At 72.6% G+C, this 57,671-nt stretch carries 47 protein-coding genes, 1 pseudogene and 1 riboswitch (1 of these 49 running past the window's edge); of the genes and pseudogenes, 35 read left to right on the top strand and 13 right to left on the bottom strand.

The genetic code is table 11. The features are described from left to right. The 15 genes from ABZ899_RS33510 to ABZ899_RS33440 form a co-directional block, all read left to right on the top strand. Window positions 1-429, top strand: the end of a protein-coding gene (locus ABZ899_RS33510; protein WP_361353769.1) for an ABC transporter substrate-binding protein. Its footprint begins 525 nt before the window's first position; only the last 429 of its 954 coding nucleotides appear in the window; the start codon falls outside the window, past its left edge; it ends in the stop codon at window positions 427-429. 18 nt (window positions 430-447) lie between these two features. After that, window positions 448-1,212 carry an amino acid ABC transporter ATP-binding protein gene (locus tag ABZ899_RS33505; RefSeq protein ID WP_361353766.1) on the top strand — a complete coding sequence of 255 codons (765 nt, stop codon included), beginning with the start codon at window positions 448-450 and terminating at the stop codon, window positions 1,210-1,212. A 35-nt stretch (window positions 1,213-1,247) separates the two neighbouring features. Next, entirely contained in the window at window positions 1,248-2,537 is a 1,290-nt protein-coding gene (locus tag ABZ899_RS33500) for a sulfite oxidase (RefSeq protein ID WP_361353763.1), read from the top strand. Window positions 2,538-2,579: 42 nt separating this feature from the next. Further along, the gene (gene ssuE / locus ABZ899_RS33495) at window positions 2,580-3,137 is read left to right on the top strand and encodes an NADPH-dependent FMN reductase (RefSeq protein ID WP_361353760.1); all 558 of its coding nucleotides are present in this window, start codon (window positions 2,580-2,582) and stop codon (window positions 3,135-3,137) included. 46 nt (window positions 3,138-3,183) lie between these two features. Then, window positions 3,184-4,338 (top strand): LLM class flavin-dependent oxidoreductase, encoded by a 1,155-nt coding sequence (locus ABZ899_RS33490; RefSeq protein ID WP_361353757.1) that lies wholly within the window; start codon window positions 3,184-3,186, stop codon window positions 4,336-4,338. A 90-nt stretch (window positions 4,339-4,428) separates the two neighbouring features. Continuing rightward, window positions 4,429-5,691 carry an acyl-CoA dehydrogenase family protein gene (locus tag ABZ899_RS33485; protein ID WP_361353754.1) on the top strand — a complete coding sequence of 421 codons (1,263 nt, stop codon included), beginning with the start codon at window positions 4,429-4,431 and terminating at the stop codon, window positions 5,689-5,691. A 69-nt stretch (window positions 5,692-5,760) separates the two neighbouring features. After that, on the top strand, window positions 5,761-6,219 hold the full coding sequence (locus ABZ899_RS33480) for an Rrf2 family transcriptional regulator (protein WP_361353751.1): 459 nt from the start codon (window positions 5,761-5,763) through the stop codon (window positions 6,217-6,219). A gap of 453 nt (window positions 6,220-6,672) precedes the next feature. After that, window positions 6,673-6,771, top strand: coding sequence for a putative leader peptide (locus ABZ899_RS33475; RefSeq protein ID WP_361353748.1), 99 nt, complete (start codon window positions 6,673-6,675; stop codon window positions 6,769-6,771). Window positions 6,772-6,909: 138 nt separating this feature from the next. Beyond that, a complete protein-coding gene (locus ABZ899_RS33470; RefSeq protein ID WP_361353745.1) occupies window positions 6,910-7,809 on the top strand; it encodes a glutathione S-transferase C-terminal domain-containing protein in 900 nt (299 codons plus the stop codon). A 38-nt stretch (window positions 7,810-7,847) separates the two neighbouring features. Beyond that, window positions 7,848-7,955, top strand: a riboswitch (SAM riboswitch). 29 nt (window positions 7,956-7,984) lie between these two features. Then, a complete protein-coding gene (locus tag ABZ899_RS33465; RefSeq protein ID WP_361353742.1) occupies window positions 7,985-8,134 on the top strand; it encodes a hypothetical protein in 150 nt (49 codons plus the stop codon). 175 nt (window positions 8,135-8,309) lie between these two features. Next, window positions 8,310-9,293 carry an amino acid ABC transporter permease gene (locus tag ABZ899_RS33460; protein WP_361353740.1) on the top strand — a complete coding sequence of 328 codons (984 nt, stop codon included), beginning with the start codon at window positions 8,310-8,312 and terminating at the stop codon, window positions 9,291-9,293. Further along, window positions 9,290-10,075 (top strand): amino acid ABC transporter ATP-binding protein, encoded by a 786-nt coding sequence (locus ABZ899_RS33455; protein WP_361353737.1) that lies wholly within the window; start codon window positions 9,290-9,292, stop codon window positions 10,073-10,075. The genes ABZ899_RS33460 and ABZ899_RS33455 overlap by 4 nt, the downstream gene beginning before the upstream one ends. Window positions 10,076-10,170: 95 nt before the next feature. Further along, complete coding sequence (locus ABZ899_RS33450; protein WP_361353734.1) at window positions 10,171-11,193, top strand: transporter substrate-binding domain-containing protein; 1,023 nt, start codon at window positions 10,171-10,173, stop codon at window positions 11,191-11,193. Window positions 11,194-11,268: 75 nt separating this feature from the next. Then, window positions 11,269-12,453, top strand: a complete 1,185-nt coding sequence (locus ABZ899_RS33445) for an LLM class flavin-dependent oxidoreductase (protein ID WP_361353731.1) — start codon at window positions 11,269-11,271, stop codon at window positions 12,451-12,453. Window positions 12,454-12,470: 17 nt separating this feature from the next. Then, window positions 12,471-13,871 (top strand): NtaA/DmoA family FMN-dependent monooxygenase, encoded by a 1,401-nt coding sequence (locus ABZ899_RS33440; RefSeq protein WP_361353729.1) that lies wholly within the window; start codon window positions 12,471-12,473, stop codon window positions 13,869-13,871. A 150-nt stretch (window positions 13,872-14,021) separates the two neighbouring features. Here the strand turns inward: ABZ899_RS33440 and ABZ899_RS33435 are convergent, their stop codons facing one another. After that, window positions 14,022-15,107 (bottom strand): M12 family metallopeptidase, encoded by a 1,086-nt coding sequence (locus tag ABZ899_RS33435; protein WP_361353726.1) that lies wholly within the window; start codon window positions 15,105-15,107, stop codon window positions 14,022-14,024. Between the two features lie 94 nt (window positions 15,108-15,201). Here ABZ899_RS33435 and ABZ899_RS33430 point away from each other — a divergent pair, with 94 nt between their 5' ends. Further along, window positions 15,202-17,010: a helix-turn-helix transcriptional regulator gene (locus ABZ899_RS33430; RefSeq protein WP_361353723.1), complete on the top strand. Its 1,809-nt coding sequence runs from the start codon at window positions 15,202-15,204 to the stop codon at window positions 17,008-17,010. A 25-nt stretch (window positions 17,011-17,035) separates the two neighbouring features. Here ABZ899_RS33430 and ABZ899_RS33425 read toward each other — a convergent pair whose 3' ends face one another. Continuing rightward, a complete protein-coding gene (locus ABZ899_RS33425; RefSeq protein ID WP_361353790.1) occupies window positions 17,036-19,603 on the bottom strand; it encodes a CHAT domain-containing tetratricopeptide repeat protein in 2,568 nt (855 codons plus the stop codon). Between the two features lie 146 nt (window positions 19,604-19,749). Between ABZ899_RS33425 and ABZ899_RS33420 the strand changes: the two genes are divergently transcribed. Genes ABZ899_RS33420 through ABZ899_RS33410 form a run of 3 tightly spaced genes read left to right on the top strand, consistent with a single transcriptional unit; the run spans window position 19,750 to window position 22,303 of the window. After that, window positions 19,750-21,180, top strand: coding sequence for a S8/S53 family peptidase (locus ABZ899_RS33420; RefSeq protein WP_361353720.1), 1,431 nt, complete (start codon window positions 19,750-19,752; stop codon window positions 21,178-21,180). Window positions 21,181-21,239: 59 nt separating this feature from the next. Further along, on the top strand, window positions 21,240-21,815 hold the full coding sequence (locus tag ABZ899_RS33415) for a sigma-70 family RNA polymerase sigma factor (protein WP_361353717.1): 576 nt from the start codon (window positions 21,240-21,242) through the stop codon (window positions 21,813-21,815). After that, the gene (locus ABZ899_RS33410; RefSeq protein WP_361353714.1) at window positions 21,812-22,303 is read left to right on the top strand and encodes a hypothetical protein; all 492 of its coding nucleotides are present in this window, start codon (window positions 21,812-21,814) and stop codon (window positions 22,301-22,303) included. The genes ABZ899_RS33415 and ABZ899_RS33410 overlap by 4 nt, the downstream gene beginning before the upstream one ends. A 9-nt stretch (window positions 22,304-22,312) precedes the next feature. Here the strand turns inward: ABZ899_RS33410 and ABZ899_RS33405 are convergent, their stop codons facing one another. Together ABZ899_RS33405 and ABZ899_RS33400 are read right to left on the bottom strand one after the other, a co-directional pair. Next, a complete protein-coding gene (locus tag ABZ899_RS33405) occupies window positions 22,313-23,110 on the bottom strand; it encodes an N-formylglutamate amidohydrolase (RefSeq protein ID WP_361353711.1) in 798 nt (265 codons plus the stop codon). Window positions 23,111-23,271: 161 nt separating this feature from the next. Beyond that, a complete protein-coding gene (locus ABZ899_RS33400) occupies window positions 23,272-25,491 on the bottom strand; it encodes an NADP-dependent isocitrate dehydrogenase (protein ID WP_361353708.1) in 2,220 nt (739 codons plus the stop codon). Window positions 25,492-25,736: 245 nt separating this feature from the next. On the opposite strand from ABZ899_RS33400, the gene ABZ899_RS33395 reads away from it, so the two are divergent. Beyond that, window positions 25,737-27,302, top strand: coding sequence for a M1 family metallopeptidase (locus tag ABZ899_RS33395; protein WP_361353705.1), 1,566 nt, complete (start codon window positions 25,737-25,739; stop codon window positions 27,300-27,302). Window positions 27,303-27,333: 31 nt separating this feature from the next. Here ABZ899_RS33395 and ABZ899_RS33390 read toward each other — a convergent pair whose 3' ends face one another. Further along, window positions 27,334-28,428, bottom strand: coding sequence for a mechanosensitive ion channel family protein (locus ABZ899_RS33390; RefSeq protein WP_361353702.1), 1,095 nt, complete (start codon window positions 28,426-28,428; stop codon window positions 27,334-27,336). A 319-nt stretch (window positions 28,429-28,747) separates the two neighbouring features. Then, window positions 28,748-29,020: pseudogene (locus ABZ899_RS33385) on the bottom strand (enoyl-CoA hydratase); the annotation flags it as partial. A 7-nt stretch (window positions 29,021-29,027) separates the two neighbouring features. Between ABZ899_RS33385 and ABZ899_RS33380 the strand changes: the two are divergent. The 3 genes from ABZ899_RS33380 to ABZ899_RS33370 all read left to right on the top strand — a co-directional run bounded on the left by ABZ899_RS33380 (window position 29,028) and on the right by ABZ899_RS33370 (window position 35,508). Next, window positions 29,028-30,965, top strand: a complete 1,938-nt coding sequence (locus ABZ899_RS33380) for an ABC transporter ATP-binding protein (protein ID WP_361353699.1) — start codon at window positions 29,028-29,030, stop codon at window positions 30,963-30,965. 94 nt (window positions 30,966-31,059) lie between these two features. Further along, the gene (locus ABZ899_RS33375) at window positions 31,060-34,989 is read left to right on the top strand and encodes a glycoside hydrolase family 2 TIM barrel-domain containing protein (protein WP_361353696.1); all 3,930 of its coding nucleotides are present in this window, start codon (window positions 31,060-31,062) and stop codon (window positions 34,987-34,989) included. 276 nt (window positions 34,990-35,265) lie between these two features. Next, window positions 35,266-35,508, top strand: coding sequence for a DUF5302 domain-containing protein (locus ABZ899_RS33370; RefSeq protein WP_361353694.1), 243 nt, complete (start codon window positions 35,266-35,268; stop codon window positions 35,506-35,508). A 57-nt stretch (window positions 35,509-35,565) separates the two neighbouring features. Here the strand turns inward: ABZ899_RS33370 and ABZ899_RS33365 are convergent, their stop codons facing one another. Next, complete coding sequence (locus ABZ899_RS33365; protein ID WP_361353691.1) at window positions 35,566-36,378, bottom strand: SAM-dependent methyltransferase; 813 nt, start codon at window positions 36,376-36,378, stop codon at window positions 35,566-35,568. 376 nt (window positions 36,379-36,754) lie between these two features. On the opposite strand from ABZ899_RS33365, the gene ABZ899_RS33360 reads away from it, so the two are divergent. After that, complete coding sequence (locus ABZ899_RS33360; protein WP_361353688.1) at window positions 36,755-38,185, top strand: endo-1,4-beta-xylanase; 1,431 nt, start codon at window positions 36,755-36,757, stop codon at window positions 38,183-38,185. Window positions 38,186-38,371: 186 nt separating this feature from the next. On the opposite strand, the gene ABZ899_RS33355 is transcribed toward ABZ899_RS33360, so the two are convergent. Together ABZ899_RS33355 and ABZ899_RS33350 are read right to left on the bottom strand one after the other, a co-directional pair. After that, on the bottom strand, window positions 38,372-40,549 hold the full coding sequence (locus ABZ899_RS33355) for an FUSC family protein (RefSeq protein WP_361353685.1): 2,178 nt from the start codon (window positions 40,547-40,549) through the stop codon (window positions 38,372-38,374). A gap of 312 nt (window positions 40,550-40,861) precedes the next feature. Continuing rightward, a complete protein-coding gene (locus ABZ899_RS33350) occupies window positions 40,862-42,037 on the bottom strand; it encodes a glutathione-independent formaldehyde dehydrogenase (RefSeq protein ID WP_361353681.1) in 1,176 nt (391 codons plus the stop codon). Window positions 42,038-42,343: 306 nt separating this feature from the next. On the opposite strand from ABZ899_RS33350, the gene uvrA reads away from it, so the two are divergent. From uvrA to ABZ899_RS33335, 3 genes are all read left to right on the top strand, one after another. Continuing rightward, complete coding sequence (gene uvrA / locus ABZ899_RS33345; protein WP_361353678.1) at window positions 42,344-44,812, top strand: excinuclease ABC subunit UvrA; 2,469 nt, start codon at window positions 42,344-42,346, stop codon at window positions 44,810-44,812. A 173-nt stretch (window positions 44,813-44,985) separates the two neighbouring features. After that, window positions 44,986-45,648, top strand: a complete 663-nt coding sequence (locus ABZ899_RS33340) for an SDR family oxidoreductase (protein WP_361353675.1) — start codon at window positions 44,986-44,988, stop codon at window positions 45,646-45,648. A gap of 221 nt (window positions 45,649-45,869) precedes the next feature. Beyond that, on the top strand, window positions 45,870-46,190 hold the full coding sequence (locus ABZ899_RS33335; RefSeq protein WP_361353673.1) for a DUF2795 domain-containing protein: 321 nt from the start codon (window positions 45,870-45,872) through the stop codon (window positions 46,188-46,190). A gap of 286 nt (window positions 46,191-46,476) precedes the next feature. Here the strand turns inward: ABZ899_RS33335 and ABZ899_RS33330 are convergent, their stop codons facing one another. Further along, a complete protein-coding gene (locus tag ABZ899_RS33330) occupies window positions 46,477-47,901 on the bottom strand; it encodes an NAD-dependent succinate-semialdehyde dehydrogenase (RefSeq protein WP_361353672.1) in 1,425 nt (474 codons plus the stop codon). Between the two features lie 270 nt (window positions 47,902-48,171). Between ABZ899_RS33330 and ABZ899_RS33325 the strand changes: the two genes are divergently transcribed. Both ABZ899_RS33325 and ABZ899_RS33320 read left to right on the top strand, forming a co-directional pair. After that, window positions 48,172-48,552: a DUF2267 domain-containing protein gene (locus tag ABZ899_RS33325; protein WP_361353670.1), complete on the top strand. Its 381-nt coding sequence runs from the start codon at window positions 48,172-48,174 to the stop codon at window positions 48,550-48,552. Window positions 48,553-48,703: 151 nt separating this feature from the next. Next, complete coding sequence (locus ABZ899_RS33320) at window positions 48,704-49,888, top strand: hypothetical protein (RefSeq protein WP_361353668.1); 1,185 nt, start codon at window positions 48,704-48,706, stop codon at window positions 49,886-49,888. On the opposite strand, the gene ABZ899_RS33315 is transcribed toward ABZ899_RS33320, so the two are convergent. Next, entirely contained in the window at window positions 49,875-50,765 is an 891-nt protein-coding gene (locus tag ABZ899_RS33315) for a LysR family transcriptional regulator (RefSeq protein WP_361353666.1), read from the bottom strand. The genes ABZ899_RS33320 and ABZ899_RS33315 overlap by 14 nt on opposite strands. 260 nt (window positions 50,766-51,025) lie before the next feature. Here ABZ899_RS33315 and ABZ899_RS33310 point away from each other — a divergent pair, with 260 nt between their 5' ends. The 3 genes from ABZ899_RS33310 to ABZ899_RS33300 all read left to right on the top strand — a co-directional run bounded on the left by ABZ899_RS33310 (window position 51,026) and on the right by ABZ899_RS33300 (window position 53,787). Beyond that, window positions 51,026-52,201: an MFS transporter gene (locus ABZ899_RS33310; RefSeq protein ID WP_361353664.1), complete on the top strand. Its 1,176-nt coding sequence runs from the start codon at window positions 51,026-51,028 to the stop codon at window positions 52,199-52,201. Window positions 52,202-52,319: 118 nt separating this feature from the next. Then, a complete protein-coding gene (locus tag ABZ899_RS33305) occupies window positions 52,320-53,165 on the top strand; it encodes an aldo/keto reductase (protein WP_361353662.1) in 846 nt (281 codons plus the stop codon). A gap of 13 nt (window positions 53,166-53,178) precedes the next feature. Further along, on the top strand, window positions 53,179-53,787 hold the full coding sequence (locus tag ABZ899_RS33300; protein WP_361353659.1) for an NAD(P)H-dependent oxidoreductase: 609 nt from the start codon (window positions 53,179-53,181) through the stop codon (window positions 53,785-53,787). A gap of 40 nt (window positions 53,788-53,827) precedes the next feature. Here the strand turns inward: ABZ899_RS33300 and ABZ899_RS33295 are convergent, their stop codons facing one another. Further along, on the bottom strand, window positions 53,828-54,844 hold the full coding sequence (locus tag ABZ899_RS33295; RefSeq protein ID WP_361353656.1) for an LLM class oxidoreductase: 1,017 nt from the start codon (window positions 54,842-54,844) through the stop codon (window positions 53,828-53,830). A gap of 162 nt (window positions 54,845-55,006) precedes the next feature. Next, complete coding sequence (locus tag ABZ899_RS33290) at window positions 55,007-55,384, bottom strand: DUF2267 domain-containing protein (protein WP_361353653.1); 378 nt, start codon at window positions 55,382-55,384, stop codon at window positions 55,007-55,009. Between the two features lie 559 nt (window positions 55,385-55,943). On the opposite strand from ABZ899_RS33290, the gene ABZ899_RS33285 reads away from it, so the two are divergent. The 3 genes from ABZ899_RS33285 to ABZ899_RS33275 form a co-directional block, all read left to right on the top strand. Next, window positions 55,944-56,393, top strand: a complete 450-nt coding sequence (locus ABZ899_RS33285; RefSeq protein ID WP_361353650.1) for a DUF1931 family protein — start codon at window positions 55,944-55,946, stop codon at window positions 56,391-56,393. A 196-nt stretch (window positions 56,394-56,589) separates the two neighbouring features. Beyond that, on the top strand, window positions 56,590-57,156 hold the full coding sequence (locus tag ABZ899_RS33280; protein WP_361353648.1) for a type 1 glutamine amidotransferase domain-containing protein: 567 nt from the start codon (window positions 56,590-56,592) through the stop codon (window positions 57,154-57,156). A gap of 431 nt (window positions 57,157-57,587) precedes the next feature. Next, on the top strand, window positions 57,588-57,671 hold an 84-nt coding region (locus ABZ899_RS33275), incomplete at its 3' end, for an Hsp70 family protein (protein ID WP_361353787.1).

Genomic DNA, 57,671 nt, shown 5'->3' with positions numbered 1-57,671 from the left:
ACCGACCTCACCCAGCTGTGCGGGCTGACCATCGGCACCGGCGCCGGCACCACCTTCGAGGCCACCCTGACCGCCCAGAAGGACGTGTGCGCCAAGGCCGGCAAGAAGCCGTACGACGTCAAGGTCTACTCGGAGAACGCCGCGACCCTCACCGCGCTCCAGCAGGGCCGGATCGACGTCATCATGTCGACCATCAACGGACTGCGGTACCAGGCGGCCCAGCCCGCCTCCCACACCCGCTTCCTCGGCGAGTACCACCGCCTCGACGTCGGCTTCGCCTTCAAGAAGGGCTCCCCGCTGACCAAGGCGTTCCGCGCCGCCGTCGACCGGCTCATCGAGGACGGCACCTACCGGCGCATCCTCGCCAAGTGGGGCACGACCGCCTCCGCGATCGACGCCTCGCACATCAACCCGCCCGAACACGCCTGACAGACCCGGGGAGGACACATGAGCGACGTCATGATCGACGTCCACCACGTCCACAAGAGCTTCGGGCCGCTGGACGTCCTGCGCGGGATCGACCTGCGGGTCCGGGCGGGCGAGGTCACCGTGATCCTCGGCCCGTCCGGCTCCGGCAAGTCGACACTGCTGCGCACCATCAACCACCTGGAGAAGGTCGACCGGGGCTGGATCAGCGTCGACGGTGAACTCGTCGGGTACCGCCGCGCGGGTGACAAACTGCACGAACTGAAGGAGAAGGACGTCCGGCGGCAGCGCACCCGCATCGGGTTCGTCTTCCAGAACTTCAACCTGTTCCCGCATCTGACCGTCCTGGACAACCTCGTCGAGGCCCCCGTCTCCGCGCGGCGCGTACCGCGGGCCACGGCGGTGGAGACGGCCCGCCGGCTCCTCGACCGGGTGGGCCTGGCCGACAAGGCCGACGCCTATCCCCGTCAGCTCTCCGGCGGCCAGCAGCAGCGCGTGGCCATCGCCCGCGCGCTCGCCCTGGAACCCAAGGTGCTGCTCTTCGACGAGCCGACGTCCGCGCTCGACCCGGAACTCGTCGGCGAGGTCCTCGACGTCATCAAGGACCTGGCCGGCACGGGCACCACGATGGTCGTCGTCACCCACGAGATCGGCTTCGCCCGCGAGGTCGCCGACACCGTGGTGTTCATGGACGACGGACTCGTCGTCGAACAGGGACCTCCCGGCGCCGTCCTCGACGCCCCCCGGCAGGAACGCACCCGCGCCTTCCTGTCCAAGGTCCTCTGACCCGTCCGCCCCCGCCCCTTCGAGGAGGACCCGCCATGATCCCGCCCGGCACCGCCCCGGCCGCACCTGCCGGCCGGCTCGACGAGACCGCCTACGACCGCCGCAGACTGCGCCAGTGGCTGGCCGGTGACGCCAGAGCGGACGGCGTCAGCAGGCGCCGCATGCTCACCCTGCTCGCCGCCACCGCGGCCGTGACCGCCCTGCCCGCGCCGCGCACCGCCCACGCCGCTGCCGGACCCATCGTCAAACCGCTGCCGCCCGAGTGGTTCATCCAGCGCGGCACCAACGCGGAGACCCGCTGGGAGGCACTGCGCGGCACCGGCCACCACACCCCCAACGACCGGTTCTTCGTCCGCAACCACACCGCCACCCCCGTCCTGGAGGCCGCCGACTGGCGGCTGCGGCTGTGGGGCGGCGGACTGCGCGGCACCCCCGCCGAGGACCGGCCGGTGGAGTTCGGCTACGACGACCTGCGTGCCCTGCCGTCCGTCACCCGGACCGCGTTCGTGGAGTGCGCCGGCAACGGCCGAAGCCACTACACGACCCAGCAGGGCGAGACGGTGAGCGGCACCGCCTGGACCCTCGGCGCGATCGGCGTGGCCCGCTGGCGCGGGGTCCGCCTCGGCGACGTCCTGCACCGCGCCGGACTGTCCCGGCACGCCGTGGACGTGCAGCCGCGCGGCCTGGACGCCGAGTACGTCAGCGGGGGCGAGAGCCTCGGCCGGGTGCGCAGGCCGCTGCCGCTCGCCAAGGCCCTCGACGACGTCCTGCTCGCCTACGAGATGAACGGCGAGCCGCTGCCGTACGACCACGGGTATCCGGTACGGGTCCTCGTGCCCTCCTGGGTGGGGATCGCGTCCATCAAGTGGGTCGGTGACATCGAGGTGTCCGCGCAGCCGCTGTACTCGCCCTGGAACACCACCTTCTACCGGCTGTTCGGGCCCGCCCACCCGCCGCAGGGCAGCGCCCCGCTGACCCGGCAGACCCTCAAGAGCGCCTTCGAGCTGGCGAGCGGCGCCACCTTCGCGGCCGGACACGGCCATGTGCTGCACGGCCGGTCCTGGTCGGGCGCGGGCGGTGTGGCACGCGTCGACGTCAGCACCGACGGCGGCACGACCTGGCGGCGGGCCGACCTCCACGACCGGCCGCGCGCCGGCACCTGGACCCGCTGGTCCGTCCCCTGGCGGCCCACCGGCCGCGGCGCGACCCACCTGCTGGCCCGCGCCACCGACACCGCGGGCCGGCGCCAGCCCGACGTGGCCGTGCCCAACACCCAGGGTTACCTGTTCGACGCGGTGGTGCGCCACCCGGTGACCGTGATCTGACCGCCCACCGCGTACCCCGCCCCACCTCCGAAAGGTCCCCTCATGGCCACCGTCCTGTCCGTCTCCGGTAGTCCCTCCGCCACCTCCCGCACCGCCCGGCTGCTGCGCCTGCTCGACGACCGGCTGCGGGCCCAGGGGCACGAGGTGGTCCCGCTCGACGTCCGCACCCTGCCGGCCGAGGCGCTGCTGCACGCCGACTTCTCACACCCGGCGATCGTCGAGGCCACCGCGCTGTTCGAGCGGGCGGACGGCGTCGTCATCGGCACCCCCGTCTACAAGGCCGCCTACTCCGGTCTGCTCAAGGCCCTGCTGGACCTGCTCCCGCAGTACGCCCTCGCGGGCAAGACCGTCCTCCCGCTCGCCACGGGCGGCAGCACCGCCCACGTCCTGGCCATCGACTACGCCCTGCGTCCGGTCCTCAACTCCATGGGGCCCGCGCACATCACGCCCGGCTGGTTCACCCTCGACAAGGACATCACCGCGGCCGACGACGGCACGCTCACCGTCGCGCCGGTCTCCGCCGAGGCCCTGGCCCAGGTCACCGACCAGTTCTCGCTCGCACTCGGCGGCCGGCCCGCGCTGCTGGCGGCCACCGGCTGACCCCCGCCCGTCCCGCCGCGACGCCCACCACGATCGGAGAACGCCCGTGCCGCCCCTCACCTTCCACTGGTTCCTGCCCACCAACGGCGACAGCCGCCATGTCGTCGGGGGTGGTCACGGCAGCCCCGCCACGGCCTCGGGCCGCGACCGGCCGCCGTCGGTCGCCTATCTCAGCCGGATCGCGGGCGCCGCCGAGGACCTGGGCTTCGCCGGGGCCCTCACGCCCACGGGCGCCTGGTGCGAGGACGCCTGGCTGACCACCGCGATGGTCAGCCGGCACACCGAGCGCCTGAAGTTCCTGGTCGCCTTCCGGCCCGGTGCCGTCTCACCGACGCTCGCCGCGCAGATGGCGTCCACCTTCCAGCGGCACACCGGCGGCCGGCTCCTGCTCAACGTGGTCACCGGCGGCGAGAGCCAGGAGCAGCGCGCCTATGGCGACTTCCTCGACAAGGACGACCGCTACCGCCGCACCGGCGAATTCCTCCAGATCGTCCGGGGGTTGTGGGAGGGCAAGAGCGTCGACCTGGTCGGCGAGCACCTCCAGGTCGAGGACGCGAGGCTCGCCCGGGTGCCCGACCCGGTCCCCGAGGTGTACTTCGGCGGTTCCTCGCCCCTCGCCGGGGAGGTCGCCGCCCGGCACGCCGACGTCTATCTCACCTGGGGCGAACCGCCCGCCGCCGTCGCGGAGAAGATCGCCTGGGTGCGGGAACTGGCCCGCGGGCGGGGCCGTGAGCTCCGCTTCGGCATCCGGCTGCACGTCATCACCCGGGACACCGCCGACCAGGCGTGGGCCGAGGCACGGCGGCTGCTCGACGGCTTCGACGCGGAGACGGTCCGGGCCGTGCAGGCCGGGCTGGCCCGCAGCGAGTCCGAGGGGCAGCGGCGGATGCTGGCCCTGCACGGCGGCCGCGCGGACGACCTGGAGATCCACCCCAACCTGTGGGCGGGCATCGGGCTGGTGCGGGGCGGCGCGGGCACCGCCCTGGTCGGCAGCCACGACGAGGTCGCCGAGCGGATCGGGGAGTACCACCGGCTCGGCATCGACGAGTTCGTGCTCTCCGGCTATCCGCATCTGGAGGAGGCGTACTGGTTCGGGGAGAACGTGCTGCCGCGGCTGGCGGCGCGCGGGCTGTGGACGCACCCGTTCCACGGCGGCCAGGCCGCGGCGCCCGCCGCCCAAGTCCCCTTCGCGGGACGGTGAGCGGCCGGATCGAGACACGTTCCCTAGAATTCCTATCGAATTACTAGGGAAGTGTTGACCCTGGTCCGTGGAGCGAGTGAGGATGACGCCATGACGATCGCCCCACCGGACCCGGCCCCCGTGTCCGGCCACGCCGGGCGGGACACCTCCGCACCGGCACCGGCACCGGCCCCCGCCGGCTGGCGGCACGTCGCCCGCGAACTCGCGGACGACCTCGCCACCGACGCGGTCGAGCGCGAGCAGGCCGGCAAGCCGCCCCACGACGAGGTGTCCCGGCTGCGCGAGTCGGGGCTGCTGACCCTGCTCGTCCCGGCCGCGCTCGGGGGCGGGGGAGCGGACTGGCGCACCGCCTACGCCGTCGTACGGACCGTCGCCGCCGCCGACGGGGCCATCGGCCGGCTCCTCGGCAACCACTACTTCCTGTCCTCCACCGCCCGGTTCTTCGGCGGACCCGAGCGGGCCGCCCGGATCGAGCGGGCCTTCGCGGACGGACAGTGGTGCTGGGGCGGCGGCATCGCCTCCCAGGAACCCCCGCTGATGCTCACCCCGACCGCGCGCGGGCATCTGCTGGACGGGCACCAGCGGTACGACACCGGAGTCGGCGTCGCCGACCGGCTGGTCGTCCGCGCCGCCGTGCCCGGCACCGGCGAACCGGTCGCCGTCCTGGTCGACCCCGCCCACCCCGGCGTCCTCGGCGCGGGCGCCGGCGACACCTTCGGGCAGCGGCTCGCCGCGGGCGGCGGCGTCGGCTTCGACGCGGTCCCCGTCGGGGCGGACGACGTGCTCGGGTCGCTCTCCCCGGACGACGGGGCGCTGTCGCCCTTCGCCGGTCTGTCCGCCCCGACCGCCCGCCTGGTCTCGGCCCAGTTCTGTCTCGGCGTCGCCGAAGGGCTGCTCGGCGAGGTCCGGGAGCACGGACGGGTGGTGCGGGCGCCCTGGCAGCCGTTCTCGGCCCAGCCCTGGCCGGGCGGCCCGCCCCAGGACCCGTACGCCCTGACCGCCTACGGCGAACTCGCGGTCGCCGCGCGGGCCGCGTCCGCCCTCGCCGACCAGGCGGTGGACGCCCTGGTCGCCGGTCTCGACCGGGGCGAGGACCTCGACGACGAGGAGTGCGCGGAGATCGCCGTCCTCGCCAGCGCGGCCGAGGCCGCGGCCTCCCGGGCCGCGCAGGAGATCACCAGCCGCGCCCTGGAGGCCATCGGGGCGACCGCCGCCTTCACCCGGCACGGCCTCGACCGGTTCTGGCGCGACACCCGCACCCACACCCTGCGCGAGCCCGTCTCCCACCGGCTGCGCGAGATCGGGGACTACTTCCTCAACGGCGCGCACCCGCCGTTCCACCTGCCGGCCTGACCCCCGCGCCCTCTCCCCGCACCCGGCCCGGTTGGTGAGCGCGGGAAGCACGTGAGAGATAATCGGCGCATGCGGATCTCGGCCAGGGCGGACTATGCGGTGCGGGCGGCGCTGGAGCTTGCCGCGGCCGGCGACGACACCTCCCTGAAGGCCGAGGCGATCGCCGACGCCCAGGGCATCCCGCACAAGTTCCTGGAGGGCATCCTCGGCGACATGCGCCGCGGCGGCCTCGTGGTCAGCCAGCGCGGCGGCAAGGGCGGCTACCGCCTCGCCCGCCCCGCGGACGCCATCGCCATCGCCGAGGTCATCCGGGTGGCCGACGGCCCCCTGGTCTCGGTGCGCGGCGTCCGCCCGCCCGACCTCTCCTACAGCGGACCCGCCGAATCGCTCCTGCCGCTGTGGATCGCCGTCCGCGCCAACGTCCGCAAGATCCTCGGCGAGGTCACCCTGGCCGACGTGGCCGCGGCGAAACTCCCCGACGACGTCCTGCACCTCGCGGACGACCCGGAGGCCTGGACCAACCCCTGACCGGTCCCGCGCCCCCGCTCAGCCGGCCGGCTTCTCCCCACCGGCACCTGCCGGACGCTCTCCCCGGTGAGGAGCCCGCGGGCCCAGCCCTCCCACCGGCGAGCCGCGCCATCAGGTCCAACTCGGCCGGCCGGACATACCGCAACGGGAGGGAGCGGTGCTCCGCGCGGACGTCGGCGATGGTCACGTAGGGAGGGCTCATGGCCTGCGCGGCGGGGTCGTACGTGTCGAACGCCCAGCCGGTGTCGCCCATCAGGACCGGCACCGCGCTCCGCCCCGGCGGCAGCCGCCGCACCTCCGGCACCCCCATCACATGGGACATGTCGACGCCGACGGTTTCCATGAGGGCGTGAGGGAGGGGAGCGGGACGACCGATCCCCGGACGCCCTCTTGACGCCGGGCACGCGGGGACCGACACTCACCATAGGTTTCCTAGTGAACAGGTAGGGAAGCATGGGGCACGAAGGGACGGTCACCGGTCGAGTGACCCGTACGCCCCTCCTCACCTCCCGCCGCCACATCGACCTGCAGCGCGTCTGCAGCGCGATCTGACCTCTGAGCGCGGCCCCCGCCACCCCCCGCCACGCGTTGGTCCGCATGCCCGCACACCACTCCGCCGCATGCCCACGCCCGCCGGACGCCCGCCCGCCGGCCCAGCCGTATGCCCACACGCCTGCCCAGGGGAGAGCCATGACCGTCGCACCGTCGGCCGCACACACGTCCACCCGAAGCGCCCCCGCCTTCCGCGGCCGCATCGGCAGCGACGCGCGCAGCGGCCACTACGCCGTGCCGCGCCGCTACCGCCTCCATCTGTCCACCGCCTGCCCGGACGGCCTGCGCATCGCCGTCGCCCACAGCCTGCTCCGACTCGACGACGTCTGCCCGGCGACCTTCCTGCCCGCGGTCCCCGACTGCCCCGACAGCGGGCACACCGCGCTGCGCCCGCTGTACGAGGCCAGCGCCCACCGCTACCCCGGACCCGCCCTCGCCCCGGTCCTCAGCGACGACTGGTCCGGGCGCATCGTGAGCACGCACGCCCCCGACATCATGCGCGACCTCGACCGGCACTTCGGCGGCTGTCGCGAGTCCCTGTACCCCTGCGGCGCCGAGTCCGAGATCGAGGCCGTCGAGCGGATGTGCGCGCAGGACATCGAGGACGCCGCGCAGAACGCGGGCACGGCCGGCGCCGGGCCGGCGGAGCGCGAGGCGGCCCTGGAGACGCTGCTGCGCTCCCTCGGCGCGCTCGACCGCTGGCTGACCGGACGCACCCACATGATCCGGGATCAGATCACGGCCGCCGACGTCGAGTTGTGGGTCACCCTCGTCCAGCTCGACACCGTGCACCGGCACCATCTGGACGCCGCCGCCGTCGAGCGGATCGCCGCCCACACCGCCCTGTGGGGATACGCCCGCCGGCTCGCCGCCCACCCGGCGTTCGGCGCCCACCTCGACCTGGACGCCATCTCCCGCCGCCACCAAGCCCGTTGCCGCGGTCTGGAGGCCGCCGGAGCCGCCGTGCAGATCCTGGACTGGGCGGCGCACACCGCCGGGACCACCGCCGAACCGTCCCGCTCCGTGGACCACCGTTGACATTTCCTCGTTCAACTGGATTGACTACGGCCCAGATCGGTCATGAGCGTCAGCGACAAGCCCTGGCTCGCTGACCGGCAACCCTCGCGTCGCGGTGGGGTGCCCCAGGTGACGACCGGACCGGATGACTTCGGTAAGCGCGCAGGCCCGAGCGGCCGGAAGAGTGAGTGACGCCATGGACGCAGCCCCCAGGACGGCCGCAAGCCGCCCTCGCGGCCGCGTCCACGCGTACGCCACCCTGTTCGCCGCCGACCGGGCCGTCGATCTGCTCCGCGTGAACAGCGCACTGTGTACCGCGCCGGGCTGCGCCCGCCGCCGCGGCTGACCTCTCCTCCGCGGCACCGCACCCCAGACGACCACCGCCGCGGCGGTGTGCCGTCGCCCGCCCCGCCCCCGGTGACCGTGCGCCCTCACCTCCCCGGCCCCGCCGTCGACCGGCCGTGCCCGCGGCCGAGGTGTCCACGTCCCGCGGGGGCATCCGACTCCTGCCGGAGCCCACCATGACTGAACCCCCAGGCGCCGCCGTCTCCCTGGCCGAGGCGCCGCCGCCCGCCGCCACCCCGTCCGCACCGCTCACCGCCCAGCGCGTGCTGCCGCTGAGGCGCCCCGGCCGCTGGATCGCCACCGCCGTCGTCCTGGTCCTCACCGCCCAGTTCGTCCACGGCCTGGTCACCAACCCCTTCTACCAGTGGGACCGCTTCGGCTACTGGTTCCTGCGGCCCACCATCGTCGACGGCCTCCTCGTCACCCTCGAAGTCACCGCCTACAGCGCCGTCCTGGGCCTCGCCGGCGGCGTCCTGCTCGCGCTGGCCCGGCTCTCCCGCAGCCCCGTGCTGCGCGCCGTGAGCTGGGTGTACGTGTGGGCGTTCCGCTCCGTCCCGCTCATCGTCGTCCTGCTGTTCCTGTACAACTTCAGCGCCCTCTACAAGACGCTGAGCCTCGGCGTCCCCTTCGGGCCCGCCTTCCTCACCTTCGACGAGTCGGAGCTCGCCACCGACCTCGTCATCGCCGTCGTCGGCATCAGCCTCCACGAGTCCGCGTACGCCGCCGAGGTCGTCCGGGGCGGCATCCTCTCCGTCGACCAGGGCCAGCACGAGGCCGCGGCCGCGCTCGGGCTGCCGAAGGGCTACCAGTTCCGCCGGATCGTGTTCCCGCAGGCGCTGCGGTCCATCGTGCCGAACTACGTCAACCAGCTCATCGGCCTGATCAAGGGCACCTCGCTGGTGTTCTACGTGTCCCTGCTCGACCTGTTCGGCGCCGCCCAGTCCATGGGCTCCACCTACCCCGGCGACATCGTGCCGCTGCTCATGGTCGCCACCGTCTGGTACCTCGTCCTGACCAGCGTCGTCTCCGTCGTCCAGTTCTACGTCGAGCGGTACTACGCCCGGGGCGCCACGCGCTCCCTGCCGCCGACCCCGCTCCAGAAACTGCGGGCCTCCGTCACCGAGCTGAGAGCCCGCGTCCGCCGGGAGGCCGCCGTATGAGCACCGCCGTCGACGACCACGCCCCCGCCACCGTCGAGGTGCACGACGTGCACAAGTGGTACGGCGCCCACCGCGTGCTCGACGGGGTGGACCTGACGGTGCGGCCCGGCGAGGTCACCGTGATCCTGGGCCCGTCCGGCTCCGGCAAGTCCACACTGCTCCGGGTCGTCAACCACCTGGAGAAACCCGAGATCGGGTACGTCAGCCTCAACGGCGAACCGATCGGGGTACGCCGGCACGGCGGGCGCCTCAAGGAGCTCAGCGAGCGGGCCATCCTCGCCCAGCGCGGCAGGATCGGCTTCGTCTTCCAGAACTTCAACCTGTTCCCGCACCTGACGGTCCTCGACAACGTGGCCGCCGCCCCCGTGGCCACCCGCCGGCTCCCCAAAGCCGCCGCGCTCGAACTCGCCCGCGACCTGCTCGACAGGGTCGGTCTCGCCGACAAGGCCACCGCCTACCCACGGCAGTTGTCCGGCGGGCAGCAGCAGCGGGTGGCCATCGCGCGCGCCCTCGCCCTGCGCCCCGGCGTCATCCTCTTCGACGAGCCGACCTCCGCCCTCGACCCGGAACTCGTCGGCGAGGTGCTCGCCGTCATCAAGGACCTCGCGACCAGCGGCACCACCCTCGTGATCGTCACCCACGAGATCGGCTTCGCCCGCGAGATCGCCGACCGCGTCGTCTTCATGGACGCCGGCCGGATCGTCGAACAGGGCCCGCCCTCCGAGGTCCTCGACGCACCCAGGCACGAACGGACCAGGGACTTCCTCAGCAAGGTCCTGTGACCCCACCCACACCCGTCTGCCGTTTCCCCTCCACCCGCACGCCCGTTTTCCCCCCACGCCCGCCCACGACCCGCCTCGCACACCCAAGGACGGCCATGCCCACCCACATCACCCGACGTGCCCTGCTCCGCGGCATCACCGCCGCGACCGCCGCCGCCACCCTCGCCACCGGGCTCACCGCCTGCGGCGGGGAGAGCGACGCCGCCACCTCGACGCAGGACAGCACCGGCACGGTCACCGTCGGCCGGCTCTCCAACGGCGCCGCCGAGGAGAAGACCCTCAAGGTGTCCGAGGTGAAGTCCATCAGCGCCAAGCTGCCCGCCGCCCTCAAGAAGAGCGGACGGCTCGTCATCGGCTCCGGCACGCTGCCCTCCGGGGCGCCACCCCTGGGATTCGTCGGCAGCGACCAGAAGACCCTCACCGGCTCCGAGATCGACCTCGCGCGTCTGGTCGCCGCCGTCTTCGGGCTCAAGCCCGAGGTCAAGCGGTTCACCTGGGAGAACCTGTTCGTCGGCATCGACAGCGGCAAGGTGGACGTGGGCTTCTCGAACATCACCGACACCGAGGAGCGCAAGCGCAAGTACGAGTTCGCCTCCTACCGCAAGGACGACCTGGCGTTCGAGGCGCCGAAGGACTCGACGTTCCGCTTCGACGGCGACTACCGGACCCTCGCCGGCACCACCGTCTCCGTCGGCGCCGGCACCAACCAGGAACGCATCCTGCTGGAGTGGAAGAGCCGCCTGGAGAAGGAGGGCAAAGAGCTGACGGTCAAGTACTTCCAGGACACCAACAGCACGTACCTGGCTCTGAACAGCGGCAAGATCGACGCCTACTTCGGCCCCAGCCCCAACCTCTCCTACCACGTCACCCAGACCGGCGGCACGCCCGACCCGACCCGGATCGCCGGGCAGTTCTCCGGCGCCGGGGCGACCCTGCAGGGCCTGATCGCCGCGACCGCGAAGAAGGGCAGCGGGCTCGCCGAGCCCCTCGCCGAGGCGATCAACCACCTCATCGACAACGGGCAGTACGCCCAGTGGCTCGCCGCGTGGAACCTCTCCGGCGAGGCCGTGGAGAAGGCGGAGGTCGACCCGCCCGGCCTGCCCCTCGACAACTCCTGACGACCCTCACCGGGCCCGGGCCCTCCCCGGCGGAGGGCCCGGCGCCGTCGTACGGACCACAGGAAGGCACCGACCGTGTCCTCACGCCCCACCCTGCACCTCGCCGTCGCCCTGGACGGCACCGGCTGGCATCCCGCCTCCTGGCGCGAGCCGGCCGCCCGGCCCCGGGACCTGTTCACCGCCGCCTACTGGACCGACCTCGTCACCGAGGCCGAGCGGGGCCTGCTCGACCTCGTCACCATCGAGGACGGCCTCGGCCCGCAGTCCTCGCACTTCCTCGACCCGGACGGGCGCACCGACCAGGTACGCGGCCGGCTCGACGCCGTCCTCATCGCCTCCCGTGTGGCCCCGCTGACACACCACATAGGACTGGTGCCGACCGTGGTGGCGACGCACACGGAGCCCTTCCACACATCGAAGGCGATCGCCACCCTCGACTATGTGAGCTCCGGCCGGGCGGGCCTGCGCGTCCAGATCACCGCGCGCCCCAACGAGGCCGCCCACTTCGGCCGCCGCACGATCGAGCGCATCGACGACTACGACACCCCCGCCGTGCACGACCTCTTCGACGAGGCCGCCGACCACGTCGAGGTCGTCCGCCGGCTCTGGGACAGCTGGGAGGACGACGCCGAGATCCGCGACACCGCCACCGGACGCTTCATCGACCGCGACAAGCTCCACTACATCGACTTCGAGAGCCGCCACTTCAGCGTCAAGGGCCCGTCCATCACCCCCCGGCCGCCACAGGGACAGCCCGTCGTCAGCGCCCTCGCCCACGACACCGTGCCCTACCGCCTCGTGGCCCGCTCCGCCGACATCGGCTACGTCACCCCGCACGACGCCGACGGCGCCCGAGCCGTGGTCGCCGCGATCCGCGCCGAACAGCGGGCTGCGGGCCGCGCCGACGAGCCGCTGCACGTCTTCGGAGACCTCGTCGTGTTCCTCGACGACGACCCGGCCGCCGCGCGGGCCCGCCGGGAACGGCTCGACACGCTCGCCGGGGAGCCGTACACCGGGGACGCACCGATCTTCACCGGCAGCCCCGCCCAACTCGCCGACCTCCTGCAGGAGTTCCACGCCGCCGGACTCACCGGCTTCCGGCTGCGCCCCGCCGTCGCCGGCCACGACCTGCCGGCGATCACCCGCCGCCTGGTGCCCGAACTCCAGCGGCGTGGTGTCTTCCGCCACGCCTACGAGGCAGGCACCCTGCGCGGCCTGCTCGGCCTCGACCGGCCCGCCAACCGCTACGCCGCCGCCTGAGCCGGAAGGACCCACCGATGACCAGCCCCACTGTCCCCTCGAAGCCTCAGCGCCCCTTGAAGCAGATTCACCTGGCGGCCCACTTCCCCGGCGTCAACAACACCACCGTGTGGAGCGACCCCCGGGCCGGCAGCCACATCGAGTTCAGCTCCTTCGCGCACTTCGCGCGGACCGCCGAACGCGCCAAGTTCGACTTCCTGTTCCTCGCCGAAGGGCTCCGGCTGCGCGAGCAGGGCGGGAAGATCTACGACCTCGACGTCGTCGGACGCCCCGACACCTTCACGGTGCTCGCCGCGCTCGCCGCCGTCACCGAACGCATCGGGCTCACCGGCACCATCAACTCCACGTTCAACGAGCCCTACGAGGTCGCCCGCCAGTTCGCCAGCCTCGACCATCTCTCCGGCGGGCGGTCCGCCTGGAACGTCGTCACTTCCTGGGACGCCTTCACCGGGGAGAACTTCCGCCGCGGCGGCTTCCTGCCGCAGGAGGAGCGCTACTCCCGCGCCAAGGAGTTCCTCGCCACCGCCAAGGAGCTCTTCGACTCCTGGCAGGGCGACGAGATCATCGCGGACCAGGCCACCGGGACGTTCCTCAAGGACGCCAAGGCGGGCTCGTTCACCCACACCGGGCAGCATTTCGACATCCACGGGCAGTTCAACGTCCCGCGCTCACCCCAGGGCCGGCCCGTCATCTTCCAGGCCGGCGACTCCGACGAGGGCCGCGAGTTCGCCGCCGCCGAGGCCGACGCCATCTTCAGCCGGCACGGCACCTTGGAGGCGGGCCGCGCCTTCTACACGGACGTCAAGTCCCGCCTCGCCAAGTACGGCCGCCGCAGCGACCAGTTGCTCATCCTGCCCGCGGCGACCTTCGCCCTCGCCGACACCGACGCCGAGGCGGAGGAACTCGCGCGCGAGGTACGCCGCCAGCAGGTCAGCGGAGCCACCGCCCTCCGGCACCTGGAGTTCGTCTGGAACCGCGACCTGTCCGGCTACGACCCGGACGGCCCCCTGCCCGACGTGGACCCGGACGTCGGCGAGAGCCACATCGCGCAGGGACGCGCCCAGGTCCGCATGTACCGGGACCCGATCACCACCGCCCGCGAGTGGCGCGCCCTGGCCCAGGCGAACAACTGGTCCATCCGCGACCTGGTCATCCACACCGGCAACCGGCAGAACTTCGTCGGCTCCCCGGCGTCACTCGCCCGCACGATCAACGAGTACGTCCAGTCCGACGCGAGCGACGGCTTCATCCTCGTCCCGCACCTCACCCCCACCGGCCTGGACGAGTTCGCCGACAAGGTGGTCCCCCTGCTCCAGGAACAGGGCGTCTTCCGCACCGACTACGAGGGCCCGACCCTCCGCGACCACCTGGGCCTGCCCCACCCGGACGCCGAGCGGGAGGAACGCCGCGCCTCCTGACCCGGCGCCCGCGACCCGATGCCGGACCCCGGCCCCTCGGCTCGTCGCCGACGGCACGGTCCGACCCGCACGCCGCGGGCCGGACGTCGCCCTCCCCCGAAGGCGGCGTCCGGCCGCGTTCCCCCGGCGCCGGACTGTGGATCCATGGGGTCACCAGCACATGACCGCTGTCTCTCCCGAGCCCCAGGTGGAGTACAGGCGGACCCGGGCGACGTACTGGCGGCCCTTGACCAGGCGGGTCCGTACCGTGGCGTTGTGCGGGGTGCCGCCGTCGTCCGTGCCCGCGAGGTAGCGGGGACGGCCGTCCCGTACCTCGAAGAGCACCACGAGCGTGTCGGCGTCCCCGAAGGTGCCCACCGTGTACGTACGCGTCTCCGGCGGCTCGACGGCGAAGTCGGCCTGGGCGCCGGGCGCGAGACGCAGCGGTACCGACCGGAACGGCACCAGTTCGCGCGGCTCGGGCACCGGGGCCGGCGGATACCAGCGGCGGACGAACTCCTTGTCGGCGGCCGACAGCGCGCCCGGCGGGTTGAGGCCCGCGCGGAACTGCTCGGGCTCCAGGATCAGTCCCGCGGAGAACGGGTACTCCATGATCGAGTGCGGGTCCCAGACGGAGCCGTTGACCTCGTGCGCGTCCAGTTTGCGCAGGATGTTGGAGTACGTCGTGTCCCGGCTCCAGAAGTTCGGCGGCCCCGCCAGGTCCGTGTACACCGCCTCGTCGTCCCAGTGGATCCCGGCGAACGGGCTCTGGTGCTCGTGCAGCATGCCCAGCGCGTGCCCGATCTCGTGCAGGGCCGTCCCGCGTTCCCCGGGCGCCGTCAGATCCCAGCCGAAGTTCATGGTGCGCTCGTCGAGGCCGACCCGCAGCGCGTCCCTGCCCACGGCCGACCAGGAGCCGTCACCGGTCTGGAAACCGATCCGCAGTTCCGCCTCCGACCGGTCGCCCACCTCCACGAACGACAGCCCGATCCCGAGTCCGCCCCACTCCTGGAAGCACTCGCGCACGACGTCCCGCTGCTCCTTGCCGCCCACCCATGACACCGGCCGCGTCCGTCCCCTTCCGGGCTCGGCGATCACGGACGTGTCGGTGTCCCGGTCGAAGAAGCAGTAGTGAAGGACGGTGCCGTTCACCCACATACGGTGCCCGGAGACCAGCGCGTGGAGCCGCCCGGCGGCCAGCCCCGGTGCGAAGGCGGGCGCCGACTGCCGCGGGAGCGAGCAGTAGCGAGCGGTCATGCCCCCAGGGTGCCGCCGCGGCGCCCCGGACGCCTGAGTCGAGGGCTACTCAAGTACCGGTGTATCAGACCTGAGTCATCGTGCTCCTAATGCCGTGACGAGCTACGAACGCGCGGTGAGGACCCTGGATCCGCCCTGGCCGTTCACCGGCCGGGAGAGCGAACTCGACGTCGTGCGCGCCTCCTTGGCCGCCGGCCGGGACGGCGCCGTCGTCACCGGACCGGTCGGCTGCGGCAAGTCCCGGCTCGTCGCCGAGGCCGTCCGCGGGACCGGGTGCGCCCGCGTGGCCGGCACCCCCGAGACCCGGCACCTCCGCTTCGCCGCGTTCGCCCACCTCGTCCCCGAGGCGGCCTCCCTGCACGGCGCCTTCCGGCACCTGTCCGGCGTACGGCTGCTGGTGGTCGACGACGCGCATCTGCTCGACGACGCCTCCGCCGCCCTCGTCCACCAACTGGCCGTCCACGGACGCGTCCGTCTCGTCGTCGTCACCACCGACGCCGCACCCGCGCCGGCCGCCGTCTCCCGCCTCTGGACCGGTGACCTCCTGCCCCGCCTCACCCTGGAGCGGCTGTCCCGGGAGGACACCGCGCGGCTGCTGGCGGGCGCCCCCGGCGGCGCCGACCTGGAGCCGCTCACCGTGAACCGGCTGCACCACCTGTGCCAGGGGGATCTGCGACTGCTGCGCGACCTGGTCGACGCGGTGCGCGAGCGCGGTCTGCTCCGCCGGGTCGACGGCACGGACACCCGTGCGTGGCGCGGGCCGCTGCCGGTCACCGCGACCGTACGCGAACGCACCGCCCGGGTCCTGGACCGGCACCCCGCGGAACGCGAGACGCTGCAGCGCCTCGCCTTCGCCGAGCCCCTGCCCGTCGACCCGGAGCGGGACGCGCTCGATCTGCGCGCCCTGGAGCAACTGGAGGCCGACGGACTGGTCCGCGTCGACGACCGGGGTGCCGTCCGGCTCGCGCACCCCCTGCACGGCCCGGTCCTACGGGCGACGGCGGGCAGGCTGCGGGCGCGGCGCCTGTCCCGTGCCCCGGGCCGCTGCGGTCCGGCCCTGGAGGACGAGCGGGCCGCGCTCCTCGGCCGTATCGGGCGGGCGGACGTCCGGACCGTGGCCGCCCCGGTGGGGGAGTGGCTGGTCACGCAGGGCGCACCGCTGCCGGCCGGGTACGCGGCCGTACGCGCCCGCTACGCACGCCTGCGCGGTGAGCTGCGGGAGGCGGCGGCCTGGGCCAGGGAAGGACTGCGCGACGGCACCGCGGACGCCGCCTGCCGCCGTGAACTGGCCCTCGCCACAGCACAGTCGGGCGACGCCCCGGCCGTGCCCACGATCCCGGGTGGCCGCCCCCACGGGGGTGGGGCGGTCACCCGGCCGGCGGCGGCCGGCGCACCCGGAGCCGCCGTCGGGGACGACGCGTACGACGCCGTCCGCCTCGGTGACCCCGGGCGTGCCGCCGGCCGGCTCACCGGGGTCTTCGCCGCGCACGCCGACGCCCTGGCGCGCGGCGACGGCGACGCCCTGGACCGGGTGGCCGAACAGCTTGAGGGACGCGGATTCCTGCTGTTCGCGGCGGAGGCGCACGCGCAGGCGGCCCGGGCGCACCGCGACCCGCGCGCCGCCCGCACCGCCCGCACCCGCGCGGTCGCGCTCGCCCGGCGCTGCCAGGGCGCCCGGACCCCCGCGCTGTCCGGTCTGGCCCTCGGCGAACTCACCGCCCGGCAGAGGCAGATCGTCGACCTGGCGGCCGTCGGCCTCAGCAACCGGGAGATCGCCGAGAAGCTCACCCTGTCCGTCCGGACCGTCGGCAACCACCTGTACAGCGCCTACGCCCGGCTCGGCGCGAGCGACCGGGGGGCCCTGCCGTGGCTGCTGGCACCCCAGGGAGCACGCTCGGCCTGAGGAGCCCGAGCCCGGCGCCCTCCCGTCAGGCCGCCCCGAACGCCGTGAACGCCCAGCCCGTCGCCCGGTGCAGCGCGTCGTCCGGCAGGGCCGCCCGCGCGTCGCGCAGCGCCTCCGCCAGGGACAGCCCGGCGTCCAGGCCCTTGTGGAGCGCCAGCATCAGCGGCACCACCGCGGCGTCGTTCACGGGTGCGCTGCACGCCACCACGCCCGCCGTGCCCAGCGGCAGCAACGCGGTGACCAGGCCCAGCAGTTCGTCCGCGCCGACCGACGCGAAGCGGGCGGTGTCGCAGCAGGACAGGATGATCCGGTACGGACTGCGGTCCAGCCGTTCGAAGTCGTGCACGACGATCGGGCCGTCCGCCATCCGCAGCGACGAGAACAGCGGGCTGTCGGCCCGGAACGCGCCGTGCGCCGCGATATGCGCCAACTCGGCCCCGTCCAGCTCCTCCAGCACCCGCGGCACCCGCGCGTCGGCGTGTTCGAGGACGACGGCGCCGCCGTACCGGACGGCCAGGTGCGGCACCTCGGCGCCGCCCGTCGCCAGCCCCGGCCCGCGCACCAGCACATGCCGGCCCCGCGGCGGCGGCCCGGTCTCCCGGGCCCGCAGCCAGCTGGTCGCCGACGGCGACACGCTCACCACCCGCTCCCGCAGCGACGGCAGCAGCGCCCACGGCACCCGGTGCAGCCGGGCCGGCGGCACGACCACCACGGGGCCGTCGCCCAGCTGGGCCGCGGCGGGCCCCAGCAGCAGCTCCTCCAGCCGCCGTCCGGCGGCCTCCACCACCGGCAGCCGTGCCTCCGCCCCCGGATGCGCGAGCCGGCGCAGCCCGGCCTGGACGTGCTCGGCCTCCACCTCCGCCTCCGCCAGCAGCCCGGCCTCGAACCGGCGCACCCGCCCCTGCCCGCACAGCAGCACCTGGACCCGCCCGTCCAGGACGGCGAGTTCGACCAGCCGTACGTCGTCCCCGAGCCGGTCCAGCAGCCGCCCCGGGTCGAAGCGGTGGCCGTCGCCCGGGGCGTCGCCCCGCATGTGCAGCGTCCGGGCGCGGATCTCCCGTTCCAGGCGCCGCTGTTCGCGTTCCAGCGCCGGGACCGGACGGGCCTCCATCCGGGCGGCCTCGGCGCGCGCCGCGATCTCCCGGAACGCCGTCAGGTCGCTCTGCAACTGCGGGTCGGCGGGCGGCCGGGTCGGCGGCGCCGACAGCGCCGTGGCCCGCCAGCGCTCGCTCCACACCAGCAGCCGGCGCGGCCCCCCGGTGTCCAGGCTCGCCTGCTGCGCCAGCGCCGCGAGCTCCGCGCCCTGCGCGCTCGCCCGCGCCCGCAGCTCCGACGCGCCCAGCGTCATCCGGTGCGCGTCCAGCACGTCCAGGCCCCGCCGGCACGCCTCCAGCACCCCGCGTCCCGACCCGGCCGCCCGGGCCCGCAGCGCCTGCGCCGCCCAGCCCGTCATCCGGGCCAGCGGCGGCCCGCTGCGCCGGCTGCGGGCGGCGAGCGCCAGATGCCGTTCGGCGTCGGCCCGCCAGCCCAGCCCGAGCGCGATCCGGCCCGCGAGCAGCGACGCCTCCGGTGCGGCGGGCGCGCCGAAGGAGGCCAGCCGCTCTGCGACCGCGGCCGTGTCGGCGACCAGCCGGCCCGAACTGCGCCCGGCGGCCACCCGCGCCTCGATCAGCACCAGCCGGGCGTGCGCCTCCCACCAGGGCCGGCGCTGCCCCGTGAACAGCCGTACGGCCATGTCGGCGCGTGCGATCGCGGTGTGGGGGTCGGCCGCGAGCCGGGCCGCCGTCGCGGCCGCCAGCAGCAGTTCGGCCTTGCGGGTGGACTGGCCGCCGATGCCGTCGAGGACGGCGATCGCCGCGTCCGCCTCGGCGAGCGCCTCCGGTGCCAGACCGGCGGCCATCAGCACCTCGCAGCGCCGGACGCTGAGCATGAACGTCGGGGTGCCGAGCTTGGCGTAGCGCTCCTCGGCCTCGTCGAGGAGCCGCAGCGCCGCCGGTATGTCGCCCGACCGGAACGCCGCGAGCCCGCGGCTCTCCACCGCGTCCGCCTTGTCGTGCTCCTGGCCGGTGGTGTCCCACAGCGCCTCGGCCGCCGTGAAGTCGGCGTCCGCCCGGTCCACCGCGCCGAGGGCCAGGTGCACGGTGGCCCGCAGCGTCAGGGCTCGCGCCGTCCAGATCACGTCGTCGGCCTGCCGCAGCACCGGGATCGCCCGGCGGACGTCCTCCAGCGCCTCCCGGTGGTGCCCCAGGACCCAGCGGGCGTAGGCACGCCGGAACAGCACGCGGGCGCGCGGATGCCCGCTGACGCGCTCCACCCCGCGCTCCAGCGCGGCCAGCCCCTGCTGAGTGCGCCCCGCGTGCACCAACGCGACCCCGAGCGCAGCCAGGACGTCGGCCTCCCGCTCGGCCGACTCCGCGCGGGCCGCGAGATCCCGGGCACGCCGCAGGTGGTGCAGGGCGATCCGCATGTCGCCCCAGTCGCGCTGCCAGATGCCGATCACCTGGTGGGCCACGGAGGCGTGCAACGGCGACGGATCGGCGTCGAGCACGCCCTCCGCCCTCGCCAGCGCGTCGTTCGGGGCGGCAAACACCATCGGCAGCAGTTCGAGAACCGAGTCGCTTCCCGCTGTCACTCCACGGATGGTAGTTGCCCCGGAACCGTGCCACACGGTTTGTCGCTGTATCAATCAGCCGTCCCACGGCTCTGACTGACGACCGTCGCCCCATCGGGAGGACACCCATGGCACCACAGCGATTCCACGAGCAGTTCGAGCAGATCCAGCGCTCCATGCCCGACGTCCCCCTCGCGATGGGACCGGACGACTCGGCCGAGTTCATCTACGAGAAGGGCTATGTGCTGGTCCGGGACGGCGAGGACGCCGCCCTCGTCGAGGACACCGTCCGCGCCCACTTCACCGCCCAGCCCGAACTGGTGCAGGACCATGTGCGCCGCGCGGGTCCCCGCGCCAACCGCTCCGGCATCACCCGCATCCAGGTCGGCGACCCCGGGGAGGGCGACCGCGGCGGCGACCGGCCCGTGGCGCACGCTCTGCGCGCCCTGCGGGAGGTGGAGGGCCGCGCCGGACGCCGGCTCGTCAGCCGCAACCACCTGGTGTCGATCGCCGTCAACTCCTGCCCGGGCGACGAACCCGTTCCCGTCGGCCAGGGCGAAGGGCTCAACCCGGCCCCCGCCGAGGGCAGTTGGGACGCGGACAGCGCCGTCGGCGTGCTGGTCGTCGACACCGGGCTCATGAACGACTTCCGGTCCTCCCCGCTGCTCGCCCACACCGACGGCGACCTCCAGCTGCAGGAGTGCGACGACGACGGCGTCCTCCAGCAGTACGTCGGACACGGCACGTTCATTGCCGGGCTCGTCGCCGCCGTGGCGCCCAACACCTCCATCACCGTGCGCAACACCCTCAACGACGCCGGCGCCATCCTGGAGTCCGAGTTCGGCGAGAAGCTGTTCGAGGCCGTCGACCGGGGCGGCTGGCCCGACATCCTCAGCCTCTCCGCGGGCACGTCCAACGGCCGCACCGACGGACTGCTCGGCGTCGAGGCGTTCATGCGCGAACTGCGCGGACAGCGCACCCTGCTCGTCGCCGCCGCCGGCAACAACGGCAGCGCCACGCCCTTCTGGCCCGCCGCCTACGCCGACCTGCCCGACTACCAGGACGCGGTGCTGTCGGTCGGGGCGCTGCGCGCCGACGGCGAGTTCGGCGCCTGCTTCAGCAACCACGGGGCCTGGGTGAAGGTGTACGCACCCGGCGAGCGGCTCACCAGCGTCCTCACCGGCTTCGACCGGCCCGTGCCCTACGTCTTCCAGCACTCCACCTACGACGCCTGCCGGTACGGCTTCGGCTACTCCTGCACCTGCCAGTCGCCGCGCCACACCGGCGTGCTCAGCGAGCAGGACCCCGGCGCCAAGCCGGACCAGGTGACGTTCGACGGCCACGCGCACTGGAGCGGCACCTCGTTCGCCACCCCGCTCGTCGCCGGGATGATCTCCGCGCACATGTCCGCGCAGCAGGAGAACGACCCGCGCGTCGCCCGGTACAAGATGCTCGCGGCGTCGTCCGGCTTCGCGGAGGTGCGCGGGGCGCATGTGCCGGCTCTGCGCCCCGCGACCTGGCGCCCCGTGCCCGTCGGCCCTCCGGCCGCCCGGTCATGACGGTCGGAACGGCCCCTTCCGCGGCGTACGATGACGTGTCGTACACGAGGGGTGGGGTTGTGGACCGTGCAGACGTCGGCGCGTTGGTCCGGTCCGCCGTGGACGGCGACGCGGCGGCCTGGAAGGCGCTCGTGGAGGGCCTGAGCCCACTGGTGTGGTCGGTGGTGCGCGCACACCGGCTGGGGGACGCCGACGCGCACGAGGTGTACCAGACCGTGTGGTTCCGCTTCGCCCAGAACCTGGGGCGGATCCGGGAACCGGAGAAGGCCGGGTCCTGGCTCGCCAGCACCGCGCGGCACGAGAGCCTGAAGGTCCTCAAGAGCTTACGGCGGCTGACCGTGACGAGCGATCCGCAGCTGCTCGACCGGGTCAGCGAGGAGCGCACGCCCGAGCAGTCGGTCCTCGACTCGGAGGAGGCGGCCGCCGAGAGCGAACGCATCCGCTGGATGTGGCAGGAGTTCGAGGAACTGGGCGAGCGCTGCCGCCAGTTGCTGCGCGTACTGATGGCGTCGCCGCCGCCGAGCTACCAGGAGGTGTCGGCCGCGCTGGGCATCGCCGTCGGCAGCATCGGCCCGCTGCGCCAGCGCTGTCTGCGCCGGCTGCGGGCCCGACTCGACGCACGGGGGGCGCTGTGACAGACGACCTGCACGACGAGGCTCCCCAGGACCGGGAGCCCTTCGAGGACGAGGGGTTCGACGGGGGGCCGCTGGAGGCGGAGCTGCGCCAGGCGGCCGCCATCCTGGACCCCGTGCCCGCGCAGCTGCGGGAGATCGCCGTCGCGGCCTTCGCGCTGCATGATCTGGACGCCCGCATCGCCGAGCTGACGTTCGACTCGGTGGTCGACGCCATCCCGGTGAGGGGGGCCGCGGACGTCCCGCGGATGCTGACCTTCCGGGCCGGCGAGGTGACCGTCGACGTGGAGGTGACGGCGCAGGGCCTGATGGGGCAGGTGCTGCCGCCGCAGCCGGCCCGTATCGAGGTGCTGGGCGGGCCGCAGGCGGCCGTACCGGTCGACGCCGACGCCATGGGCCGCTTCTCCAGCGACGCCCCGCTCACCGGCCCGTTCGCCCTGCGGCTGCGGACCGGCGCCGAGGTCGTCGTCACGGAGTGGACCCGGGCCTGAGCCGGCGGCTCAGCGGGTGACGGCGTCCACCAGCGCGGCCAGCGCGCCCGCGAGCCGGGTGAGTCCGGGACCGGCCGGACCGCCCGGCTCCGTCATGTACGTGTCCCGGCGGATCTCGACCATCAGGGCGGACACGCGCGGGTCCGCGCCGTAGAACTCCAGCGGTACGTACGTCCCCGCGAACGGGCTGTCCAGCCCGGTCTCCCCGCACGGCGCGAACGCCTCCCGCGCGGCGGAGAGAAGCCCGGGCGGCGTGTGGAAGGAGTCGGTGCCCAGGCACACCGGCGGCCGGGGGCCGTCGCCGTGCAGTTCGTACGGCAGCGGGTCGGCCGGGTACGAGTGAACGTCGATGACCACGGCGCGCCCGGTGGCGGCGAGCCGGCCGGCGACGGCCTCCGTCATGGCCTGCGCGTAGGGCCGGAAGTAGCGCTCGACGAGCGGCTCGGGGTCGGTGCCGTCGGGCCGCAGCGGCTCCCGGTGCGTGGTCCGCGTGTACACGGCCCCCATCCCGACGGCCAGCATCTCCTCCCGGTCGTCGGGGAACCGCTCGGGGTCCACGACGAGCCGGGACAGCCGGTTCACGAACCGCCACGGGGTGACACCGGCCGCCCGGGCCGCCTCCTGGGCGATCGAGGCGGTGTGCGCGTCGGTGATGTGGTCCAGCTCGCGCTCCAGCGCGGCGTCGTCCAGGACGATCCCGGACCGCACGCCGGCCGGTATCTCCCGCGACGAGTGCGGTACGTGGAGGATCACCGGGGACTCGGGGTCGCCGGGAAGGTGGTCGAACGAGGGTGGCACGACGCTCATGCGCTGCTCCGAAGGTGCTGTCGGTGGTGTACGGCGATCAAGGTGCCACACGCCACTGACAACGGCCGCTGCCGCACCCTCCGACGGCCCGCCACCGGGGCCCGGACACGGCTCCGCCCCGGCCGGGGGACCGGCCGGGGCGGAATCGTGCGGCGGGGGCGTCAGCTCAGGGACGCCAGCGCCTCGTTCCACGTGGCGGACGGGCGCATGACCGCGGCGGCCTTGGCCGGGTCGGGCTGGTAGTAGCCGCCGATGTCGACCGGCTCGCCCTGGACGGCGTTCAGCTCCTCGACGATCTTCTGCTCGTTCGCCGCGAGGGTCTCGGCGAGCGGGGCGAACGCCTTGGCGAGGTCGGCGTCGTCGGTCTGGGCCGCCAGCTCCTGCGCCCAGTACAGGGACAGGTAGAAGTGGCTGCCGCGGTTGTCGATGCCGCCGACGCGACGGGTCGGGGACTTGTCCTCGTTGAGGAAGGTCGCCGTGGCGCGGTCGAGGGTGTCGGCGAGGACCTTCGCCTTGCCGTTGCTCGTCGCCGTCGCGAACTGCTCCAGGGACGGCACCAGCGCGAAGAACTCACCGAGGGAGTCCCAGCGCAGGTAGTTCTCCTTGACGAGCTGCTGGACGTGCTTCGGCGCGGAGCCGCCGGCACCCGTCTCGAACAGGCCGCCGCCCGCCATCAGCGGGACGACCGACAGCATCTTGGCGCTGGTGCCCAGCTCCAGGATGGGGAAGAGGTCGGTCAGGTAGTCGCGCAGCACGTTGCCGGTGACGGAGATGGTGTTCTCGCCGCGGCGGATGCGCTCCACCGACAGCTTGGTCGCCTCGACGGGGCTGAGGATCCGGATGTCCAGGCCCTCGGTGTCGTGCTCCGGCAGGTACTGCTGGACCTTGGCGATCAGGTTGGCGTCGTGCGCGCGGGTCTCGTCCAGCCAGAAGACGGCCGGGTCGCCGGTGGCGCGGGCGCGGGTGACGGCCAGCTTCACCCAGTCCCTGATCGGCGCGTCCTTGGTCTGGCAGGCGCGGAAGATGTCGCCCGCGGCGACCGGCTGCTCGATCAGCACGTCGCCGTTCGCGTCGACCAGGCGGACCGTGCCGGCGGCCTTGACCTCGAAGGTCTTGTCGTGGGAGCCGTACTCCTCGGCCTTCTGCGCCATGAGGCCGACGTTCGGGACGGAGCCCATGGTCGACGGGTCGTAGGCGCCGTTCGCGCGGCAGTCGTCGATCACGGCCTGGTAGACACCGGCGTACGACGAGTCCGGCAGCACCGCGAGGGTGTCGGCCTCCTGGCCGTCCGGGCCCCACATGTGGCCGGAGGTGCGGATCATGGCCGGCATGGAGGCGTCGACGATGACGTCGGACGGCACGTGCAGGTTGGTGATGCCCTTGTCGGAGTCGACCATCGCCAGGGCCGGGCCCTCGGCCAGCTCGGCGTCGAAGGACGCCTTGATCTCGGCACCGTCGGCCAGCGACTCCAGGCCCTTGTAGATGCCGCCCAGACCGTCGTTCGGGGACAGGCCCGCGGCGGCGAGGTCGGCGCCGAAGCGCTCGAAGGTCTTCGGGAAGAAGGCGCGCACCACGTGACCGAAGATGATCGGGTCGGAGACCTTCATCATCGTGGCCTTCAGGTGCACGGAGAACAGCACGCCCTGCGCCTTGGCCTCGGCGATCCGCGCGGTGAGGAACTCGCGCAGCGCGGCCACGTGCAGCACGGACGCGTCGACGACCTCGCCCTCCAGCACGGGCACCGACTCGCGCAGGACGGTGGTGCTGCCGTCCTCGGCGACGTGCTCGATGCGCAGCGAGCCGGCCTCGGAGATCACGACGGACTTCTCCGTGGAGCGGAAGTCGTTCTGGCCCATGGTCGCCACGTTGGTCTTGGACTCGGGGGACCAGGCGCCCATGCGGTGCGGGTGGGTCTTGGCGTAGTTCTTGACCGAGGCGGGGGCGCGGCGGTCGGAGTTGCCCTCGCGCAGGACCGGGTTCACCGCGGAGCCCTTGACCTTGTCGTAGCGGGCCTGGATGTCCCGCTCCTCGTCGGTCTTGGGGTCGTCCGGGTAGTTCGGGAGCGCGTAGCCCTGGCTCTGGAGCTCGGCGACGGCGGCCTTGAGCTGCGGGATCGACGCCGAGATGTTCGGCAGCTTGATGATGTTGGCCGCGGGCGTCTTGGCGAGCTCACCGAGCTCGGCGAGGGCGTCCGGGATGCGCTGGTCCTCGGTCAGGTACTCCGGGAACACCGCGATGATGCGGCCGGCCAGCGAGATGTCCCGCGTCTCCACGGCGACGCCCGCCTGCGAGGCGTACGCCTGGACCACCGGGAGGAAGGAATACGTCGCCAGGGCCGGGGCCTCGTCAGTGTGCGTATAGATGATGGTCGAGTCAGTCACCGGGTGCTCCGCTCCACGTCTGCAACATTGCTCGACATCAAGATATCTCGTGACCGACCCGTCCTCGACAGGGGTCCGGCCCCGGGCGTCGGATGCCGCGCGGGGCCCGACCGGTCCCCGCACGGATCCACGCAAACGGACGGACCGGCTCCGTGCAACCTCATCGCGTGGTTCGGCAGTCATGTAGGGAGATCACCGACCGGCGGCCGGTCCTGACCACCCGGCCGCCCCAGCGAAGGCGGACCATGAGATATCGCACCCGAGTGACGGCCCCGGCGGCCGCCCTCATCGGCACCGCGGCGGCCCTGGCCACCGGACCCTCGGCCCAGGCCGCACCGACGGCGGGGGCGCCGGCGGCCACGAGGAAGTCCGGCACCCCGGGACCGGAGACCCTCGGCGACCCCGTCTACCCGGCCCTGGGCAACGACGGCTACCGCGTCAGCGCGTACGACCTCGACTTCTCCTACGACGCCGCGACCCGCCTGGTCGACGCGAAGGCGACCCTGAGGATCCGCACCAGCCAGGCGCTGTCCCGCTTCGCCCTGGACTCCCTCGGCCTGGACATCCGCTCCGTCCGCGTCGGCGGCCGCACGGCGACCTTCGAGCAGGTGGACGAGAAGCTGCGCGTCACGCCCGCGCGGCCGCTGCCGGACAAGTCCTCGGTGACCGTGTGCGTCGAGTACTCGGCGGACCCGCGCCGTATACCGCAGCCGCTCACCGGCTGGGTCGACACGCTGGACGGGTTCGCCGTCTGCTGCCAGCCGAACCTGGCCCACACCGTCTTCCCCTGCAACGACCACCCGTCCGACAAGGCCGACTTCACCTTCCGCGTCACCGTCCCCGCCGGCCTGCGCGGCGTCGCGAGCGGTCTGCTCGTGCGCACCGAGACCCTGTCCGGCGGCCGTACGGCGTACACCTACCGCTCGCGCGAGCCCATGGCCACCGAACTGGTGCAGATCACCGTCGGCGACTACGTGATCAAGGAGCGGCAGGGCCCGCACGGGCTGCCGCTGCGCGACGTCGTGCCCGTCGCCCGCGCCGCCGCGCTGGAGCCGGCCCTCGCGCTGACGCCGGGCCTGGTGGAGTGGCTGGAGGCGCGCCTCGGCGCCTACCCGTTCGAGACGTACGGGCTGCTGCCCTGCAACTCCGACGCCCCGAACGCCTTCGACTTCACCGGCCTGGAGACGCAGACCCTCACCCTCTACAAGCCGAACTACCTCCTCCAGGAGGAGTCCAAGATCGGCTCGCACATGATGCACGAGCTGGTCCACTCCTACTTCGGCAACAGCGTCAGCCCCGCCACCTGGGCCGACCTGTGGATCAACGAGGGCCACGCCGACTTCTACGGCCTGCTCTACCGCTACGAGCGCGGCTGGACGGACTCCCTCGGGCTCTCCACCATGGAGGCCCGGATGAAGAACACCTACGCCCAGGGCGACCAGTGGCGCCGGACCTCCGGCCCGGTCGCGGCCCCGAACGCCGCCAACCTGTTCGACAGCCAGCGCTACCTCGGCGGCGTCCTCGTGCTGTACGCGCTGCGCAACCTCGTCGGCGAGGACACCTTCAACGCCCTGGAGCGCACCTTCCTCGCCCGCTACCGCAACGCCTCCGCCTCGACGGAGGACTACATCGCCGTCGCCTCCGAGGTCGCGGGCCGGGACCTCGGCGGGTTCCTGCGGGACTGGCTGTACGGCACCAAGACGCCGCGGATGCCCGGCCACCCGGACTGGACGGTCACCCCGGTGAGCGCCTCGCTCGCCCCGGGCCGCCGTACGACCGCCCGGAGCCACGACAACTCCGCCACCCTGTAGGGCGGGGCACCCTTCAGGGGCGGCCCCGCCGTCAGTCGAGGCGGACGGGAGCGATCTCGTCCGCCTCCCCGGTGACGCGCTGCTGCGGGATGGTCACCGAGCCCTGCTGGATCGCCACCGTGCGGGTGGGTGCCGGGATGCGGATGCCCTCCCTGCGGTAGCGCCGGTGCAGCCGCTTGATGAACTCGTGCTTGATCCGGTACTGGTCGCTGAACTCGCCGACGCCGAGGATCACGGTGAAGCCGATCCGGGAGTCGCCGAAGGTGTGGAAGCGGATCACCGGCTCGTGCTCCGGCAGCGCCCCCTCGACGTCCTTCATCACCTCGGCGACGACCTCCGCGGTCACCCGCTCGACCAGGTCGAGATCGCTGTCGTAGGCCACGCCGACCTGCACCAGGATCGTCAACTCCTGCCCGGGACGCATGAAGTTGGTCATGTTCGTCTTCGCGAGCGCTCCGTTGGGGACGACGATCAGGTTGTTGGAGAGCGCCCGCACGGTCGTCTGACGCCAGTTGATGTCCTCGACGTAGCCCTCCTCACCGCTGGCGAGCCGGATGTAGTCGCCGCGCTGGACCGTCTTCGAGGCCAGGATGTGGATGCCCGCGAAGAGGTTCGCCAGCGTGTCCTGGAGCGCCAGCGCCACCGCGAGACCACCGACGCCCAGCGCGGTCAGCATCGGCGCTATGGAGATGCCCAGCGTCTGCAGCACCACCAGGAACCCGATGGCCAGCACCAGCACCCGGGTGATGTTGACGAAGATCGTGGCGGAGCCGGCGACCCCCGGGCGGGACTGCGTGACCGACCCCATCACCCCGGCGATCCCGCGCGCCGCCGCCAGCGTCACCACGAAGATGAGCACCACCGTCAGCGTCTGATTGACGTGCCGCTGCACCGTCGCGGTGAGCGGCAGCGCCGCCCCCGCCGAGGCCGCGCCGCCGAGGAACGCCGCCCAGGGCACCACGGTCCGCAGCACGTCCACGATCAGATCGTCGCCGCTCCAGCGGGTGCGGTCGGCGTGCTTGCGCAGCCAGCGCAGCAGGATCCGCAGCGCGAGGGCCGCCAGCAGGCCCGCCGCGACCGCGATCCCGGCGATGACCAGGTCGTCCACCGTGAGTTCGCGCTTCACCGGTCACCTCCGGGGTGGAAGGCCGCGGCGAACGCCGCCGACGACGGCGCGATATGAGATCTCGTCACGTTGTCCCCTGCTCGATTACACGATGTGCCGTCGCGCCGCCCATGTCGTCCCCCGTCTCCGGCGCGCGGGCTCATCCTGCCGTATCGCGCACACCGGTTCGTGCCCGGCGGCGGCCGCACCGGCGGCTTCCGGGCATTCTCCCCGGAACGTCCGCCGCCTTCGAGGGCCGACGGCCACCGCACGGCCCCCGGCCGAGGCGTGCGCGTCGCACCGGTGGCACGGACGGCGCGCGCCCGACGCCCGTGCCCCGTCAGCGGTCCGTGAACGACCCGTGCCGTCCGGCGCCCGCGGCGAAGCGGGCCGCACCCTCCATACCTTGCGCCAACACGTCCCTGCCGTAACGGATTTCACCCCGCATGGCGGCCGTCTCGCCGAGGCCCTCCTGATCGAGCACCGAGGCCCGGTCGGCCCGCAGGCAGTCCTGCGGGAACCGGGCCAGGGCGGCGGCCAGCTCCTCCGCCTCGGCGCGAGCACGCCCCGCCGGCACCACCCGGTTGGCCAGTCCGATGGCGTGCGCCTCCCGTATGAGCATGGAAACGACCGCCTGGACCCAGCTGCACAGCGTCATGAACGCCGAACGGGAACGCCGCCCGTTCAGCCGCGACACGCTGCGCCGCATCGCCGCCTTCGCCCGCCCCCACCGCCGCCGGATCGCCCTGTTCGTCGTGCTGGGGGTGCTGTCCGCGCTGCTCGCGGTCGCCACCCCCGTCCTCGCCGGGCACGTCGTCGACACGATCGTCCGCGGCGGCGACGAGGACGCCGTCGTCCGGCTCGCCCTGCTGATCGCCCTGATCGCGGTCGCCGAGGCGGCTCTCGGCATCCTCGGCAGACGCCTGTCGGCCAGGCTGGGCGAGGGGCTCATCCTCGATCTGCGGACGGCCGTGTTCGACCACGTCCAGCGCATGCCGGTCGCCTTCTTCACCCGCACCCGCACCGGGGCGCTGGTCTCCCGCCTCAACAACGACGTGATCGGCGCGCAGCGCGCGTTCAGCAACACCCTGTCCGGCGTGGTCAGCAACCTCGTCACCCTGGTCCTCACCCTCGCCGTCATGCTCACCCTGTCCTGGCAGATCACCCTGCTCTCCCTCGTCCTCCTCCCGGTCTTCGTGGTCCCGGCCCGGCGCATGGGCCACCGCATGGCCCGGATGCAGCGCGAGGCCGCCACCCTCAACGCGGCGATGGGAACCCGGATGACGGAACGCTTCTCGGCGCCCGGCGCCACCCTGGTCAAGCTGTTCGGGCGCCCGGAACAGGAGTCGGAGGAGTTCGCGGCGCGCGCCCGCCGCGTCGCCGAGATCGGGGTGCGCACGGCCACCGCCCAGTCCGTGTTCATCACCGCGCTCACCCTGGTCTCCGCCTTGGCCCTCGCCCTCGTCTACGGCCTCGGCGGCTGGTTCGCGCTGCGCGGCACCCTGGAGGCCGGCGCCGTCGTCTCGCTGGCGCTCCTGCTGACCCGGATGTACGCGCCGCTCACCGCGCTCGCCGGCGCCCGCGTCGAGGTCATGAGCGCCCTCGTCAGCTTCGAGCGCGTCTTCGAGGTGCTCGACCTGCGGCCGCTCATCGAGGACAAGCCGGAGGCGCGGGACGTCCCCGACGGCCCGGTGCCCGTCGAGTTCGACGGAGTGCGCTTCGGCTACCCGTCCGCCGACAAGGTCTCCCTCGCCTCCCTGGAGGAGGTCGCGACCCTCGACACCCGCGGCGGCGACGAGGTCCTGCGCGGCGTCTCCTTCCGCGCCGAGCCGGGCCGGACCGTCGCCCTGGTCGGCTCGTCCGGCGCGGGCAAGTCCACCATCGCCCAGCTCCTGCCGCGCCTGTACGACGTCGACGAGGGCGCGGTACGCCTCGGCGGCGTCGACGTGCGCGATCTGAGCGCCGCGTCCCTGCGCGCCACGGTCGGCATGGTCACGCAGGACGGCCACCTCTTCCACGACACCGTCCGCGCCAACCTGCTGCTGGCCCGCCCCACCGCGGACGACACCGCGCTCTGGGACGTGCTGCGCCGTGCCCGCCTCGACACCCTCGTCCGCTCCCTGCCCGACGGCCTCGACACCGTCGTCGGCGAGCGCGGATACCGCCTGTCCGGCGGTGAGCGGCAGCGCATGACGATCGCCCGGCTGCTGCTGGCGGGCCAGCGCGTCGTCGTCCTCGACGAGGCCACCGCCCACCTCGACAACACCTCCGAGGCGGCCGTCCAGGAAGCCCTCGCCGAGGCGCTGGAGGGGCGGACCGCGCTCGTCATCGCCCACCGCCTGTCCACCGTGCGCACGGCGGACCTCATCCTCGTCGTGGAGGACGGCCGGATCGCCGAACGCGGCACCCACGAGGAGCTGTTGGCGGCTGGCGGCCGCTACGCCGAGCTGTACCGCACCCAGTTCGAGCAACCGGATTCGGCCAAGGTCGGCCCACACGCCCCTCAGGAACGCACAGACACCGACAGCATCATTGCTTCTACGGGGTCCGCGACCTAGGGTGCGTTCGGTTTCCCCACAGCACCGCACATGATCTGACGCTCCCTCACCACCGTGCAACGCCGCACTGTCGTCCCGAGGAAGGCCGCCGTCGATGCCGATCACGCCCCCCACTCCCGCCGGCCCGTCGCACCTGCCCGGCGTCCCGGTCAGCCGCCGCCGTCTGCTGGAGGGCGGCGCCGCCCTGCTCGGCGCGCTCGCCGTCTCCGGCTCCTCCGCCGCGGCGTACGCGGCCGACGGGGGCGGGGCCGACGGGGGCGGCGCCGACGCCGGCCCGCCGGAGTGGAACGGGGCCATGGGCCTCTTCCAGGTCGGCGCCGAGCCCCCGCACACCACGCTCATGCCGTACGCCGACGTCCGGCAGGCCCTCACCGCCGACCGCACCCGCTCGCCGTACCGGCTGAGCCTCGACGGCACCTGGAGGTTCGCCTACGCCGAGCGGCCCGAGGACCGGGACACCGACTTCCACCGCACCGACCTCGACGACCGGGACTGGGACACCCTGCCCGTGCCGTCGGCCTGGCAACTGCACGGCTACGACCGGCCGATCTACGTCAACATCACCTACCCCTGGTGGGGCCCCAACGGGCTCGGCGAGGACGCGCAGCCGCCCGCCGCCCCCACCCGCTACAACCCCGTCGGCCAGTACCGGCGCACCTTCACCGTGCCGCGCGACTGGGCGGGACGGCGCACGTTCCTGCACTTCGAGGGCGTCAAGTCCGCCCACTACGTGTGGATCAACGGAAAGCTGGCCGGCTACCACGAGGACTCCTACGACCCCGCCGAGTACGACATCACCCCGTACCTCGAGCCGGGCACCAACCAGATCGCCGTCGAGGTCTACCGCTACTCCGACGGGGACTGGCTGGAGGGCCAGGACATGATCCGCCTCAGCGGCATCTTCCGGTCCGTGTACCTGTACTCCACTCCGCCCGTGCACCTGCGCGACTTCCGCCTCACGACACCGCTGAGCGACGGCTACACGGCGGCCGAACTGTCCGTGACCGCGAGCGTGCGGGACTACGGAGGCCGGGGCGCCGGCGACCACACCGTGGAGACCCAGCTGTACGACGCGGACGGGCACCCGGTGTGGTCCCGGCCGCTGCGGCAGACCGTCACCCTCGAGGCCGGCGGCGAGAAGACCGTGGAGGCCGCGAAGTCCGTGCCCCGCCCGCGCCTGTGGTCGGCCGAGGACCCCTACCTCTACACGGCCGTGCTCCGTCTGCGCGACCCGGCGGGCGAGGTCGTCGAGACCCTCTCCCACCGGGTCGGGGTACGGGAGTTCGCGCTGAAGGACGGCCTGATGCGCGTCAACGGCCGGCCGGTCTCCTTCCGCGGCACTAACCGCCATGAGATGCACCCGGTCCACGGCTCGGCCCTCACCCGCGCCGACATGGTCAAGGACATCGAGGTCATCAAACGCCTGAACATCAACAGCGTGCGCACCTCGCACTACCCCAACAACCCGCAGTGGCTCGAACTCGCCGACGAGTACGGCCTGTACCTCGTCGGCGAGACCAACCTGGAGACCCACGGCATCCGCGACCGCTACCCCGGCGACCAGCCCGAGTGGACCACGGCGTGCGTGGCCCGGGCCCGTGCCATGGTCCACCGCGACAAGAACCACGCCAGCGTGGTCATCTGGTCGCTCGGCAACGAGGCCGGCGGCGGCAGCACCTTCCGGGCCATGCACGACTGGATCCGCTCCTACGACCCCACCCGGGTCATCCAGTACGAGGGCGACGACCGGCCGGGGATCAGCGACATCCGTTCCGCGATGTACGAGAGCCCTGCACGCGTCGAGGCCCGCGCCGCGGACACCGCAGACCGGCGGCCGTACGTGATGATCGAGTACTCGCACGCCATGGGGAACTCCAGCGGCAACTTCAAGAAGTACTGGGACGTCGTACGCCGTCACGACGTCCTGCAGGGCGGCTGGATCTGGGACTTCGCCGACCAGGCCCTCACATGGCCCACCCCGGTGCGCACCCTGTTCACCGAGTCCGGGCCGGCCGCGCTGCGCGGCGAGATCGTCGCCCCCGCCGGCACGTTCACCCGCGGCGAGGGCGTCTCCGGCGGCACCGTCTTCGCCCGCGACAAGGGCCTCGACCTCACGGGCTCCCTCACCCTGGAAGCCTGGATCACCCCCCGCTTCACGGGCGGCCACCAGCCGGTCATCGCGAAGGGCGACACCCAGTACGCCCTCAAACAGAGCGACCGCGCCCTGGAGTTCTTCCTCCACGCCGACGGGCAGTGGATCGCCGTGAACTGGGCGCTGCCCGGCGACTGGACCGGCCGCGAACACCACATCGCGGGCGTCTTCGACGCCACGGCCGGCACCCTGACCCTGCACGTCGACGGACAGGTCCGCGCCACCCGCACGACCACCCGCCGCCCCGAGAACAACACGGCGCCGCTCGCCCTGTGCACCGACGTCGACAACCCAACCCGCGAGTTCAGCGGCACCGTACGGCGGGCCCGTGTGTACGCCCGCGCCCTGAGCGCGGCCGAACTGGCCGACGAGAAGCGGGGGAGCGGCGACGACGGCGTACGGTTCTGGTTCGACGCGGCCACCGTCCACGTCACCGAACGCCGGCGCCGCGACAAGACCTTCTTCGCGTACGGCGGCGACTGGGGCGACATCCCCAACGACGGGGCGTTCTCCGGGGACGGCATCGTCACCGCCGACCGGACGCTCACCGGCAAGTCGGCCGAGGTCAAGCGGGTCTACCAGGCGATCGACGCCGCCCCCGCCGACGGCGACACGCTCGCGCCCGGCGCCGCGCTCACCCTCACCAACGAGTACCTGTTCACCAGCCTCCGTGCCTTCGACGGACGCTGGGAGCTGCTGGCCGACGGCGAGGTCGTCCGGCACGGCCGTCTCAGCCGGGCCCAGCTGGACGTGGCACCGCTGTCCAGCAAGCGGGTGACGGTGCCCTTCGACGTGCCACGCACCCCGGCACCGGGAACCGAGTACTTCCTGCGGTTGTCGTTCACCACCCGGGAACGTACGAAATGGGCGGAGCCCGGCTTCGAGATCGCCAGGAAGCAGATCCCCGTCGACGCGGGCGCCCCCGCGGTGACACCGGTCCCGCTCGCGAGCGTCCCCGCGCTGCGCCACACCGACGGCGAGACGGCGGTCACCGTCGAGGGCCGGGGCTTCTCCGTCACCGTCGACAAGGCGACCGGCGTCATCACCTCCTACGAGGCGGACGGCGCCCCCCTGATCGTCTCCGGGCCCGCCCCGAACTTCTGGCGGGCGCCCACCGACAACGACCGGGGCAACGGCCAGCACACCCGCAACCAGACCTGGCGCGACGCCGGTGCCCGCCGCGAGGTCACGGACGTCACCGTGCGCGCCCTGCGCGACCGGGCCATCGAGATCAAGGTCGCCGGCACCCTGCCCACGACCACCCCCTCGACGTACACCACCACGTACACCGTCTTCGGCAACGGCGAGATCAAGGTGGACAACACCCTCCACCCGGGCGCGGCCTCCCTGCCCTACATCCCGGAGGTGGGCACCCTGCTGCTTCTGCCCGCCCGGCTGGAGAACGTGCGGTACTACGGCCGCGGCCCCGAGGAGAACCACTGGGACCGCAACGACGCCACCGACGTCGGCGTCCACTCGGGCACCGTCTCCGGCCAGGGCACCCCCTATCTGCGGCCGCAGGAGAACGGCAACCGGACCGACGTGCGCTGGTTCGCCCTCACCGGCGGCCGCGGCCCGGGACTCCTCGTCACCGGCGAACCCCTCGTGGAGGTCAACGCCTCGCACTTCACCCCCGAGGACCTGTCGACCGGCGTGCGCCACGCCTACCAGCTGACCCCGCGCGAGGAGGTCGTCCTGCGGATCGCCCACCGCCAGATGGGCGTCGGCGGTGACAACAGCTGGGGCGCCCACACCCACGACGAGTACAAGCTGTTCGCCGACCGCGACTACTCCTACACCTACCGGCTGCGCCCGCTCGCGGACGCGTCCCGGGCGATGCGCGCATCCCGCCGGCCGACCGCGCTGGAGTGACCGGGAGCGACGGTCGGTGTGGCCGGCGGGAGACCTTGCCAGCCACCTGCGTCCCTTCAGGTAGGGCCACCCAGCGGCAGGGCGAGGGCCGGCCGGTGACCGCCACCAGGCCGAGGAGTCGGGCCGGCAGGGTTCAGGCGGTCCAGCCGCGGACCCGGGGCCGGTGGCGTCGTCCCGAACGGGCTGTCACCCCGCCCCGCCAGGCCGACCGCTCCTCGCGGTGCCCCGGCATGACAAGCTGGGCCCGCCCGTCCCCCCCGAACCCAGGAGGTCACCATGACCGCAGAGCAGCCCGCCACGGAAGGTTCGGAACCGGCCGACGCCGAGACGTCCCCTCTGACGCCGGACGACGACGGCGCCTACGACCTGAAGCGCAAGTTCCGTGAGGCCCTGGCCCGCAGGCGCGGTGCGCAGGCGGACGCGGCCGAGGGCGCCGGGCACGCGAACGCGTCGAAGGTGCGAGCGGCCCACGGTCCGGCCGCGAACCAGCGGTCGTTCCGCCGGAAGAGCGGCGGCTGATCCCGGTCCGCCTCGCGGGCCAGACGCCGTTCTGCGGGCTGCCGTGGCGCAGTCCGATCAGTTCTTGGCCGCGACCCCGGCGACGGAGACGTCGGGCGCGTCCGTCTCGGACGCGTCGGGGTCCGGGCGCCAGGAGGCGGTGGCGACGACCCCGGGCTCGACCAGGTCCAGGCCGTCGAAGTAGGAGGCGATCTCCCGCGGCGACCGGAGGTGGTAGGTGTTGGCCGACTGCTGGTTGTACGCCGCGACCGCCGTGTTCAGCGCCTCGTTGGTGTTCGTACCGTCGCTCAGCGCCAGCCAGCTGCCCGCCGGCAGCCCCGCCAGCAGGGCGCGCACCAGCTCCGCAGGACGGTCGTCGTCCGAAATCTGCCCCACGATGCCCAGCATGGTGAGGGCGACCGGGCGGCTGAAATCGAGCGTCTTGGCGGCTTCGGCCAGGATCCGCTCCGGGTCGCGGACGTCCGCGTCCACGTACGCGCATGCCCCCTCGTCGCTGCTGGTGAGCAGCGCCTCGGCGTGCACCAGCACGAGCGGGTCGTTGTCCACGTACACGATGCGGCTCTCGGGCGCGATGCGCTGGGCCAGCTCGTGCGTGTTGTCCGCGGTGGGCAGTCCCGTCCCGATGTCCAGGAACTGACGGATACCGGCCTCCCGCACCAGGAAGCGCACGGCGCGCGAGAGGAACCGCCGCTGCAGCCGGGCGACGGCGGCGAACTCCGGGAACGTCGACAGGATGACGTCCCCGACCTCGCTGTCGACGGGGTAGTTGTCCTTGCCGCCCAGCAGGTAGTTCCAGACCCGCGCCGAATGGGGGCGATCGGTCTGCAGCCTCGCCACGACGTCGGCGGGCGAAGATTCCGAGGATTCCATGGGGACAGCTTCACACACCGTGGTGATCGAAGTGATCAAGTGCGGGGATTCTTCCGCGTCTTGGTGGACGGGGCGGGAGGGGAGCTCATCAACGGGCTCCCAAGGGGGCTACGAAAGTTTCGGAGTGTCCGCGATTGCTCCGCCGCTTGGCGCCGGAAAAGCCGTGATCGACGGTCGATGGCGACCGTCGATCACGCTGGAACCATAAGGGATGCCAGCCCTTCGGATTGTACCGAAACATTCGATCGTCAATCGGAAATATTCTTGTGAGAATCCTTGACGATCCACCGTCAAGCCTCAATGATCCGCCTACAGAAAGCGCGCGCCTTCCCCCGCTCTTCGGCCGTTCCGTGAGAACCACGAAGGAGGCACCCCCATGGGCATCCAAGCCCTTCCCAGAGCCGCCGTCCGCCAGAAGATCCGTGGTCCGCTGCTGGCGCTGGCCGCCGGCGTCCTCGGGCTGACGACCGCACTCGTCGCACCCACGAACGCCGGCGCCGCCGAGAGCACGCTGGGCGCCGCCGCGGCACAGAGCGGCCGCTACTTCGGCGTCGCCGTCGCCTCGGGCAAGCTGGGCGACTCGGCGTACACGTCGATCGCGAACCGCGAGTTCAACTCGGTGACGGCCGAGAACGAGATGAAGATCGACGCCACCGAACCCCAGCGGGGCCAGTTCAACTTCAGCTCCGCCGACCGCGTCTACAACTGGGCCGTGCAGAACGGCAAGCAGGTGCGCGGCCACACGCTCGCCTGGCACTCCCAGCAGCCCAGCTGGATGCAGAACCTCAGCGGCAGCTCCCTGCGGCAGGCCATGATCGACCACATCAACGGCGTGATGGCCCACTACAAGGGCAAGATCGCCCAGTGGGACGTGGTGAACGAGGCGTTCGCCGACGGCAGTTCGGGCGCCCGCCGCGACTCCAACCTCCAGCGCACCGGCAACGACTGGATCGAGGTCGCCTTCCGCACCGCGCGCGCCGCCGACCCGTCCGCCAAGCTCTGCTACAACGACTACAACGTGGAGAACTGGAACTGGGCGAAGACCCAGGCCATGTACTCCATGGTCCGGGACTTCAAGTCGCGCGGCGTGCCCATCGACTGCGTCGGCTTCCAGTCGCACTTCAACAGCGGCAGCCCCTACGACAGCAACTTCCGCACCACCTTGCAGAACTTCGCGGCCCTCGGCGTCGACGTCGGCGTCACCGAACTCGACATCCAGGGTGCCCCGTCCTCGACGTACGCCGCCGTGGTCAACGACTGCCTGGCCGTCGCACGCTGCCTCGGCGTCACCGTCTGGGGCGTGCGCGACAGCGACTCCTGGCGCGCCAGTGACACGCCGCTGCTGTTCAACAACGACGGCAGCAAGAAGGCGGCGTACACCGCCGTCCTCAACGCGCTCAACGGCGGCACGACCACGCCCCCGCCGACCGGGGGCGGCGGCCAGATCAAGGGCGTCGCCTCCGGTCGCTGCCTGGACGTCCCCAACGCGTCGACCACCGACGGCACACAACTCCAACTGTGGGACTGCCACACCGACAGCAACCAGCAGTGGACCGTGACCGACGCCGGTGAGCTGCGGGTCTACGGCAGCAAGTGCCTGGACGCCGCCGGCACCGGCAACGGCACCAAGGTCCAGATCTACAGCTGCTGGGGCGGCGACAACCAGAAGTGGCGCCTCAACTCCGACGGATCGATCGTCGGCGTCCAGTCCGGCCTCTGCCTGGACGCCGCCGGCACCGGCAACGGCACCCAGATCCAGCTCTACTCCTGCTCGGGCGGCGGCAACCAGCGCTGGACCCGCACCTGAGACACCAGCCTTCGGGCACATGGTCCAGGGCCGCCGTCATGAGGACGGCGGCCCGTCCTGATGTGCGGCCACGGAAGGCCCTTCCGGCCCGGCGTGTGCCGGACGTGCACGCCGACGCCGCCGTCCCGACCCGGCCGGAAGACGGCTTCGGTTCCAGGAGGTGCGGCGCTCCCCGTCGCCGCTCCGTCACCCACTCCGGTGCGCGGACCCTGATCCGTCACCGTCCGCAGCCAGGGTCGTCCGCACCCGCTGGTCCTCGCGAGCAGAGCCCACGTCCCGTTCCAAGGGGGTGCGGCTCACGGCTGTCGCGAGGTCCTCCAAGGCCCGTTTCTGAAGTTCCGCCTCGCGCCGTACGACCGGGCTTCCCTTCCCGGCGGGAGCGCCCTGCCACGCGCGGAGTGCCTCCTCCAGGCGCCCCCAGTCCGGGTTCCTGTGCTCGCGCACATCGTCCGCCGCCTGCTCGACGTCCGCCTCGAGCGCCTCGGCGAGCCGCTCCGCCTCGGGGACGATACGGTTGTCGGCCCGCGGTACATGGCTCTCCATGAGCATCGCCGCCCGGCCGAACCGCTTGAGTGCCTCCTGTGCCTCCTCCGCCTCGCGCGACGTGAGACCTCGGGGGGCGACCGGTTCGTGCCGTGCCCGGTGGTAGGCCTCCTGCCAGGCGGCCCGTGCGTCCCTGCTTGCGAGCAGTGCCGTGCGCATGTCGGCGCGGTGTTCGCGGGTCGGTTCGGCGTAGCTGCGCAGCACTGCGGCGGCGTAGCGGCCGTCGGCGGCGAGCCAGTCCGCCAGCCGGCCCGGCAGCCGGGGTGTCTCCCATGCGGGGTACACCACGTACGCCAGCATGGCCAGGGCCCCGCCGAGCAGGGTCAGCACCACCCGCTCCGGGACCGTCTGCTCCCACGCCTGGCCGCCCATGCCGAGCAGGAAGACGACATACGCGGCGGTGAAGCACTGGGAGTAGGCGTAGCCGGTCCGGTTCAGCGTGTACGACAGGCCCGCCGAGAGCACCGCCAGCGCGGCGGACAGGTGGGCGTCCGGGCCCAGGACCCGCACCATGCCGGTGGCGAGCGCGACCCCTGCCAGGGTCCCGGCGAGACGGGCCACCGCACGCGCGTACGTCTGGTGGAAGTCCGGCCGCATCACCATCACCGAGGCGATGGGCGCCCAGTAGCCGTGGCCCAGGGGGAGCCGGGCGGCGATCAGATAGCCGAGCGTGGCCACCGCCGCCAGGCGGACGGCGTGCCGGAACACGGGGGAGTCCCCGCGCAGCTCACGGCGGACCGCCTGGGCGACGACCGGGATCAGCCGGAGCATGGTCGGGCGCACCAGGAACTGGGCGCTCGCGGGGCCGGGCGGCGGAGGTGTCTTGTCGCCCGCTCCGCCGCTCCCGGCGATGTCCAACGCCTCGCCGAGCAGCTCCACGAGCTGTTCGGCGGCTTGCCGCGCGGGGCCCTCCAGCACCTCGTGCTCCTCGTCGACGCGCAGGACCTCCGCGCTCCGGGGCGGTATCTCGGCGGGAGTGCCGCGGCGGATCGAACGGGCGGCCGCGTCCAGGACGTCGGCGGCCGCGTCGAGCAACTCCCGTGCTCGGTCCCGCCCGGGTCCCTCCGCCGGGGCGCCCACGTCCGGATCGGCGAGCGCCGCGACGACCGGCCGAATACGCTCGGCGAGTCCCCGGGGGCCGTGCAGGACGGAGGGCCGGGTGCGGGCCTGTGACGGCGTCACGGCGGCCGCGTCCCGGGCCGTCATCAGCGGCTCCGGGTCGAACGGCGCGGTCGGGTCGTGCCGCAGCCGGCGTGCGTAGTCCGCCACGGCCGCCAGAGCGTCGGCGAGCGCGTCACGATGCGCGCCCCAACGCCGGATCGGGAACAGCCAGATCAGCACGGCCTGCACCACGCCGCCGAGCGCGATGACCCCGGCGTGCTCCAGAGCCCGCCCGACGCTCGTGGGCAAGGTGATGGTCACCAGCATGCTGCCCACGGTCGTCGCCGCGACGATCCCGGCGGTCGTTCCGACGGCCCACGCCATTCCCGCGGCAAAGGCCCATACGGCCAGCAGCGGCAGGAACGTCACCAGTCGCCCCGCCGCCAGGTAGCCCACGAAGGTGCTGAGCGCCAGACTCGCGCCCGCGCCGAGCGCGACCACCTTGCGCGGACGCCAGTTGCGCTGGAAGGTGGCCCCGCCCGCGGAGTAGGCGCCAAGGGCGGCGGACGCGGCGTACGCGGGGGAGACCAGCCACAGCGTCGGCCCGATGACGAGGGCCACCCCAGCGGCCGCACGCAGCGCGAGCAAGGGCTCCAGCCGCGTCTCCTCGATCCTCAGCCCGGATCGCGCGACTTCCCCGAAGACCCGTAGCCGGCTCACGGGTGTCCGCCTGACCGGAACGTCCTGCCGTGACGCGTCGGCCTGGTCGAGGTGCGGCAACCGTCAGGCAAGGGAGCCTCCCACACGGCCCGCCGGCCGGCCGGCGGCCGCAGCCGCTGAGGGTGGTGCTGCCACGGCGGACACTCTGCTGGGCGTCCGCCGTCCGCCGTCCGTCCTCCGGGCCGGAGCGCGGGCCATCGTCGTCGGTTCAGGTCCGGCCGGGCGCGGCGACCGCCCCCGGCCGGAGGACGGGGGGGACCGCCACCCCCGGCACGGGGAGGGCAGGGGCCACGGCGGCCCCGGACGGCTCTCTTACCGCTTGTGGCCGTTGCCGTGTCCGTCGGGGTGCAGGACGACCTTCGTCCAGCCCTCGTCCCGGGCGTCGAAGTGCTCGTAGGCGGTGGGGGCCTCGTCCAGGCCGAGCTCGTGCGAGACGACGAAGCTCGGCGTCGCCTTCCCGCTGGCGATCAGGTCCCGCAGTGCCCGGTTGTACCTCTTCACCGGCGCCTGGCCCGTGCCCATGTGCTGGCCCTTGAACCACATCAGACCGAAGTCGATCGGGACCTTGCCCTGGGCCTCCAGCTCGCCCTGCGCCTCTTCGCCGCCGGGGTCCTGGGGCAGGAACACGCCCACCACGCCGATGTCGCCGGTGAACCTGACCGAGTCGATCAGGCTGTTGAGGGTAAGGCTGGCGTCCTCGTGTCCCTGGGGGTCGTGCGCCTGATAGCCGACGCATTCGCAGCCGTTGTCGGCGCCCAGGCCGAGGGTGGCCTCCTTGACGACCTCCGCCGGGTTCTGCTCGGCGGTGTTGATCGGGATGGCCCCGATCTCCTGCGCCTTGCGCAGCCGGTCGGGCTGGTGGTCGACCGTCCAGACGCGTCCGGCGCCCCTGAGGAGGGCGGAGTAGGTCGCCATCAGCCCGACGGGACCGGCCCCGAAGACGATCGTCTGGTCGCCCGGCTTGACGTGGGCCATCTCGGTGGCGTGGTAGCCGGTGGGGAAGATGTCGGCGAGCATCACGTAGTCGGTCTGCCGCTCGGCGGCGTCCTCGCCCAGGCGCAGCGCGTTGAAGTCGCCGTAGGGCACACGCAGCAGCTCCGCCTGGCCGCCCTGGTAGGGGCCCATGTCGGCGAAGCCGTAGGCGGCTCCGGCGAGGGAGGGTTCCGGCTGCATGGTCAGGCAGTAGTTGGTCAGGCCCCGCTCGCACTGCTTGCAGAAGCCGCAGGCGATGTTGAAGGGCAGAACCACGTACTCGCCGACCTGGACCTTTCGGACGGCCGAGCCGACCTCCACGACCTGGCCCATGTTCTCGTGACCCAGGGTGCGGCCGGGCTCGAACGAGGTGCGGCCCTCGTACATGTGCAGATCCGAACCGCAGATGTTGGTGGTGGTGATCTTGACGATGATGTCGCAGGGGTGCTCGATCCTCGCTTCCGGCACGTCCTCCACCGCTACCGTTCGCGGGCCTTCGTATACCGCTGCCTTCATGACGACTTCCCTTGATGTCGCGGCATGGGGGAGAGGGAGAGGGCGCGCGAGCCCGGCTCTCGGAAGTGCTGCGACGGGGTCCGTGGCTCCGGCACGCCTCTCGAAGGGGGCCGTTCACCTGGATCAGGTGCAACGGTCGTTCTGCCGCCGGCCCGCCGGACGGAGCTTCGGCGCTCCGGCGGCACTGCGTCCGGGTCCCCGTCGACCTCCGAGGCGAAACAACCACCACGACGACGTCCCGTTCCCCTCGTGCCCGGTGACGGCGCCTGTCGCGCGGTTCCCGGGGCGATCGGGTAATCAGGAGGGGTGGACGAGGACGCGACCGACCCCTTCGTGCATGTCCGGGGCGCCAGTGAGAACAACCTGCGGAACATCGACGTCGACGTTCCGCGGGACGCGATGGTCGCCTTCACCGGAGTCTCCGGTTCGGGCAAGTCCTCGCTCGCGTTCGGCACCCTCTACGCGGAGGCCCAGCGCCGCTACTTCGAGTCCGTGGCCCCGTACGCCCGAAGGCTGCTGCAACAGGTCGGCGCCCCGCACGTGCAGGAGATCACGGGACTGCCCCCGGCCGTGGCCCTGCAGCAGCGACGCGGATCGCCCAGCTCCCGCTCGACGGTCGGCACCATCACCACCCTGTCCAATCTGCTGCGCATCCTGTACTCCCGCGCCGGCACCTATCCGCCCGGGGCCGCGCGGCTGGAAGCCGAGTCGTTCTCACCCAACACCGCGGCCGGAGCCTGCCCGGAGTGCCACGGACTGGGCGTCGTGCACGACGTCGCCGAGGACCTGCTCGTCCCGGACCCCTCGCTGAGCATCCGCGAGGGGGCGATCGCCGCCTGGCCGGGCGCCTGGCAGGGCGCCAACCTGCGCAGTGTCGTGAACGGCCTGGGGATCGACATCGACCGACCCTGGCGCAGACTCAGGAAGAGGGACCGGGACTGGCTGCTGTACACGGACGAGCAGCCCTCCGTGTACATCGAGCCGGAGGAGGACCGCGTCGACTACGGCTACCAGGGCAAGTTCTGGAGCGCCCGCAAGCACGTCATGCACGTCCTCGCCGACTCCAAGAGCGAGAAGATGCGCGAACGGGCGCTCCGGTTCGTCGTGAGTGTGCCCTGTCCCGAGTGTCACGGCAGCGGACTGCGGCCCGAGGCGCTGGCCGTGACCTTCGCCGGACGCTCCATCGCCGAGATCAACGCGATGCCGCTCACCGAGGTCGTGGCGCTGCTGCGGCCCGTCGCCGGGCGGTCCGAGGCCGACGCCACCACGTCGACCGCCCGGTCCGGGGAGACGACCGAGGTCGCGGTCCGGATCTGCGGGGATCTGGTCGCGCGGATCGAGGTACTGCTCGGTCTGGGCCTCGGCTACCTCAGCCTCGGGCGCCGCTCGACGACCCTGTCGCCCGGCGAGGCGCAGCGCCTGCGGATCGCGACCCAGCTGCGCTCGGGGCTGTTCGGCGTCGTCTACGTCCTCGACGAACCCTCCGCGGGTCTGCACCCGGCCGACGCCGAACCGCTCCTTGACGTGCTGGACCGCCTCAAGGCGGCGGGCAACTCGCTGTTCGTCGTGGAGCACGACATGGACGTCGTACGGCGGGCGGACTGGGTCGTCGACATCGGTCCCGGCGCGGGTGAGGGCGGCGGACGCGTGCTGTACAGCGGCCCGGTCGCCGGTCTCGAGCGGGTCGGGGAGTCGGCCACGAGCCATTACCTGTTCGGTCGCGCCCAGCCGCTCGATCACCGCCCGCGCGCACCGCACGGCTGGCTGCACCTGCGCGGCGTCTCCCGCCACAATCTGCGCGACGTGTCCGTCGACGTACCGCTCTGCGTACTGACGGCGGTGACCGGCGTGTCCGGTTCCGGAAAGTCGACGCTGGTGACGCAGGTGCTCGCCGAGGTCGTCCGCGGCCACCTCGGAGTCGTACCCGAGGAGCCCGAGGAGGCCCAGCTGGAGGTCGACGTCCAGGACGCGTCGGGGGTCGAGTCGTTCGACCGGCTGGTCCTGGTCGACCAGCGGCCCATCGGCCGGACTCCCCGGTCCAACCTGGCCACGTACACGGGTATGTTCGACGCGGTGCGCAAGCTGTACGCGGCGACGGACGAGGCCAGGGCGCGCGGTTACTCGGCCGGGCGGTTCTCCTTCAACGTGCCCGAAGGACGGTGCGAGACCTGCCAGGGCGAAGGGTTCGTCGCGGTGGAACTGCTCTTCCTGCCCGGCACCTACGCGCCGTGCCCGACCTGCCATGGTGCCCGGTACAACGCGGAAACGCTGGAGGTCACCTACCAGGGCAAGAACATCGCGGAAGTGCTGGCGCTGTCCGTCGACGACGCCGCCGACTTCCTGTCCGCCGTCCCGGCCGCCTCCCGCAGTCTGGAGACGCTGCGCGAGGTGGGACTGGGGTATGTGCGGCTGGGCCAGCCCGCGACGGAACTCAGTGGGGGAGAGGCACAGCGCATCAAGCTGGCCACCGAACTGCAGCGAGCCCGCCGCGGGCACGCGCTCTACCTGCTGGACGAGCCGACGGCGGGGCTGCACCCCTCGGACATCGCGCTGCTGCTGCGCCAGCTGCACCGGCTCGTCGACGCCGGCAACACGGTCGTCCTCGTCGAGCACGACCTGGACACGGTCGCCACCGCCGACTGGGTCATCGACCTCGGTCCGGGCGGCGGTGACGCGGGCGGCCGGGTGGTCGCGTCGGGCCCGCCGGCCAAGGTGGCGAAAGCCCGCCGCAGCGCCACCGCGCCCTATCTCGCGGCCCGGCTCGCGTGTTCCTGACGGCAGAATCACGAGGGCGCGTCCGCGGGCCCCCGCGGCGCGACCCGGTGGCGGGGTGGTCTCGCGCCCCAGCGCGACGCGCGCGTAAGCGGACTTGGCGACCACCACGACCCGACCCGCCGTAGCGGTCCCGCAGCCCGGAGTGAACGGTCGCGTGTGGCAACAATGAGCCCATGCACTTGGTGATCGCGGGTGGACACGGAAAGATCGCGCGCCGGCTGACCCGGCTGCTCTCGGCGCGCGGCGACAACGTCACAGGGCTGATCCGCAACCCGGACCACGCCGACGACCTGCGCGCGGACGGCGCGGAACCAGTGGTGTGCGATCTGGAGCACGCCTCGGTGGAGGAGGTCGCCGGCCACCTCGGCGGCGCCGACGCGGCACTGTTCGCCGCGGGCGCCGGACCGGGCAGCGGCGTGGAACGCAAGCAGACGGTGGACCGGAACGCGGCCATCCTCCTCGCCGATGCGGCCGAGCGCGCCGGAGTGCGCCGCTTCCTGGTGATCTCCTCGATGGGCGCGGACACTCAGCCGCCGCCCGGAACCGACCCGGTGTTCGCCGCCTACCTGAAGGCCAAGGCCGAGGCGGACGCCTACATCGCCTCCCGCCCGGGACTGGACTGGACGATTCTGCGCCCGGGGCTGCTGACCGACGACCCCGGCAGCGGGCGCGTCACGCTCGCCGAGCACACCGACCGCGGCCAGGTGCCGCGCGACGACGTGGCCGCGGTTCTGGCCGCCCTGCTCCACGAGCCCAGGACCGCCGGGCGCATCCTCGAGCTGATCAGCGGGCCCACGCCGATCGAGGAGGCGGTGCGCGCCGTGGCCGGCGACTGACGCCGCACGCCGCCGATCACAACGCGCGCTGTGCCGGTGCGCGGTGTCGTACGTCTCTGATCCCTGGTTCGGGCTCGACGATCACCTCCTGCCGGGCGGGGTCCTCCCGGCCCAGACCCGGCGAACCGGTGAAATCCGGCGCGTGAAGGAGGTGAGTCAGCGGTCCTTGCCGGTTACCCGGGTGGCCCAGGATTCCGGATTCCGATGAGGGAGAAGGAGCCATGACTCACAGTACGAGCGCACAGGACGTGGTGGAGGCCATCAAGGACGTCGACTTCCCCGCCGACAAGGAGACGCTGATAGAAGCGGCGAGGCGGAAGGGCGCCGCGCCAGAGGTCATCAAGGCGCTGCGGGCCATTCCGCCCGAGCAGTACTCCAACCGCAAGGAGGTGGCCCGGTCGGTCCGTGTGGACCCCGACTCCGACCTGGGGCTGAGCCCGGCTCAGCGAGCCGAGCAGGCCCGGAAGGGCGGCAGGCCCGGACAGTCCCAGCATCTGCGCGAGGTGCCGAAACCGCCGGTCGAGGAGGAGCTGGACAGCTGACCGCGGCCGCTCGCTCCGGCCGCGCCCCTCAGAGTGTGCCGCCTCGCCGCCCGGCCGTCGCCGGCGCCGAGCGACGAGGCCGGAGCGAGTTCCTCCCCGACCTCGGGCCTCCCTGACCTCGGGCCTGACCTCGGGCCCTCCCCGACTTCGGGCTGCGGGCGAGCCACGCGGGGCACAGTGGTGGGGCCACGGCCCGCACGGGCCGGACCGGCAGCAGACCGGACCGGTAGAGGGGCGTCGCACCACTGCGGTGCGGCGCCCCTCTGCCGGTCGGCCGGGCCGTAGGTCAGCCCAGCACTTCCGCGATCGGGGCGTCGGCGTCCACGTAGCGCACGAGCTTGCGGTTCGCGAATTCCACGATGCCCACGTCGCCGAGTTCGCGCCCGTAGCCGGAGCGCTTGATGCCGCCGAAGGGCAGCTCCGGCCGGGACGCGGTCGGGTGGTTGATCCACACCATGCCCGCCTCCAGGCGGTTCGCGACTCCGCGAGCACGTTCCGGGTCGGCGGCGAAGACCGCGCCTCCCAGGCCGTAGGGGGAGGTGTTGGCCAGCGCCACGGCCTCGTCCTCGTCGGCGACCCGGTAGACGACGGCGACAGGGCCGAAGAGCTCTTCCCGGTAGGCCCGCATCTCCGGTGTGACGTCGGTGAGGACGGTCGGCTCGACGAAGGCACCCGGAAGGTCGGGCCGCCCTCCGCCCAGCACCACCGTGGCTCCCTTGTCCACCGCGTCACGAACCTGCTCCATCAGGAGGTCGGCCGCGGCCTCGGAGGACAGCGGACCGAGCGTGGTGGCGGGGTCGGCCGGATCTCCCGGTCGCACCTCGCCCATCCGGTCACGCAGCCCGGTGACGAAGGCGTCGTAGACGTCGGCGAGGACGATGAAACGCTTGGCCGCCACACAGCACTGCCCGGTGTTGCCCATCCGGCCGAGGAACGCGGCGTACACGGTGCGCTCGAGGTTGTGACCGTCCAGTACGACGAAGGGATCACTGCCACCCAGCTCGAGGACGGACTTCTTGACGTTGCGGCCGGCGATCTCGCCCAGGCTCACGCCGGCCCGCTCGCTTCCGGTCAGTGAGGCTCCCTGCACACGAGAGTCATCGATGATCCTCCCGACGTCCTTGCCTCGCACGAAGAGGTTGGTATACACCCCGGCCGGCGCACCCGCGTCCGTGAACAGCTGCTCGAGTGCCAGTGCGGACTGGGGGCAGCTGCTCGCGTGCTTGAGCAGGATCGTGTTGCCGAGGACGAGGTTCGGGCCCGCGAACCGGACCACCTGGTAGAGCGGGAAATTCCACGGCATCACACCGAGAAGGACGCCGAGCGGCTCGTTCACCAGCACGGCCGTGCCGTCGGGCACGGGCAAGGGGCGCTCTTCCAGCATCTCGGGGCCGTGCTCGCCGTAGTACATGAGGATGTCGGACGCGAGGTCGACCTCCGCACGGCTCGAGTCGATCAGCTTGCCGACCTCGAGGGTCAGGAGCCCCGCCAGTTCCTCCTTGCGCTCCCTCATGAGCCGGCCGGCGCGTTGCACGACGGCACCACGGTCGGCCCTCGACCGGGCACGCCAGTCCGGGAAGCCACGGTACGCCGCGTCGACCGCGCGCCCCACGTCCTCCTCGCTCATAGCTGGGAATTCCCGGACCCTCTCACCGGTGTACGGATTGACCGTGGCGATGGGGCTTCCCTGGGCAGTGACATGGGCGTCCATGGCGCCTCCCTGCAGTGGGATTCTCCGGGTTACCACTCCCGAACCCGCTCACACCTGCTGATTCCGCCCGATATCCGGCAAAGCCTGGCAGCTCGTCGTCGCCCCGGTTCGGGTCGGCGAGGCCCCGCACACCGCGGTGCGCGGAGGCGTCAGGCTGTGGTGGTCGTGCGTGGTCACCGCCGTCCGTGCGCGGGCGCGCGCCGGGTCGGCGTGGCAGGCTTGCAGGGGGCGCGCCGTTCGTCGCAACACAGCAGCGAAGGGGTACGACGCATGGACGAGAAGGAATTCCTCCGCACCGTCGCCGAGCGCACAGGACTGAGCCGGCAGGAGGCGGCGGACCTGACCCGGGCCACGCTCGAGACGCTGGCCCACAGGCTGAGCGCGGGGGAGGCCAGGGACCTCATCACGGAGCTCCCCGAAGGCCTCGCGGAGTCGGTACGCCGTGGGACCACGGACCGCATCGAGCGCTTCGGCCACCACGACAGCGTCCGGCGCGTCGCCGAACGCACCATGCTCAAGGAGGAGGAAGCCGACCGAGGTGTGCGGACCGTGCTGGCCGTGCTCCGGGAGGCGATCAGCGAGAAGGAGTTCAACGACCTGATGTCTCAGCTCGGAGCGGACTTCTCCCGGGCCCTCGAGTCCGCCGGGTGATCCCGGGATTCCTCGATACGCCGGCCGCGCCACAGCGGCACCGGCCCGGACGCAGAGTGTGCGCCGGGGGCGGACGGCACGGTGGGTGACACCCGCGATCCCTGATCCTTCGCGGCCCGCCACGGCGTGAGGCTCACACGAAGGTGTGATCATGACGGCTGACGTGCCCGAGACGTCCTCCCGCAGAACCGTACGCGTCGTGCTGGTGGCCGACCCCGGCCTGCCATCGGACATCGTCCGTGCTCTCGCCCCCCGGCTGCCGGCCCATCTGACCCGGGCAGTCCGTGCCCAGGTCAGATGGCAGGTCGACACGATGACCGCCCCGCTGGGCGGGAGCGAGCAGGCCGACGTCTCCGACATCGCCGAGATCGTCAGACGCCACCTGGACCGTGCCGTATGGGACGTGGCGATCTTTCTCACCGACCTTCCGCGGCGGGCCCGGCTCTACCCGATCAGCGTGGAGGTCGACACCGAGCTCCGGGCCGCGCTGATCTCCCTTCCCGCCCTGGGGGCCCGCCGCCTTCGACGGCGGGTGCGGCAGGCCGTCGTGGACGTCGTCCGAGCGCTGGTCACGGACGAGGAGACGCCCAGGCACCCGGAAGTGATCGGCCGCCCGCCGCGCGAACCGGTACCGGACACCCGTCCCGGCCCCGAGCAGCCCCAGCGCTATGTCGTGCCCGGCCTGCGCGGCCATGCCCGACTCGTCGCCGGCATGGTGTACGCCAACCGTCCGTGGCGGCTGTTCGGCTCCCTCTCCCGGGCCTTGGCGGGCGTGTTCGCCACGGCCACGGTCCTGTTCGTCAACACCGCCGCCTGGAACCTCGCCACCGAACTCGGCGCCGTGCAGCACGCCGTCATCACCACTCTGTCCGCCGTCGCGCTCACCGTGTGGATCATCGTCGACCACCAGCTCTGGGAGCGCGGCACCGACCTCCCCGCACGGCACCACCCCCTGTACCCCTACAACCTGGTCACCCTGCTCACCATCGCGCTCGCGGTGGTGGTCCTGGGCACGGCCCTGTTCGCGACGCTGGTCGCGGTCTCCTTCCTGCTGCTGGACGCGTCCGTCCTGCGCAAGTTCATCGGACGGCAGGTCGGCGTCGGCGACTACCTCTTCCTGGCCTGGTTCATCACCGCCATCGGGATGATCGGCGGGGCCTTCGGCACCAGCCTCGAAGGGGACGAGGAGGTCGCCGACGCCGCCTATGGACGACGGCAGCGTGAGCGTCAGCGGATGCTGCGGCAGATGGCGCGGGCGGAGCGAGACGGCCGCGGGAGTTCGGACACCACCGACGAAGGACGCCCGGGCGGCGGCCCGGGCGTCACAGGGCGATGACGTGGAGGTCGACCAGGTCGAGCAGCGCCCGCAGAGCCGAGCTGGGCCGCCGGGTCGACGACGTGCCGAGATGCATGCTCCAGCGGAGCACGGTGCCGTGCACGTCCAGGATGTGCAGGCCGGGGGTGCGGGCCACGGCGAACGCGGGCAGGAAGGCGATGCCCAGGCCGTGCCGGACGAGTGCCGCCCCCATGTCGATGTCGGGCACTTCCAGGGCCACCCGGCGTACGACGCCCGCCGCCGCGAACGCCCGGTCGACGACCTCGCGGTTGCCGTAGCCCGGCGGGAAGTCCACGAAGGGCTCGTCCGCGAGGTCCGCGAGTGTCAACTGCCCCCGCTGCGCGAGCGGATGGCTGGAGCTCACCACGAGCACGAGCGGCACCGTGGCCAGCTCCCGGGCGTCGATCCCGGCGGGTTTGCGCTCGGGCAGCGACAGGAAGGCCACGTCCAGGTCCCCGCTGAGCAGCGCGTGCGCCAGTCCCGCGGAGCCGGTCGTCGCCAGCCGCAGCCGGACGTCGATCGCCGGATGCCGCGCGTGCAACTGCCCCAGGAGCGCGGGCAGGTCCACCACCTCGACCGAGGCCATCGCGCCCACGTTCACCGTGCCGCGCAGCGTGTCCTGGGCGGCACGGACGGCGTCCTGGGCCGCCTGGGCGGCGTGCAGGGTGGCCCGAGCCTCCGGGAGCAGTGCCGCGCCCGCCCCGGTGAGCCGAACCTGCTGCGACGTGCGCTCGAACAAGGCGCAGCCGAGCTCGCGCTCCAGGGAGCGGATCGCGGCGGACACCCCCGACTGCACCACGTGCAGCCGACGGGCGGCGCGCGTGAAGCTCAGCTCCTCGGCGACCGCGATGAAGTGCTCCAGCTGACGTAGCTCCACTGGAGAAGTATCTCTCGCATGGCTCGACCCCAGCAAAAACATTCGTTGGCGTTGATGCTGGCAGGTGAGGAGGATGGAAGAAGCCATCCACTTCCGTCCGAGGAGGGGTACCCCTGCCTGCCGCACCGACGCCGCTGAGCCGTCCCACAGCCGACGCTCCCGGCGACCCGACCCACCAGATCCAGGCACTCGCTCCCGCCGGCCTGCCGTCCCAGGTCTGCGTCCGGCGCCGTGCCACGCACACGACCGGCTTCTGGTTCGTGGCGGTGGCCTTCACCGTGCTGATGGCCTTCGGCACCGCGCCCACCCCGCTGTGGCCGCTGTACGAGGCCCGGGACCACTTCGGCGCGACCACGGTCACGGTGGCGTACGCCTCGATGGTCGTGGGCGCGGCGGCCGCCTTCCTCGGACTGGGACACCTGTCGGACCGGCTCGGCCGACGGCGCGTCATCGTCCCGGCGCTGCTGGTCGGCATCCTCGCGTCGGTCGTACTGATGGTGTGGCGGGACCTGCCGGGACTGATCGCGGGCCGCATCCTGAACGGTGTCGGACTGGGGCTGATGGCCTCGACCGCGACGACGTACCTGCACGACCTCTACCGCGAGGCCCGCCCGGAACGGACGGGTTCGGTGCTGCCCGGCATCGTGGCGACTGCCGCCAACCTCGGCGGCCTGGCCTCAGGGCCCCTGGTCGCCGGAGCCGCCGCCGAGTGGCTTCCCGCGCCCCTGATCACCACCCAGGCGATCTTCACGCTCGCCATGGGGGTGTGCCTGGCGCTGGTGCTGTGCACCCCGGAGACCGTGGACCTGGAGCTGCCCGCGGCGGAGGCGCCCAGCAGGTTCGTCCTGCGCCCCGGCGGCCGGCGGACGTTCGGCGCGGCCGGTGCGCTCGGCGCCTTCGCCTTCGCGATCCTCGGCCTGATCTCCTCCCTCGGGGCGAGGGTGCTCCACGGCACCCTGCACACCGACTCGCACCTCGTGGTCGGCCTGGCCGCCTTCCTCATGTTCGGTTCCGCGGCGGCCGCCCAGCTGGTGCTGGGACGTCTCCCACTGCGCCGGGTCCTGACCGTGGGGGCGGTGGTCTTCCCGGTCGGCCTGGCCCTGTGCGCCGTCGCCCTGTACCACCCGGCGCTCTGGCTCTATCTGGCCGCCGTCTCCCTCTCGGGAGCCGGCTCGGGGCTGCTGTTCAAGGGAGGCGTCGAACGGGCCGGTTCAGTGGCCGAGCCCGCCTCGCGCGCGGGGGTCCTCGCCGTGTTCTTCGTCGTCGCCTACCTGGGAATGGGCCTGCCCTCCGTCCTGTTCAGCATCGCCCTGCGGCACTTCGCCGTGCAGACCGCGATGATCGGTTTCGCGACGGTCCTCTCCTGCGGCGCCGTCGTGTCGGTGGTCGTCGCGTTGCGTGATCGCGCACCCGGTTCCGGCGAGTTCCCGGCGTAGTCCGCTCACCCCTCCCGACCTCTTGGCGGCTTGTGGGACACGGCTGTTGGGAGACGCGGAACTGGGCACACGGTGCGGGTGCGCGGGCCACGGATCCGCGGCAGACGGGAGGCCCGAGATGTCTGCGGAATCGGCCAGAACTGTTGCGCTCCCCTCTGGTGAGGAGATCGCGGCGGCCGGGCAGGGCACCTGGTACCTGGGTGAGAACCCGGCCAGGCGTGAACAGGAGATCGCCGCGCTGCGACTGGGCGTGGACCTGGGTATGACCGTCGTCGACACTGCGGAGATGTACGGCGAGGGCGCAGCCGAGGAACTCGTGGGGGAGGCCCTCCGCGGACGCCGGGAGGAGGTCTTCCTCGTCAGCAAGGTGCTGCCCGGCCACGCCGACCGGAAGGGCACCGTCGCCGCCTGCGAGGGCAGCCTGCGGCGGCTCCGTACGGAACGGCTGGACCTGTACCTGCTGCACTGGCGGGGACGCTGGCCACTCGAGGAGACCCTGGCGGGATTCGCCGACCTGATGGAGGCGGGGAAGATCCGTTACTGGGGCGTGAGCAATCTGGACGTGGCCGACATGACCGAGTTGGTCACCCTCCCCGGTGGCGACGCCGTGGCCGTCGACCAGGTGCTGTACAACCTCTCCCGGCGCGGCATCGAGTGGGATCTGCTCCCCTGGTGCCGCGAGGCCGACGTGGCGGTCATGGCCTACTCCCCGATCGAGCAGGGGCGGATCCTGCGGGTCGAGGCACTGGGCGCCGTGGCCCGGGCCCTCGGAGCGACACCGGCCCAGGTGGCACTCGCCTGGGTGCTGCGACAGGGCGTGGCCGCGATCCCGCGTTCCGGATCACCCGACCACGTTCGGGAGAACCGCGGCGCGGTGGACCTCGACCTTCCCGCCGAGGCGCTCGAGATCCTCGACGAGGTGTTCCCGCCACCCAGCGGGCCCACCCCCCTGGAGATGCTCTGAAGGAGTTGACAGGATGACGCGCCCGCTCGTCGTCGGGCTGGGAGGTTCCCTGCGCACCCCGTCGACCAGCCTCACCGCACTGTGTGTGGCGGTCGAGGGGGCGGCCGACGGGGGCGCCGACACCCAGGTGCTCGACCTCAAGCGGCTGCGTCTTCCGTTCTACACGTCCGAGCTCGGGGCCCCTCCGTCCGCCCGCCGGCTCGCGGACACCGTTCAGGCCGCCGACGCCCTGCTGTGGAGCAGCCCGACATACCACGGGTCGGTCAGCGGCGCGTTCAAGAACGCGGTGGACTGGCTCGCCCTCCTGGCCGACCATGACCCGCCCTACCTGAGCAACAAACCCGTCGGGATGCTGACGACCGCCGGTGGAGTGCAGGGCCTGCAGGCGATCAACGCGATGGAGTTCATCGTGCGGTCGCTGCGCGGCTGGGCCGTACCGCTGGTGCTGGCGGTCCCGCGGTCCTCCCGGGTCTTCGACGGGGACGGACGCCTCACCGACCAGGGGGTCGCGGACCAATTGCGCGGCCTCGGCGCGGAGGTGACCAGAGCGGCCCTGCAGTTCCAGGCGGAGGGCACGTGCGACTACGCGCAGGAGCGGCCGTCCGGGGCCGCCCGGGACTGAGCCCGGCCCAGTCACGCGGGGGCGCCGGGGTCGTACTCCGTCAGGGCCCGGTCCGCTCCACGGTCCGGTGCTCGCCGCGCGCCCCGGAGCGCCCGGGCGGGAAGTGCGGCAGGACGTGTTCGGCCAGTTCGTCGATCACGTCGGCGACCGGACGGCGGCTGTGCTTGAAGTTGATCATCAGCTGGTCGATGCCGATGCCCTGCCAGGCCCGCATCATCGCCAGGAACGACACCCGGCCCACCGAGAAGCCCTGGTGGATGCGCCGGGGCAGGGCCAGCGGATCCTCGGTCAGATCCAGATAGGTGGCCTGCGCGTACGGCTTGAACCCGCCGTCGTCGCCCCGCGTCAGCTCCCGCCACCGCTCGATGTTCTCGGCCTGCTGCTGGAGCGGCGGGGTGTAGTACAGCCAGCCGTCCGTGTTGTCGGCGATCCACCGCACGTCCTGCCGGCCGCGTCCCGTCATCAGTACGGGGATCCGCCGGTACACCGGCTTGGGCAGCAGATCGGTGCCGCGCATCCGGCCGAGCGGCGACTCCACGTGCGGGAAACGGTGCTCGAGGACGACACGGAAGTACTCGAGCGACTGCCGGAACCTCTCGGCCCGGCTGTCGAGGTCCTGACCGAGGGCCGGGAACTCCACGGGCCGGTCACCGGTGGCCACCCCGAGCAGGAGCCGTCCGCCGGACAACTGGTCCACCGAGGCGGCCGCCTTGGCGGTGTGCAGTGGATGCCGCAGGGGCATGACGATGCTGGCGGTCCCCAGGGTGATCGAGGTGGTGCGGGCACTGAGCTGACCCAGGTACACCCAGGGGTCGAAGACCTGCCCGGCGTCGCCGAAGTTCGGGTCCAGCAGCGGCACGTCACGGACCCACACCGAGGCGAAGCCGGCCTGCTCGGCCTGCTGGATCCGCTCGATGTGCCCGGCCAGGGACGGCACGGGCCCGTCGAATCCCTCCAGGGGCGTGATGGCGCCGACGGTCATCCGACCGCCGGGATACGCCCTGGCCATGGCCGCGTGCTCGGAGAACGGCCGCTGCGCCCTGCCTTCGACGTCCACGGGTGCGCCGGCTGAAGGAACTGTCGATTGTGTCATGCGGTCCTCCGGCGATTTCATGCCGAGTCCGGGTCCGAGTCCGGATCCGGGTCTGCGTCGGACGTGTGCCGAGGCTGCCCGACCGAGGGTCCTCGCGCATCCCTTCGCCGACGTGGCGCCGACGACCTAGCCCGGGGCGCCGACGAGAGCCTCGAAGTCCCGGGGCAACTGGGACATAACATGGCGGAACTCGCCCCCACTGACGGCGTCCCTCAGGGTGCTCAGCTCCGCCCGTACGCCTTCGCGGGCCTCGTCCGGGCTCACCCCTGCTCGCCTGCTCACCCGATCGATGAACTCGTCGAGTCCGAAGCGCTCGGCCTCCGGAGTGGGGGAGACCAGCGGTTCCTTCAGCGGCTTGGGCAGTTCGGACGCGAGGTCCTCCGCCTCACCCCGGGTGAGCCGCTCGGCCAGGGTTTCCAGAGTGGCACGGGTGAGGGGCTCCGCCTTCTCCGGGGGGATAGGGGCGCGCTGGGTGACGGTGTCGAGAAAGGTCTTGTAGTCCATGAGGCGTTCCCCTTCTGATGCTGTGCAACTGCCTGGCGTGGCCCTGAGACAGCCACCGAAGGGTGCGTCGTGCGCCTGGTGGTTGCGGGCTGATGCGCCTCGTCGTGCATGCGCCTCAGCAGAGGCCACTTCCATGCTCGGGATGTGGGCCACTCCCTGCCTGCCCCCGACGGGCGGAAAATCGGCGGGCTCCGTGGACCCCCGAGCACAAGTGCGGACGCCCTCCGCCACGGCGAAGGGGACACCGCCACCGGTCTGCCGGATGTGCGTCAGGGCGCCGTGCCTGTGGGGGCGGCCGGCTTTCCCGCCGTCGCGTTTCCGGCCGGCCTGTTGGACGTCCGGAGCGTCCCGCGGCACGAGCCGTCGGGCGATGTCCGTCAGCCACACCGCGAGGTCGATGCTGTTCCGCCAGGGTAGGAAGGCGTGTTCTTTTTCGGCCTGGGGTGCGGAGGCGCCCAGCAGGCGGGCTCTGCGAATCTCGACCGGTAACAGCCGATGGCGGCGCCGGCGGGAGCGAACGACGCCGTCCGGTCCGGTTCCCGGTGAGGAGGCGAGAGGCATGGCTGTGATGGGTGTGTCGAAGTTCGAGAGGTTCTTCCGCGCCGCCGGGGGCCTCGACGTGGACAAGAGCGACCTGAAGCGGTACGGCGACTTCGTCGACGCCAAGCTCTACGACCTCCTGGTCGTCGGCCAGGCGGCGGCCAAGGCCAATGGCCGGGATATCGTCGAACCGTGGGACCTGCCGATCACCAAGGGCCTCCAGGAGAGCATCCACCGGTTCCGGCGGCTTGACGAGGAGGTCGAGCTGAAGCCGATCCTGGAACAGCTCGCCACGCACCCGCCCCTCGACAGGACACCCACCCCGGAGACCGAAGAGCGCTACCCCGAGATCATCGGCGGTCTCAGCGTCGCCCTCGCCGACACGTTCAAGATCATGTACCCGGATGTCAAGAACCCGCAGACCAGCCATTGGGACGGCGCGACCGCGGTGTTCGACCGGCTGCTGTAGCGGTCGCGCCCCGGTGCATGTCACCGATCCGAACCGACAGGGCGGCAGACGGACGCCGGCCCGTCGACGCCCGCGGCGACGGCCGGGCTCGGACCGAAGTCGTCCTCCGTGAGTTGTTCGGCGCTCCGGAAAGGGGATCCGGACGGGCCCTGCCGCTCTCGTCGTACGACCAGCGACTCGTGAACGGAGCCACACCATGACACAGGAACTGCAAGGGATGCGGGTGGCGATTCTGGCCACCGACGGCGTCGAGCGCGTGGAACTCGACCTGCCGCGCGGTGCGCTGCAGGGCGCGGGTGCGAAGACCGAGATCATCTCGCTCCATCCCGGCGAGATCCAGGCCCGCCAGTTCGACCTCAACGCGGCAGGAACCTTCCCCGTGGACCGCTTGGTCGCCGACGCCTCCGTCGACGACTACCAGGCCCTGCTCCTGCCCGGCGGCACCATGAACCCCGACCAACTGCGCATGGACCGCGACGCGGTGAAGTTCGTCAAGGACTTCATGGCCACCGGGAAGCCGGTCGCTTCGATCTGCCACGGCCCCTGGACCCTGGTGGAAGCCGACGCCGTGCGTGGCCGCCGCCTCACGTCCTGGCCCAGCATCCGCACCGACCTGCGCAACGCGGGCGCGGAGGTCGTCGCCGATCAGGAGGTGGTCGTCGACGGGCAGTTGATCACCAGCCGCAGCCCAGCCGACCTGCCTGCCTTCTGCGCCGCCATCGTGGAGCAGTTCGCCCGGGCGCACCATCCCACGCCCGGCTGAACCAACGGCCAGGTCGCCGCGGAGAGAGCAGCGCCGTTGCGCGGCGCCCGGGCTGGTCATCCGCGGCGGTCGCCTCCGTACGGATCCCGGTCCGTGGCGTGGCGCGGCCGCGTCGAACGGTCGCCACGGCCAGGGACAGGACCGCCGCGGCGCGCTGTACCAGCCTGGAGAGGCCTGTCCCCGCAGACCGACCGGTGGCGCCACTTTTCGACCCGCTGGGCGCAGGCGGACGACCGGGTGAACAGCCACGTTGGGGCCTGTGGGGACCGCTCGGCGGTCCGTCGGCGGAAGCGAACACGGAGGGTGCCCCCTCCACGGGCGGTCACCCGCGCAGCGGCCCCGCCAGCTGAACGAGTTTCGAAGCCGGGCGGACAGGGCCCGGAGGACGAACGGTCGCCGACGGACGTCGACAGCCGCAGAAGGAGTTCCTCATGGCGAAGGCAGTGGGCATCGACCTGGGTACGACGAACTCGGTGATCGCGGTGTGGGAGGGTGGTGAGCCTTCGGTCGTGCCC

The sequence above is a fragment of the Streptomyces sp. NPDC046859 genome, assembly GCF_040645135.1.
GTDB lineage: Bacteria > Actinomycetota > Actinomycetes > Streptomycetales > Streptomycetaceae > Streptomyces.
This window is presented reverse-complemented; position numbering and strand designations above follow the sequence as displayed.

Excerpts from the sequence above, each read along its gene's own strand:
- ABZ899_RS33500 (WP_361353763.1), top strand. The coding sequence starts at position 1,248 with ATGATCCCGCCCGGCACCGCCCCGGCCGCACCTGCCGGCCGGCTCGAC.
- ABZ899_RS33505 (WP_361353766.1), top strand. The coding sequence starts at position 448 with ATGAGCGACGTCATGATCGACGTCCACCACGTCCACAAGAGCTTCGGG.
- ABZ899_RS33370 (WP_361353694.1), top strand. The coding sequence starts at position 35,266 with ATGACCGCAGAGCAGCCCGCCACGGAAGGTTCGGAACCGGCCGACGCC.
- ABZ899_RS33360 (WP_361353688.1), top strand. The coding sequence starts at position 36,755 with ATGGGCATCCAAGCCCTTCCCAGAGCCGCCGTCCGCCAGAAGATCCGT.
- ABZ899_RS33440 (WP_361353729.1), top strand. The coding sequence starts at position 12,471 with ATGACCAGCCCCACTGTCCCCTCGAAGCCTCAGCGCCCCTTGAAGCAG.
- ABZ899_RS33475 (WP_361353748.1), top strand. The coding sequence starts at position 6,673 with ATGGGGCACGAAGGGACGGTCACCGGTCGAGTGACCCGTACGCCCCTC.
- ABZ899_RS33300 (WP_361353659.1), top strand. The coding sequence starts at position 53,179 with ATGACGCGCCCGCTCGTCGTCGGGCTGGGAGGTTCCCTGCGCACCCCG.
- ABZ899_RS33365 (WP_361353691.1), bottom strand. The coding sequence starts at position 36,378 with ATGGAATCCTCGGAATCTTCGCCCGCCGACGTCGTGGCGAGGCTGCAG.
- ABZ899_RS33340 (WP_361353675.1), top strand. The coding sequence starts at position 44,986 with ATGCACTTGGTGATCGCGGGTGGACACGGAAAGATCGCGCGCCGGCTG.
- ABZ899_RS33305 (WP_361353662.1), top strand. The coding sequence starts at position 52,320 with ATGTCTGCGGAATCGGCCAGAACTGTTGCGCTCCCCTCTGGTGAGGAG.
- ABZ899_RS33460 (WP_361353740.1), top strand. The coding sequence starts at position 8,310 with ATGACTGAACCCCCAGGCGCCGCCGTCTCCCTGGCCGAGGCGCCGCCG.
- ABZ899_RS33320 (WP_361353668.1), top strand. The coding sequence starts at position 48,704 with ATGACGGCTGACGTGCCCGAGACGTCCTCCCGCAGAACCGTACGCGTC.
- ABZ899_RS33425 (WP_361353790.1), bottom strand. The coding sequence starts at position 19,603 with ATGGTGTTTGCCGCCCCGAACGACGCGCTGGCGAGGGCGGAGGGCGTG.
- ABZ899_RS33330 (WP_361353672.1), bottom strand. The coding sequence starts at position 47,901 with ATGGACGCCCATGTCACTGCCCAGGGAAGCCCCATCGCCACGGTCAAT.
- ABZ899_RS33395 (WP_361353705.1), top strand. The coding sequence starts at position 25,737 with ATGAGATATCGCACCCGAGTGACGGCCCCGGCGGCCGCCCTCATCGGC.
- ABZ899_RS33455 (WP_361353737.1), top strand. The coding sequence starts at position 9,290 with ATGAGCACCGCCGTCGACGACCACGCCCCCGCCACCGTCGAGGTGCAC.
- ABZ899_RS33285 (WP_361353650.1), top strand. The coding sequence starts at position 55,944 with ATGGCTGTGATGGGTGTGTCGAAGTTCGAGAGGTTCTTCCGCGCCGCC.
- ABZ899_RS33350 (WP_361353681.1), bottom strand. The coding sequence starts at position 42,037 with ATGAAGGCAGCGGTATACGAAGGCCCGCGAACGGTAGCGGTGGAGGAC.
- ABZ899_RS33470 (WP_361353745.1), top strand. The coding sequence starts at position 6,910 with ATGACCGTCGCACCGTCGGCCGCACACACGTCCACCCGAAGCGCCCCC.
- ssuE (WP_361353760.1), top strand. The coding sequence starts at position 2,580 with ATGGCCACCGTCCTGTCCGTCTCCGGTAGTCCCTCCGCCACCTCCCGC.
- ABZ899_RS33485 (WP_361353754.1), top strand. The coding sequence starts at position 4,429 with ATGACGATCGCCCCACCGGACCCGGCCCCCGTGTCCGGCCACGCCGGG.
- ABZ899_RS33325 (WP_361353670.1), top strand. The coding sequence starts at position 48,172 with ATGGACGAGAAGGAATTCCTCCGCACCGTCGCCGAGCGCACAGGACTG.
- ABZ899_RS33450 (WP_361353734.1), top strand. The coding sequence starts at position 10,171 with ATGCCCACCCACATCACCCGACGTGCCCTGCTCCGCGGCATCACCGCC.
- ABZ899_RS33335 (WP_361353673.1), top strand. The coding sequence starts at position 45,870 with ATGACTCACAGTACGAGCGCACAGGACGTGGTGGAGGCCATCAAGGAC.
- ABZ899_RS33465 (WP_361353742.1), top strand. The coding sequence starts at position 7,985 with ATGGACGCAGCCCCCAGGACGGCCGCAAGCCGCCCTCGCGGCCGCGTC.
- ABZ899_RS33280 (WP_361353648.1), top strand. The coding sequence starts at position 56,590 with ATGACACAGGAACTGCAAGGGATGCGGGTGGCGATTCTGGCCACCGAC.
- ABZ899_RS33435 (WP_361353726.1), bottom strand. The coding sequence starts at position 15,107 with ATGACCGCTCGCTACTGCTCGCTCCCGCGGCAGTCGGCGCCCGCCTTC.
- ABZ899_RS33375 (WP_361353696.1), top strand. The coding sequence starts at position 31,060 with ATGCCGATCACGCCCCCCACTCCCGCCGGCCCGTCGCACCTGCCCGGC.
- ABZ899_RS33480 (WP_361353751.1), top strand. The coding sequence starts at position 5,761 with ATGCGGATCTCGGCCAGGGCGGACTATGCGGTGCGGGCGGCGCTGGAG.
- ABZ899_RS33380 (WP_361353699.1), top strand. The coding sequence starts at position 29,028 with ATGGAAACGACCGCCTGGACCCAGCTGCACAGCGTCATGAACGCCGAA.
- ABZ899_RS33290 (WP_361353653.1), bottom strand. The coding sequence starts at position 55,384 with ATGGACTACAAGACCTTTCTCGACACCGTCACCCAGCGCGCCCCTATC.
- ABZ899_RS33420 (WP_361353720.1), top strand. The coding sequence starts at position 19,750 with ATGGCACCACAGCGATTCCACGAGCAGTTCGAGCAGATCCAGCGCTCC.
- ABZ899_RS33405 (WP_361353711.1), bottom strand. The coding sequence starts at position 23,110 with ATGAGCGTCGTGCCACCCTCGTTCGACCACCTTCCCGGCGACCCCGAG.